Genomic DNA, 57671 nt, shown 5'->3' with positions numbered 1-57671 from the left:
GAGGGCAGTGTTTTTATGGCGGGCGCTATCGTGCAGTGGTTGCGTGACAATCTTGGCATGATTCAACGAAGCAGTGAGGTTGAGCATCTAGCGCGGCAAGTAGATAGTAGTGAGGAGGTGGTATTGCTCCCAGCATTTACAGGGCTTGCGGCGCCTTATTGGCGCTCAGATATCAATGCCAGTATTACTGGTATGAGCCGCGGCACAACCAAAGCCCATATTGCGCGCGCGGCTCTCGAGGCCATTGCCTATCAAACTTACGATGTGCTGATTGCCATGCAAAAGGACAGCCCGCATCCTTTGACTGAATTAAGAGTGGATGGCGGTGCGGCGAATAACGACTTGCTCATGCAGTTTCAAGCCGACTTATTAGGCGTACCAGTGCTACGCCCTAAAGACACAGAGATTACCGCTAAAGGTGCAGCATTATTAGCCGGATTAAAAACCGGTTTATACGATGAGACTACGATACAAGCCTCGTGGCAGATTGACCGCATCTTTGAGCCTGAGATGTCTGCGGATAGGCGTGAACAGCATCTTGATAAGTGGCAACAAGCGATTGATAGAGCGCTAAAAGTCTTATAAATATTTCAATGAAAATTAAAGTTTTAGTGAATAGACGCTTATAAATTACTCAAAATCCTCTGCTGCCCTACAAAATAGTGATAAAGATACAGGCTGTAACGCAAGGCAATCGTAACTTGGACATAGTTTACATAATCTGTGTATCGGTCGTTATCCATAAGTTCCTATACTTTAGATGAATTAAGCAACACTGCTGATTTATAAAAGTTAATTCTTAACAATTATTTTTATTGGTTAATTCTAATATTACTTAGTTTGTTAAATTTAACGCTTTATAAATGAGTGAACAATAAATCTAATATATAACAAATAATTTAAGGATAATATTATGAATAACGATGGACGTATTACCGACCCTAATAACCGCGTAGTGAATGATGATTATGTTGAAGTGGGCGACAGAGAACGTATTATCGATGATAACGATCGCCGTTTAGCAGGCACTGACCGTGATATTAATGGCAATAGAGTTGTCGGTCATGAAAACGACAATATCATCAATGACCATGATGCTATTGACCGTACTGCCGTTAAGCATATGACGAAGGAAAGCAGAGAAGATTTAAACGCCGATCCAATTACAGGTGAGCCAGGTTCACATCCAATTGGTACTGGTATTGGTGGTGTTGGCGGGGCAGCAGCAGGCGCGGCAATTGGTACAATGGCAGGTCCATTAGGTACTTTAATTGGCGGAGCTATTGGTGCTATCGTTGGTGGCGGCGTAGGTCATGCAGCAGCAGAAGCGATTGATCCTACTCGTGAAGAAGCTTACTGGCGCGCAGAACATGCCAATGCCGATTATTACCGTGAAGGTCACGACTTTGACCGCGATTTACACCCAGCGTATGCAGTAGGTTATGCAAATCGTGCTCGTTATCCAGCTGGTGCTCGTTTTGAAGACCATGAATCAGACTTAGAGCGCTCATGGCATGAAGTGAAAGGTGAGTCGCGCCTAGAGTGGAATGAAGCACGCCGTGCCTCACGTGACGCATGGAACCGTGTATCGTAATAAAGCGATGAGTTCATAGATACTGGCTATAAGTCAGGTTAGCCTTAAAAAATGAAGGATAAGTTACGTTTTGTTGAACTGCTTTTTGCTAAACATATAAGTTAAGTTTAACTAATGAGGTATTTAATATAAGTAAGCAAAGGATAAGAAAACTTACTCCTTCATTACTAGAGTTAGTTTGATTGTAGAACTGGCTCTGCTAACTCATAAATATAGTCAGTTTTATGTTATTTTAAAGCTTCCAAAGATGTCTTTGGAGGCTTTTTTAATGTATATTATTATGTATGAATATAGAGTGGTAAAAGGTTATTTTAGAAAATAGCCATTATTAAACAAAGACAATCATCAAAAACAGTTACTCGTAAAAAAGACAATTATTAAAAATAAGGTGGTGTTCTAAAAAGTATGCTGGCGATAGAAGTCAATAAGAAATCTATGCTAAGTTCTCTGATTCTATAGGGCTTTCAAGGCTTCAAAAATTGTTCAAGTTTTAATCAGCATACTTTTTGACACACCACCAAAAATAAAAATAATAATAATAGGTAATTCATGGTTAATAACGCTGAAGACAATAGCCCTAAGCAATTTTATATAGCAACGGCCAATTTACTTAATTTTGCTAACCCTAATCGAATTTATTATGAAAACGCGCCGGCTTATAGCGATAACGAATACCAGCATAAGCTGCACGGCATTACCGACTTACTGGCAAAGGCCCATGCTGATATTATAGCCGTACAAGAAGTATGGGACAGTCAGGCGCTTGAAGCACTGGCAGTAGGGTTAGGATTCAAACCTGAGCATGTGGTTATTCCGCTGGCAAGTAATGATAAGGCCAGTCCTTATACCCAAGGCAAAGGCGCGCAACATACGCCAGCTGTCGGAATTATTACGCGTTTTGAGCAGTTAGAAAACACTTTGTTAGAACAGGTAGAACCAAAAGCGGTCATTGATATTCCTGATATCGGTCTTTATCAGCGCTTTAATCGTCCGCCGCTTGTATTACGAGTCAATGCCTTTGGACAACCGATTACGATTGTCACCGCGCATTTAAAAAGCAAACGGGCTTTTTTCCTACGCGATGAAAACGGTCAGTTGCTAGAGGATATGGACGATCCAAATATTCGCGTTCGTGCCAAGCTGCGTAGTTTGTGTATGCGCGCCGCAGAGGCCGCTTCTATTCGTATGTCGATTATTCAGCGCCTGCATCATACGCGTGAGCCACTGATTTTATTAGGTGATATGAACGATGTCACCGGTAGCGTGACCACCCAACTGATGAGCGAGACAGGCGAAGTCAATTATGATAAAAGTATGCGCGATGTCGCGTTATTTGACGCCGCTCGTATCCAAGCACGTTATGGTTGGATGAAAGATGTTGCTTATACCCATATTTATCAAGGTATGCCTGAAGTAATTGACCAGCTGTTTGTTTCAGAAGAGTTTTTACCTGATAGTAAGTTTTCGCTTGGTCAGGTTGAACGAGTTGACTATTTTAATGATCATTTAAAGTGGGATTATGCCGATAGAGTCATCGATCATGGTATTATAAGAGCGAAAATTAAACTTCACAATTAACCCTGTTTACTTAGTAATTAGTGAGTTATTTTTTAACCTATTCATGTCCCTTGCTTGATAGTTTACAAGCGTTTATCATGCTGCTTCATTTTAGTATAGTAGCGGTGCTATTGGCCCAAATTGCCGGTTGATAGAAAATAGTCCTTCGATTTAGGACAAATACTATCTGATGAAGACTATATAAAGTTAGGGCCTAACCTTAAGAGATTTATGATGATTGAAAATAAAGACGACAAGATTGAAGATGTACTGGTAGATTCTGAGCTGGCGAAAAAGCTAGTGCCAAATAAATTCAAATTTACCAGTCAACAAGGTCGCGCACGCCGTCAAAAACTATTGATGGGCGCGAAAAAATTGAGTGAAACTCAAGCAATTAACGACATCACTTTGGCAGCTGTCTGCGAAGAAGCGGGTATTCCAAGAGCTTCTGCTTATCATTTCTTCCCTAATATCGAAGCGATATTTTTAGCACTGCGTTTTTTAAATGCCATCGATATTTTAGAAGTGCTGACAACGGTTGAAACGGTTGATTATGACAGATGGCAAGCGTACTTGACCGCGTTGATTGAGCGCTGTGTACAAATATTTGATGAGGATCAAACCAAAGCTAAATTGATTTATGACACCAATACGCCTGATTTTGAAGGGGATAGTTATGGTGAGCATATGGACAATCAAGTGGTGCAATTGGTCTATAAACGCTTATCAGAGCGTTATGAGATGCCAAAATTCGAAGATATTCAAGATGTATTATTGATTACCTTTAGCATTATTAATGCCATCTTTACAGTTTCTTATCGCCGTCATCAAAGCATTACTGATAAGTATTTGCAAGAAGCCAATACGGCGTCTATCGCTTATCTGCGTTGCTATTTGCCAGAAAAATTACCGCGTAAAAACCGTTAATTTTTATTGAGTTAGACAAGAGTTTTGAGCCAAATGACGAATATAAAAAAGCCGACATCAAGTCGGCTTTTTTTTACGCGTCTTTATGAGGGTTTATTAATCGTTTAGTCTTTTAATAGGGTGCTTGATTTTTATTGATTGTCGGTAATATCTGACCATTGCAAGTATTATCGCTTGAATCTAAAGGAGCGTGTTCTTCATAATAGCGCACGATAAGCGCTTCTAAAGCGACGTTCGCTTTTGAATCATGAGTATTTACAAATGCCTCGCGCGCTTGCTCAAGCCAGCGGTCTGCCATACGAAAGTGACTGTTCGATGATTTTGCGCCGCGCTCACACTGATCGGTAGCTGCCCATATTAATGAGACTTCGCTAAAGGCGATTTCGCGTGGCGCACTATTGATACCGCCGCTATCTTTAAGAGCGCTTAATGTTGCCCATAAATCAGGACGCATGAGCGCAGAAGTAGACGGAATGTCTTCAATAAGTGCAAGCTCTTCAACCTTATCATTTTTTAACGCTTGCAAGATATTTTCTGCCGTTTGGGCAGCTTCCACACCAACGTCTGAGCGACTATTCATACTGTCTTTATGATTTGCATAGTTTAGCCAAGCTTGGGCTTTGTAAGCAAAGTATTGTTGCCGCGCGCTCATGTTTTTTTGTTGATAAGTTTGTAATTCGTTCAGCATGCAATCCATAGCACGCTGCTGTACGCTTTGTGATTTAGAAGGTGCTAGAGTTTTAGTATCGTTGCTGCTGCGACAGTAATCTGCTGTCTTTAATGTATTCTCTTTTGGCGTAAGACTTGTAGTTGATACACAAGAAACCGCTGACAATAGTAACGCAGCTGATAAGACAGTATATAAAGGTTTTTTATAGCCAGTGGCTTGAATGCTAGTGCGAGGCATAAGAACAACCTTATAGTAAGGTAATAAGTATTTCGAGAAAACTAATTTACCGTGGTATTTAAAGATACATTGGCAGATTTTCTTGCAGGTAAAAGTTTGATATTCCAACGGATATAGCGATATTCAGAAAGCGGCGTATTAGTCATTTTTCCAGCTACTTGACGCACTAAGGGTATATCAGCAAAGTTTTTTCCATCGGTGCTAGCTTGAGCGCTAGCAGGATGTGCTTCACCAGTAAATGTCATACTTGAAGGAATTGGTAGAGTAATAATTAAGTCATTGATATCTTTGGCTAAAGTATTAGTATAAATGACTTTATACTGGATAATAGTGCCTACTGGAGCAGTTCTGACAGGTATATAAACTACTTTGCCTTGCTTATCACTCACTACTTTATTAGTTGTCAGTTCCATTTTTACTCCATTATTAGCATATCCCAGAGTTAATGAAAGCATAAATAATAAAACTGTTGACAAAATAACCTTTAAAAATCTAAGGCAATTCATAGTATATTTCTTCCTCAATTCTCATATCGCTATCTACTTGCTGGCTGTATCAATGTTAAATGAGATATCACCTTCATTATTTAGAGATTATGAGGTAATTATAAGGAAGATGCTATTTAATTATAGGGGTGGTGAATATTTGCTAATCTGTGCAGTTATAAATATGTACGCTTTTGTTTTTATAGCTCTCTACTAGATTATAAATATTTTTTACCAATTCTCTTATAGCAGCTCTAAAAACGGACGAAAGGCAGTTTTAGTATGACCAAACACATCAAAATGCTAAATTTAAGTAATGGCTCCGTAAAATAAAACGACTAAACAATATTCTGAAGTATTGCAAAAAATATCCACTATTTATTTCAAAAATACTTGTCATATTGGCATTTCTCCATAGCTATAAACAAATCCACAATAAGTACCTATAATAGAGTGTCATTATCATTTGATAGTGAGAATTGCATAGTGGCTACCGTTTAATTTTGCAACGGTGTTTACTCGCGCCTAATGCTACTCTACAGTGATACGATTTATTTAGAAGTCTCTGTTATAACCCTGAATAATAATGTCATGCTTATATGCAGAAAGGACGTTATAGGTAACACACCAATTCAATCGATTGCTCATTAAGATACGTACATACTCTGATTTAATAACACCCTGCCATCATGCAGGACTGACTGATAAAAAGGATTAATAAAGATGAACTATTATAAGGATGCTGATAGCACCGAAACCCAAGAATGGCTGGAAGCCTTTGAGTCGGTTATCAAACATGCCGATAAGGATCGAGCGCAGTTTTTATTAAAAGCGTTATACAACATGGCGGTACAAGAAGGACTGCCATTTAACCGTCTCGATACCGCTTATATCAATACCATCGCGGTTGAAGATGAGCCAATGTACCCAGGTGACTTGACAATTGAGCGTAAAATTCGGGCTTTGATTCGCTACAACGCATTGGCAATGGTTATGCGTGCCAACAAAAATGATGATGATTTAGGCGGTCACCTAGCAACTTTTGCTTCAAGTGCGACCCTTTATGAGACAGGATTTAACCATTTCTTTCGTGCGGCAAGCGATCATTTCGGCGGTGATATGATTTATTATCAAGGTCACTCAGCGCCCGGTATTTATGCGCGCTCTTATTTAGAAGGTCGTTTAGATGAAGAGCAATTAGATAATTTTCGCCGTGAAGTGGGCGGCAAGGGTCTGTCAAGCTATCCGCATCCATATTTGATGCCAGATTATTGGCAGTTCCCAACCGTGTCGATGGGTTTGGGCCCAATTATGTCCATTTATCATGCGCACGTGCATCGCTATATGGAAAACCGCGGCTTGCTAGAAAAAGAAGATCGCAAGATTTGGACCTTCTTAGGTGATGGTGAAACCGACGAGCCAGAAAGCTTGGGTGCCATTTCGCTTGCTGGTCGTGAGAAGTTGGACAATTTAATTTGGGTCGTCAACTGTAACTTACAGCGCCTCGATGGTCCTGTGCGTGGTAACGGCAAGATTATTCAAGAGCTTGAGTCGGTGTTCCGCGGTGCAGGCTGGCGGGTGATTAAGGTGATTTGGGGCGGTCAGTGGGATACCTTGTTAGATAAAGATACTACCGGCGTGCTCAAATATCGCATGGAAGAAGCGGTCGACGGCGAATACCAGTTGTACGAAGCCCGTACGCCTGAATTTACCCGTAAAGAATTCTTCGGTAAATACCCAGAACTAGAAGAGATGGCGAACGAGCTGTCTGACCATGATATTTCACGCTTAAACCGTGGCGGTCATGATCCGATGAAGGTCTATGCAGCATTTAGTGAGGCCATGCAAACCAAAGGTCAACCGACCGTAGTTTTGGTAAAAACGGTAAAAGGTTATGGCTTGTCTAATCAAGCACAAGCGGTCAATAAGACACATCAAATCAAAAAACTCGATCATGAAGCTTTGATGTATTTCCGTGACCGTTTTGATTTACCGTTTACTGATGAAGAGTTAGAGACGCTACCGTTTTATCGCCCAAAAGAAGACTCGCTGGAGATGAAATACCTAAAAGGTCGCCGTGAAGCCTTAGGTGGTCATCTGCCCAATCGCCGTAGTGGTCATATTCCATTAAATATTCCAGAGTTGTCTATTTTTGATCGCGTGCTAAAAGGCAGTAATGGCAAAGAGCAATCGACTACCATGGTGTTTGTGCGTTTACTAGCAGCGATGCTAAAAAATAAAGACATCCAAGATCGCGTCGTGCCTATTGTTCCTGATGAAGCGCGCACCTTTGGTCTAGAAGGTATGTTCCGCCAATTGGGCATTTATTCAGCTTCTGGACAGAAATATACGCCAGAGGATAGTGAAGCTTTGATGGGCTATAAAGAAGCCATCGACGGTCATATGTTAGAAGAAGGCATTAACGAAGCGGGCGCAATGAGTACATGGATTGCTCTGGCAACCAGTTATTCTGTCAACGCCTTGCCGATGATTCCACTGTATATTTATTACTCTATGTTTGGCTTCCAGCGTGTTGGCGACTTGGCATGGGCAGCAGGTGACTGTCAGGCACAAGGTTTCTTACTTGGCGCAACGGCTGGCCGTACCACGCTAAACGGCGAAGGCTTGCAGCATCAAGACGGTCATTCACAAATTTTATTCAACGTCGTACCGAACTGCGTGACTTATGATCCTTGCTTCGGTTATGAGCTGGCAGTGATTATGCATGATGGGCTACGCCGCATGTATGGTGAGGGCGAGCGCGTTTATTATTACTTAACCTTGATGAATGAAAACTACGAACAACCTGCCATGCCAGAAGGCGTGGAAGAAGGCATCAAGCGTGGTATGTATTTGCTAGAAGACAATGGCTCAAGCCAAGTTCAGCTATTAGGTTCAGGCGTTATTTTACGTGAAGTGCAAAAAGCGGCGAAAATACTACAAGATGAGTTTAATATCTCATCTAACGTCTGGAGTGTGACCAGCTTTAATGAGCTAACCCGCGATGGTATGGCTTGTGATGATTATAATCGCCTGCATCCAATGGATGAAGAAGTGGTGCCATGGGTGACCGAACAGCTTGCTCCGCACGAAGGTATCGTCGTCGCAGCGACCGATTATATGCGCAATTATCCAGAACAAATCCGCGCGTGGTTGCCTGACAATCGCCCTTATACGACTTTAGGTACTGATGGCTATGGTCGCTCAGACACTCGTGAGCAATTACGTAGCTTCTTCCATGTCGATGCCGCGCACATTGTGGTTGCGACACTTAAGCGCTTAGCTGATGAAGGTGAAGTTGAGATGCGTCTGGTAAAAGATGCGATTTCAAGCTTTGGTATCGAAGCGGATCAACCGCCTGCATGGCAACAACAGCCTCATTATGATCATTTCCCAGATGCCCCAGGCCCTGACAATGTACATCCGAACCCTGTGCCAGAGTTTGTCAGTGAAGATGATGACGAAATAAGCAGCGAAGGCCGCGCAGAAGATCCAGCCGATGCCGCCTTACTCAATGATGACGACATCAAAGAATAGCCCAAAGACAAGGCAACAATAATATAAGGAGAATTACGGATGGACATTAAAGCCCCCGATTTGGGTGTTGATAGCGCCGAAGTCAGTGAGATTATGGTCGAAGTTGGCGACGTTATTGCAAAAGATGACAATATTATCTTATTAGAATCTGATAAAGCCTCAGTAGAAGTACCAAGCTCGGCTGCCGGTAAAGTGACTAAAATAAGCGTAGCAGTCGGCGATCAAGTCAGCGAAGGCATGGTGCTCATTGAGCTTGAAAGCGATACTGATGCTAACAATGAAAACGACAGTGACAGCCAAAGCACTAACGCTGATACACAAAACAAAACAGACGCTGCTGCCGACAAAAAAGATGCAGCGCAGGATAATCAGCAAGCAGATACTAATCCAGCTGAGGAAAATACTTCTCAACCAGCAAAACAAGCCGGCGAGCAAGCAGGAAAAGCAACCACGCACGCCTTGCCTGATCTAGGTGTTGACGAAGCGCAAGTGTCTGAGATTATGGTCAGTGTCGGTGATATGGTTACTGCGGATCAATCTATTTTGCTGATTGAATCTGATAAAGCGTCGGTCGAAGTGCCAGCACCAGAAGCAGGCAAGGTTGAAAAAATATTGGTGCAAGCGGGCGATATGGTCGCCAATGGTCAAGACTTTATCGTGATTATTGGTGAAGGTTCAGAGAGCGCCAATAATAATGCTAGTGAATCTAAGGCTGATACTTCTGAGTCGCAAGCGTCCAAGCCAGCTGAGTCAGATAAGAAAACAGATTTAGACCAAGAATCTAATAAGCAAACGACTGGTGAGCCTAAACAAGTCGCTAAGTCTACGACTAATACTAGTGCTGCAAATGCTAAGCTGACCGAAGCACAAGTCAATGAAAAAATGGTCGATATCTATGCTGGTCCTGCCGTGCGTAAGCTTGCGCGTCAGCTAGGGGTTGATATCACCCAAGTGACGGGTTCGGCGCTTAACGATCGTATCTTAAAAGAAGATTTGTTTGCCCATGTAAAAGACAGCTTGAGCAAGCAAAAAACTGCGCCTGCGAGTGGTAATATGACAAGCTCAAGCCTGCCAAGCTTACCTGATATGAGCAGTACTGAGATATGGGGCGAGAGCGAAGTACAAGATTTAAGCCGCCTACAAAAAGTCTCGATACCGCAGCTCAATTACAATACTTTGCTGCCGCAAGTAACGCAATTTGACTTGTCTGACATCACAGACACTGAAAAGTTACGTGGTGAGCTCAAAGGCGCTATGAAAGCGGAAGGTATCGGCTTCACTATTTTGGCTTTTGTGGTTAAAGCAACTGCTTATGCATTAACCCAGCATCCACGCTTTAACAGTCATTTGAGTGACGATAATACCCAAATTATCTTACGTAAAAGCGTCAATATGGGCATTGCGGTCGCGACGGATGATGGCTTGATTGTCCCTGTTATCAAAAATGTGCAAGATAAAGGCTTAAAGCAAATCGCCATTGAGATAGGCGAGCTTGCGGCCAAAGCGCGTGATAAGAAGTTAACCGCTAAAGAATTACAAGGCGCAAGCTTTACCATCTCTAGTCAAGGTAACTTAGGTGGTACCGCATTTACGCCACTGGTAAATTGGCCACAAGTAGGAATATTAGGAGTATCAGAAGCCAGTATGCAGCCGCGTTGGAATGCTAGTAAGCAATCTTTCGAGCCGCGTCTGATGTTGCCGTTATCTTTATCTTACGATCATCGGGTGATTAATGGCGCCGATGCTGCGGTATTTACCCGTTATATCGCAAGTTTGCTGGCAGATCCACGCCGCATTTTGCTATAGGCTTGCTTATTCATTATAATTAGATATATCGTTAAAAGGACTGTCTGCGGATGGTCTTTTTTATATCTCTTATTTAATAAGTAATAAAAGGCATTCACAAACACAAAGAAGCCAGCTATTAAGCTGGCTTCTTTTACTTATATTATAGCAATGGACTATATTAGAACTGTTTTACGAAAGCAACGCCATAAACCCAAGGGCTAATATCGATTTCACCAATATCTGTACCGTTCAACGTAGCATCAGTTTTGATGTCCATATAACGCGCATCAATACGGAAAGACTCAGTCGGCGCAAATGGGATATCTAGACCGACATGACCAGCAACACCAACGCTATCATCAAGTTTTAGTTCAGTACCTGCAACATTGGCTTTCTCTTTAAAGAAAGTTGTATAGTTCACACCAACACCAACGAATGGCTTTACATTCATAGGCATGTTATAGCCGTCGAAGTGGTACTGTAGTGAAAGAGTAGGTGGTAAATGTTGAGTTCTACCTGTGATTTCACCACCATTTGCATCAGTCAAAGTGAAATCATGATGAAATGGAATAGCTGCTAGTAGTTCAACACCAACGTTATTAGCGATAAAGTATTCGCCACTGATGGTTGGACGTACATCGCCGTCAACATCTACAGAATAATTTGTACTACCTATAGTGACGTTACCATTATCGCTTTTAGGGTCAACATAATGTGCGCCAGCAGCGATAGACCAAGTACCAGCAGGTACCGCAAAAGCAGTGGTCATAGTAAGGGCAGTTGCAGCAGCTAAAGCTAGGGATTGTAGTTTCATCGTTAAGTTCCTCAACATAATAGATGTTATTGGTCAGTTTCTAATGAGGGATGGCATCAGTGACCATTAGATAACGTGAGAGTCAGGATATAACTCGTAACATTATTTCTCTATTATAGTACAAAAACCACACGAGGAGTAAGGTTTTAAACAGGAAATTGGCTTAATTGTATTTTATGTTACAGTCGTGACGGATTTTATGGGTTAAATTACCCTTTCCATTTTTAAATGCTTGTCTTATGCTACATCTGCGTTTTTAAACATTAATATTAAACAATGACATGGATAGAAGGATAGATTGGATATTATGCTCGGTTATTGTAGTAACTCTCCGCTGCGCTGCGAAAATGCCCGCTCAATTAAGCTTTTAAACCAAATAGATGCCTATTGTCCTAAATGCGGCTTGTTTTTATTACCAGCCCAAAACTTAAGCAATCAATTACGAGCGGATGAGCGTTTTTTACGTTTGGTCTTTTTTGTCACGGCGCTGCTATTGGTAATCACGACCTACATTTATTACATAAATTTTGTATAATCATAACGTCTGAAGCAAAAATTGCGATAAATTGTTTAAAAAACCCTCATTGAGTCTGCAAGCGCAACTGCCTTTTTGTTGATATCTCCCACCTGATTTTTAATAATATAAAACCGGTATTACACCACATAGGGACGGCATGCTATTCCAATCTATTCGGCGCTTGCGTCTTTTCGTCTATAACATTTTACAAAACGATGAGCATGACACGCTCTTTAGTCGCTATGTCGATTACTTTCTCATTTTTTTGATTATGGCGAACGTCACGGCGGTTATCGCTGAGTCGGTTGACAACTGGTATTACCCGTATCAAGCGTATTTTACGTGGTTTGAAAACTTCTCTATCGTGATCTTTTCTATCGAGTATTTACTAAGGCTATGGAGTGTCGCTGAAGCCAAACCCGACAATACCACGTGGCGTCAGCGCTGGGAATGGCTAAAAAGTCCGTCGGCGTTGATTGATATCGTTGCCATTGCCCCCGCATTTTTGAATTTCTTTGTCAGTATCGATTTGCGCTTCTTACGTATTTTGCGCCTGTTTCGAATTCTGAAACTTACCCGCTATTTTGTCTCATTGCGTATTTTATTGGTGGTTATCAGTAAGGAAAAAGGCTCGTTTCAAGCAGTCATTTTTATCTTAATTATTATGATTGTGACAGCGTCGAGCGGCATTTATTTGGTCGAAAACCACGTCCAGCCCGAGGAGTTTGAGTCGATACCCAAAGCTATGTGGTGGTCGGTGGTCACCCTGACGACGGTAGGCTACGGCGATGTCACACCTATCACCAATGCTGGTAAGATACTAGGTGCACTTATCACCATACTAGGCGTTGGTCTTGCGGCTTTGCCAGCGGGTATTTTGGCGACGGGTTTGGCAAATGAGCTGAGTCAGCGCCGAGAAGAGCTCGAGCAAGATTTTCGTGAGCAACTGGTCGATAGTAATTTTGATTTGGTGCAAAATCAGATGATGATTGAAAAGATTCGCCGCGAGCTTGGATTGGATAAGGAGCAAGCACAAGAAATCGTACTGCAAGTACTGCGCGAAAAAGAGCTTGAGCGCCGAGAAAAGGAAGTGCGGCAAAAGAATTTTTGTCCGCATTGCGGTGAGCCGTTAGAATAAAGTAAGTATTTAAAATTTTTTGGATGAAAATGGAAAGGGTAAAACGTGAAATCTCAACAGCGTTTTGTCCTTTTTTAATTGATAGGTTTTTTAATTGGTAGCTAAAAACCAATCTAATACTGGTTATGCATCAGTTATACATAGTTGGCGTAATCGGTAGAGCGCGTGCCAATTCATGCGCCACTTCTTGCGCGGCGGTTGCTAGATCTTTTGCAGGTAGCGGTAGATTTTGCAGGGTCAAATGCCAATCATCCACTTCTCGCTGCAAGTGTGCCGCCCAAAGCGTTACACAGTCACGTGGTAGCTGCTTTAAATTAACCTCAAAAACGCGATTGCCTTCATCATCGCTTAAATGAATCTCGCCTTTTTTGACTCTGCTAAACGGTAGGTTGTGGTAAGAGTTAGCGATTAAGGCAATGTGGGTAATGTGCGCAGGTACTTTATCCAAATAAATTCTGATTTGCTCTTGGTCAAGGGGTGCAAGATACATCGCTTGTTCACCGCGGTCCTTACCGTTGAGACTATCGCCTTGATGTTTGACGGATTCTGCCTTATCCCGTAACTGTTTAAACCAAACGATATCGCTGATGGTGCAGTTGTCGTTATATAGTACGCAGGCCAAATCAATATCAATCGCGCCTTCATTTTTCTTAAAGCGTTTTTTTAGGTTTTTAAATAAGCCTTTTTGCTCAATCTTAGTAAATTCATAATTGAGCGCAAAAAATAATGTCCCCGTGTCTAAACCCAGCGCTCTTAAACTGTCTGAAAGTAACGGTGATGGGGTAGTGGCTGACATAATATTCCTTTTGGACTTTTAATTTTGTATTAGGTTTTTAATTAAGATAAACGTTTAATTAAGATAAACGTTGGCGTATTGGGTACAGCGGTTAAATTTTTATCATCGTTAATAATTATAATCATTAGCCACCTTTTTATTGCCGCTATGCATCATTGATGGGTTTGTCTAAAACCGCTTCGTATAGGAGCGCAGGTTTGGCGTCTAATAGACCACTGCCAAAGCCACGTAGCCACCAAACCAGCTGTGAGGTTAAGTTGACGGTTGCGCGTATGGTTAGGGTTTCATCACTATTGATGGTCACGGTCTGGTCGTCACTCAGCTTGCTTTCCGTTAAGCTTTTCCCTGCTTGTTTGGTAAATTGTAGCTCAACTGCGGTATGTTTGCCACGATCGGGTAGCTGGCTAAATAGAGGATGGCTAAAGCCCATGCCACCTGCATCTAAATAGTTATCGAGGTGGAAATTATCAGGGGTTTGAGCCGCGCTTTCTAGTATCTCAACGCTTGCAAAGCGGTGGAGGGCAAAGGTACGAATAATCACGTCTGGGTCATCGGTACGCGTCGCCAATAAGTAAATAATCACCCCACGCTGAATGATAGCAATGGGATTTAGAATGTATTCGCTGGCTTGTGATTTATCGCTGCGAGTATAACTGGCTTTTATTTGTAGTTGATAAAACAACGCATGATAAATATTGTCTTTACTTTCCAAATCAATATGCGGCGCAATCAAAGGCTGCGAGGCAGGCTCGATACGTACCCTATCAATCCATGAATGGGTGACTTTGCTGTTTTTAAGCTGCCGGCGTGCCAAATCAAACCAAGGAAAAAGCTCATCTAAAATAACCGGCGGCAGCAGCTGGCTTAGATTGGCTTCGACCATATTAAAGGCAACCGCTTGCGATAAATTCATATGCGGTAAGCTTTGCAGCGGCGCATCGTCTTTCCAACGCCAGCCTTGTGGATTGGCATTGTTTTTTTCGATAGGAAAGCGTTTGGCAAGGGCATTTAAATCGCGTTGCACGGTGCGTAAACTGATATCAAAACCTGCCAATTTAAGCTGCTCGTAGACATGGGTGGTACCTACCCAACGATTGCGCTGCAACTGCGACAGTACTTGCCATTGCCGCGCGGTTGTCGCAGCGCCATGACGATTATCTGCTGCTTCCTCAGACGCTTTATTATCTGTCACAACCTCGTCATTTTGCTCAGTAACTTTTTTAGGCACGTCTCCTAGCACTAGGGCAGTTGCTGACTCATCAACAGCTGATTGCGATTGAAGACCATCGGCGTCAGTAGAATCTACAGTCATTAAAGATAACCTTTATTCAGTCACGAGTTTAATTTTTATAAGGGTATTATTTATGAATACAGCTTATTAAAACAGCAAAGCGCAAAAAATCATCATCGCAGAAAAGTATATTAGCGTCTAGAGTTGCTCTGCTGTATTTGGGCAGCAGTCATCTTGTTCTTTCTTGGCTTTTTTTTGCTTATCTTGTTTTTTTTGACGTTTGGCCTTACGCTTTTTTTTGTCCTTTTTCTTCGATTTTTTATCATCGACTTCGTCATCAGCGTTTTGATTTTCATCCCAAAGCATCAACCGACTTAATACTTTACCAAATAGAGTGTCTTTACGGTAGCGACCTTTTTTATTCATGGTGTCGACAGACAGACCCGTCATTAAGGTCAAGGCTTCACTAAGCGTCTGTACGCCATAAATATGAAACTGGCCGGCTTTGACGGCGGCAATGATGTCGTCACGCAGCATTAATTGTTTGACGTTGGCCATCGGAATGACCACGCCTTGTTGTCCCGTCAGCTCTTGCTCACGGCAAGCGTCAAAGAAACCCGCGATTTTAGAATTGATACCGCCGACTGCTTGGACTTCGCCTAACTGATTCATTGAGCCGGTAATCGCAAAAGATTGATTGATCGGGACGTTTGCTAAAGCGGACAGCAGCGCGCAGCCTTCGCTGACCGTTGCACTATCACCATCGATATGAGCGTAACTTTGCTCAAAAGCGAGTGAGGCGCTAAAGTTGAGCGCATGATGCTGACTAAATAAGGCGCGCAAATAGCTGGTCATAATCAGCATACCTTTTGCGTGTAAGCTGCCGCCCAAGTCCACATCGCGCTCGATATCGAGGATTTCACCCGCGCCAATATTTGGCTGAATGACGGCAGTCAGACGCGCAGGCATACCAAACTCGCTATCGGCATAGCTGACGACGGTGAGTGCATTGACTTGCCCAACCGCATCACCTTTGGTCTGAATCAGCTGTTGGCCATTTTTTAGCTCATCCCAATATAGGTCGCGCAAGTATCCTGAGCGCTCGTCCATATCGTCAATAGCGTGGGTCACGTGTATGGCGCTAACGATATTTTTACCGCTCAAACGTGCATGGCGGTTGGATTCATGCAACAGCTTAATCAATAAATCACTATGCAAACTCAAGCGGTCTTGGTCTTCGGCTTGTAAGCTTAAATGCTCAAGTAAGGCAGCTTGGGCGCTACTATCAAACGGATAAAGGCTGGCATAATCAATGATGTCTGCCATTTTTGCTACCAATGCCAATTCATGCTCAGGGCTACGTGTTACATCGTCGTGAAAGTCGGCACGAACTTTAAATACCGCATCAAATTCCGGCTCAAGCTCTAATAATTCGTAATATAAATCTGCTTCGCCAAGCAAAATCACCTTAATATCAAGGTCAATCGGTGCGGGCGCAAGCGACAAGCTGCCTGTCAAGGTTAGCATCTGCTCAAGGCTAGATAGTCTGATTTTACGTGATTGCAGGGCGCGCTTAAGGCCTTGCCAGGCGTAAGGGTGCTCAAGCAGATGACTGGCTTCTAATAACAAATAGCCGCCATTGGCACGGTGCAGGGCGCCGGCTCGAATCATACTGACATCGGTGGTTACTGTGCCCAATTGGGTGATTTGCTCGACATGACCCAATAGGTTTAAATGCGTCGGCAAATCTTCAAAGATGACGGGGGCGCCACTATCTGGCGTATGACTGACAATGACGTTGATCGCATAACGGCTCGGCGTTGTGGCAAGAACGGCCGTCACAAACTCCTCATCATCACCGTTAACGATGCGCTCGACATGCGTAACCATATCGGCAAATACGGTTTTTAGATACTCGACAACCAAGGGATGAGCAGCAAATTGCTCATAAATAGGCGCAAATAAAGGTTGTAGCGCACGGCGTGCAATATTGCGATGCAATGCTTCAATGGCATCATTGGCTTCGTCTTCTAATTGCTCTAAGGCGATGGTTAGCTGACTTAAGCGCTTTTGCATATGGTTTTTTTGGGCAAAATTATTCAGCTCAGCTTCATATTCGCTTTTGCCGTATGCGTTGCCATACTCGCTGTTAGCATTATCATCATCAAGATTATTTTTAGTAGGGTGCGCAGTCTTTTCTACTGTTGTTTGATTTTTTTGGCTACTAGAAATTTTTGAATGGTCAATGCTCTGATTGTTTTCTTCGGTAGATAACTTGCTAGGATGGACAAATACCGCTTTATTATCAAATGCGCGAAACGTCAGTGCCAAATCGTACTGTTTACCTTCGGTATTAAGGTCATCGTAAGCCTGACTTTCTTTTTGATGAGTGTCATTTTTAATCGCTTCGATTTTGCTTTGATACTGGTCGCTACGAAAACGTTGGCTAAGTCGTTTTTTTGCTTGCTGCCATAATTGGTTGACCTGCTGTTGCAATATCTGCCCTTGCCCGGCAGGTAGGCGCAGTGCTTGCGGTGTACGCGGATCAGTAAAATTGTGCACATAAACCCAATCATCAGGCGTCGGTGCATCAGCGGCAATGCGTTGTAGTAAGCGACTGATCACTGTGCGTTTGCCTAAACCATTTTCGCCCGCGGCAAAGACGTGATAGCCGCTGGCATGAATGTCTAGCGCCGTCTGCAAGGCTTTCAGGGCGCGCTGTTGCCCAAAGCCGACATCTAGATCAGGGGCAGTGCGGGTATCGGTCGGTAGCTCATCAGGATTGGTATAACGCTTAAGCTGCTCGGCACTAATAAGGCAGCGCTCATTAACCTCGATAAATACTGGATGAGGCGTACTAGGCGTATCTAAGGTGCGCTCTTGCTCATCAGTCTCGTTCGCCTTTATTGCTGTCGGCTTTGTATTGTCTGGCTTAGAAGCTTTTGTTACTGCTGAATTTTTAACAGGTGTTGCCATAGATTTGCTGTCTTTTGAGTCTTGATTTATAGGGGTGTTTTGCGGTTCGGTCATAGTTATATAGATAGTAGGTCGTTTTAAAAGGGTGGAATGGTTATTGATTTTTTACTGTTTGCGCTTTAAGTTTAGGAATGTATTTTTAATCATGCTTACATTTATAATAGTAAATAAGAACATCTTACAAGATATCGGCGCGTTTTAGACAAGACATTCAGCGCAGTTTTGTATCATAGTAAAGTGAAAGTTTTAGCTTATTAGGCTGTAATAATAGAGATTTTATTACGTTGACTTGCTGGTTATTGAAGAAGATAAGCCATCAACATAGGCGTAGATAGTATAAGATGGCGTACATTGGCGTAATCTGCAACTATTCAATGGGCAGAGCGCATGATAAAATAGACGGTTCACATGTCAAAACTGGATAACCCGTATGTCAGATTCTACTAAAACCTCTTCATCGTCTGCTAGCACGGGTAACAGTCATATTGACCCGACAGGTTTTGTCAAGCTTGGTGCGCAATTACCTAAGCTGGCAACTATGCTGGCGCAAGCAATAGACGAGTTGGGTCTTACGTTAAGCGCGCAGCAACAGCGCACGCTATTATTGTATTTAGACCAGCTTTTATTATGGAATAACGCGTATAATCTGACCGCGATTACCGATCCAGTCGAAGCACTTATCAAACATATCATCGATTGCTTGGCTATTATAACGCATTTACCGCCAGGGTCGCTGCTTGATATTGGCACAGGAGCGGGCTTGCCAGCGGTGATTATTGCTATCTGTCAGCCTGAGCGCCAATGTACTGCCCTCGATAGCAACCAGAAAAAGATTCGTTTTATTAAGCAAATCAGTAGCGAGCTTGGTTTGACTAACATGCAGCCAATCGCTTCGCGTATTGAGGCGCATGAAGCCAGCTATGAGGTGGTAACCTCAAGAGCCTTTGCCAGTTTGATTGATTTTGTCGAAGTGGCGCAGCCGCGCTTGGCAGATAAAGGTTATTTATGCGCGATGAAGGGTAAAGCCCCGAGCGATGAAGAGTTGCAAGCGCTAAGTGACGCTTGGCAGATAAAGACGATCGCATTAAAAGTACCGCGTTTACAAGATAGTCGTCATTTAATTGAATTATCTTATAAAAATGTCTAAGCTATGAGCACGTTACGCTATGCAAGACAACAATTGTTCTATGATCATAGATGGCGTGTACGCTGGTGTCTAAATAGACTTATAGGTAAGCGTCAGGTATTTAAGTAATATAATAAGCATGAGCGGCAAAAATACTGTAGTAAAAATCAGTAACAGATTCTAATTAAATTGAGTGAGTGTATGGAAATCATAGCGATTGCGAATCAAAAAGGCGGCGTGGGTAAAACCACGACGGCAGTCAATTTGACCGCCAGCTTAGCGGCCAAGCGCAAGCATGTACTACTGATTGACTTAGACCCACAGGGCAATGCAACCAGTGGCACGGGTGTCGATAAGAACGCCTTGGACTTGACCATCGCTGATGTACTGCTCGATGGCGTTGCGCTATCTGAGGCAATTGTGAGTAGTCCAGCTGGGTTTGATGTCATCGGCGCCAATCGTGATTTGGCGGGGATGGATATTACTTTAATGAGCAAAACCAATAGCCATGAGCTCTTTAAAACGGCAATGGCGCAGTTGGCCAAGGATCAAATCGCGACCAATAAATCTGCTTACGATTATATCATTATCGATTGTGCACCAAGCTTAAATTTATTGACGATTAATGCATTGGTAGCAACCGATAGCGTTATTATTCCCATGCAGTGTGAATATTATGCCCTAGAAGGTTTGGCAGATTTGTCGCAGACGATTGAGCGTCTTACTGAACTTAATCCTAAGCTCTATATTCGCGGTGTGGTCAGAACCTTGTTCGATGCGCGCAATACCTTGGCGCGTGATGTCTCTGCTGAGTTAGAGGCGCACTTTGGTGATATTATGTATAAAACTCATATTCCAAGAAATATTCGTTTGGCTGAAGCACCCGCACATGGCTTGCCAGTTATTGCTTACGAAAGATGGTCAAAAGGTGCGCGCGCCTATCAAAAACTGGCGGCTGAGGTGATAAAGCAGAGCGCATCATTATAAGTTCATGTTGCAAGTTAATAAAAGAACAGCAAATTATATTTATCAGTAAGCCGGTATTTAGCAATATTTGGCTTTTTATTTTAGCGTTAGAGGATAGGTAATCATGGCAAAGAAAAGAGGGTTGGCTGCCAATCGAGGTTTAGATGCCTTATTAGGGTCAATCAAAAAAGAAAAGCAAATTGCCGCCTCTGCCTTACAAGATGACACGGTAGTGCGTGAGCATACTGAGTCAACCAAAATACCACAACCTATTGAGCAAGAAGATAGCGCAGCTGCGGCTGTTAACAAGCCTTCTGCCTTGCCAGTGTCTGAACAAACCAATGACAATAATAATCGTAAAGCGCGGACGATAAAAAAAGCCCCTGTTAATAAAGCGCGCGCGAACGCCACAGAAAATAGCGCTTCTGAAGACCAAATCAGCTTGGTGCAAATCGATGTGACACGTCTGCAAGCAGGTAAGTATCAGCCGCGCCGTGATATGAGCGAAACGGCGCTGGCAGAATTGGCTTCTTCTATTGAGCAGCATGGCGTCATGCAGCCGATTGTTATTCGTCCATTACTGGCGAATGAAGATAAAAGCGAAGCCTTGGTGACGCATGAGATTATCGCTGGCGAGCGCCGCTGGCGTGCGGCAAAAATGGCGGGTAAATCGGTTATACCAGCGATTGAACGTGCACTATCTGATGAATTGGCCATAGCATTAGCCTTGATTGAAAATATTCAGCGCGAAGATTTATCGGTGATTGAGCAGGCGGCTGCCCTGCAGCGCTTTCATACAGAATTTGGTATGAGCCATGCCATGATTGCCGAAGTCGTTGGTAAAGCGCGTACCACGGTATCGAATCTTTTGCGCTTGAATCAGCTGCACGATACAGTTAAAGATCATTTGGCAAATAGTGCTTTAGATATGGGACATGCGCGTACCCTGTTGGCGCTATCATCAGAACAGCAGCCTATTATTGCGCAAAAAATCATTGATGCAGGCATGACGGTGCGCGAGGCTGAGAAATTGGTTAAGTCAATCTTGCAGCCAGCACCAAAAGCTAATCGCACCGAGCAAGTACAGTCTCGCGATGTTGAGCGCTTAACCCAGCGTTTAACTGATATGTTAGGCGCAGAAGTAAAGCTTAAACATAAAAAAGATGGGCAGGGTAGTGTTGAGATATTCTTCCACAATCATGATCAACTAGCGGCTTTGATCAAGCATATAGAAGCGCAGGCTTAGAGCTTTTTATACCCCTGAACTGGTTATTCAAATGTAAAACCGTCTTTTAATAATTAACAAAAACATAGAAGAGAGTGCGTATGTGGGAGCTGGTAAAAGCAGGTGGTTGGCTGATGACACCTATCGTGGTGTGCTCAATATTGGCATTGGTGATTATTATCGAGCGTAGCCATACGTTGCAGTTTAATAAAATTGTACCCAATAGATTGCGCGAACAGCTAATAACCCGTCTACGTGAAAACGGTGATATTGGCCGCACGCAGCTGATGAATGTCAAAGAAAAAACCCCTTTGGGTGATATTCTGGCAACTGGCCTGCTGTATCGCCAATACGGCCTAGACTCGATGACGATGCATATGCAAAACCGCGCCAGTGTGCAAGTGCATCAGTTAGAAAAAAATATCAATATGCTCGGTACTATTGGGGCGATTGCGCCGCTGCTTGGTTTGCTAGGTACGGTGTTGGGTATTATCTCGTCGTTTTTGGCGATTACGGATGGCGCGATGCAAGACCCAACGATGCTAGCTGCTGGCGTGTCACAAGCATTGATTACCACGGCGGCTGGTATGATTGTGGCTATTCCGGCTCTGGTTGCTTACCGCTATTTTCAGCGCCGTATTATCGATATCAATGCGCAGTTTGAGACGCAAGCGGGACTGATGATTCAAGAATTGTATGATTATCAATTGCTAGACAATACGCATGCCTCTACCATGTCTCTACCTGCTAATGGGTCGGAAACAACTAAAACTAAGGGTTATGAGCTTTCACTTGACACCTCGGATTTAGAGACAGCCGCTACAGCAACTTAATTGTGTGATGTCACTTATTTGTTGAATCTGTACATTGCAGCCCATTAAAGAGAGCGATATGCGTTTTAGAAAACCGACCGTTGAGCCACTTGAAATCAATCTGACGCCGATGATTGATTGTTTATTATTTTTAATCGTATTTTTACTGCTTGCCACCTCGTTCAATCACTTTAGCCGCTTAAATATTATTCTTCCTGAAGCGGAAGGGGTAGCATTAACAGAAGAGAAAAGCAGTATTGAAGTCGCTGTGCAAGAAGATGGCAGTTATTTGGTTAATGGCATCACCCTTGCAAGTAGCGATGAGGCGGAGCTGACCAGCATGCTTCAGCAAGAGGCGGGAAGCAATCGTGATATGCTATTTGTCATTGCTGCTGATGCAAATGCCACCCATCAATCGGTGGTACGGGTCATGGATATCGCTGGTAAACTGGGTTTTTTAAATCTCAATATCAGTACGGTTGTACCACTTGGGCAGCCTTTACCAGAATCTGCGCCGCAGTAAATTTTAGGGCGTTTGATATATTGCTACAGTAAAAACATCAAACGCTACTATCATGACCCTTGGTGTTTTTACTGCTGTATTTTATGTTCACTTGCCACTGCTGCATTTGTGTCATTTCTTTTTATACCTAAATTGAGGCTTTTATGAGCCAAGCTTATCAACCTGACTCTAAAAAAAATTCTGCTAAAAAGTTGTCAGCAGCGCCATCAAATACGCCTAGGCATAGGACTTTATTGCGGCTATTAAGCTACCTTAAACCTTATTGGTGGGCGCTAATCTTGGTCATAATAGGCTTTGCGATTAATGCGGCAACAGAGATTTGGATTGCCAAGTTATTGCAATATATCACTGATGCCATCAATCAAAACGATCAAAGCAAACAGAATTTATTTCCATTTATTATTGTGGCGCTGTTTTTTGTTCGCGGTGTGGGCAGTTTTTTGGGTAATTACTATACGGCATTGGTGTCGCGCAATCTTGTTTACGAGTTACGCGTTCAAGTGTTCAATAAGCTTTTACGTTTGCCAAGCTCGTTCTATCTGGCAAATCCAGCAGGGACGATTTCATCCAAGCTTATTTTTGATGTTGAACAGGTGACTGCTGCCAGTACCGATTCGATGAAAACTTTGTTGCGCGATGGTTTGACCGTTATAGCTTTGATAGGCTTCTTGCTTTATAGCAACTGGCGTTTAACTTTGATTTTATTTGTGGTGCTACCGCCGATTTTATGGTTGATACGGGTGGCCTCAAAGCGTTATCTAAAGCTGTCTAAAGGCATTCAAGAAACCATGGGTAGTGTCAGCCACATCACCAATGAGGTCATCGGCGGCTATCAGGTAGTGAAAAATTATGGCGGACAAGCGTATGAAGCCAAGCGTTTTGATATAACCTCAAAGAAAAACTTGCGCCAAGGGATGAAGGTCGTTGTTACCAATAGCATCAATACCCCAGCGGTGCAGTTATTGATGGCGATGGCGATGGCGGTCGTTGTATGGCTCGCGCTGCGTCCTGCGGTAATAGATAATATTTCTGCGGGTGAGTTTATCTCCTATATTGCTGCCGCAGGATTATTAAGTAAGCCGGTGCGTTCACTCACTGATATCAATCAAAAATTGCAAAAAGGGCTTGCCGCGGGCGAGTCAATCTTTACCTTGTTGGATGAGCCAGAAGAACAAGACACAGGCATACTTAGCCCAACTCTAGCAGGTGATATTACGTTCGATAATGTCAGTTTGGTTTATCCTGATTCAACGGTGGCGCTGCGTGATTTTACCTTGGATGTGCGTGCAGGCGAGACGATAGCACTGGTCGGGCGTAGCGGCGCTGGTAAGTCTTCACTCGTTAACTTACTCACGCGTACTTTAAATACGTCCTCGGGGCAAATCACCCTTGACGGTATGCCAATTGACGACATCAAGCTTGAAAGCTTGCGCGCGCAGATTGCGATGGTCAATCAGCAAGTGGTGCTTTTTAATACCACCGTGTTTAATAATATTGCCTATGGCAGCCTAGCAAATAAAACTCAAGCTGAGGTCGAGCGCGCTGCAAAAGACGCTTTTGCCCATGATTTTATTATGAAAATGCCAAATGGCTATCAAAGTGAGATTGGCGCTGAAGGCTTGCAGCTCTCAGGCGGTCAACGTCAGCGTATCTCGATTGCGCGTGCGTTATTAAAAGACGCACCGATTTTGATTTTAGATGAAGCGACTAGTGCCTTAGATAACGAGTCAGAATACTATATTCAAAAAGCACTCGATAACGTCATGAAAGATAGGACGACACTGGTGATTGCCCACCGTTTAACCACCATTGAGTCCGCTGACCGTATTGCAGTGTTAGATAGTGGTCAAATTGTCGAATTAGGCACCCATGAAGAACTGATGCAATTGCATGGCCATTATGCGCAAATGTACGCGCGTGATTTTGAATAAAGCTACTGTTTGATTAAAGCCACTGCAAGCCGTGATGGTACTTTGTAGTATAAAGATGGCTGCATAACTAGGATAAATAACACATCATCATGAGTATTGAAACCACAATGACGCGTGCCTGGCAACGTCAGGCTGCTTGGCTCTGGCTGCTACTGCCTGTCAGCTGGTTATATGGATTCATTACGATGGTGCGCCGTCAGGCTTATAAGATAGGTTTGTTTGCCAGTTATCGTGCGCCTATTCCGCTGATGGTGATTGGTAATATCACGGTAGGTGGTAGCGGCAAGACGCCGCTAATTATTGCCTTGGTCAACTATCTACAAAAGCAAGGCATAAAGGTAGGCGTTATCAGCCGCGGTTATGGCGGTGATAGCAATCAGATGCCCGCTTTGGTGCATGCCGATAGCTTACCAAGCATCGTAGGGGATGAGCCCTGTTTAATCGTCAATATGACAGATGCACCGATGGCCGTTTGCCCCAATCGTAAGCAGGCTATTACCACTTTGTTAAACGCTCATCCCGACTTACAACTGATTATTGCTGATGATGGCTTGCAGCATTATGCGCTGCAACGTGATATCGAATGGATTGTGGTTGATGCGTCGCGCGGCTTTGGTAATCAGCAATTGCTACCAACCGGTTTTTTACGTGAGCCTATGTCGCGCTTAAAAGGCGCAAATGTGGTTTATCATGAAAAAGCGGATAGGACGACCGAAGATAATAAGCAAGCTCAAGCTAAGCGTTTAACGATGCATCTACAAGCGGATAAATTGCAGCCTTTATGGCCTTCTGCTGTTGAGATAGATGGTTTAAGTGTCGCAGAAAAAATGCCTATGCCACTTATGCCACCTATACCAAATGGTCGGGTACATGCGGTAAGCGGTATCGGTTATCCGCAACGTTTTTTTGATACTTTATTGTCGCTTGGCTTTGATGTCATTGGGCACGCTTATCCCGATCATTATGATTTTAGCTTGACTGAGCTTTTACAATATAGCGAGCTGCCGATCATTGTCACCAGTAAAGACGCGGTCAAAATCAGAGCGCTGCTAATAGATATGACTAGCCGCCAACCACTTAGCGAAGAGTATCAAGAGCTTATTAATCGCTTATGGGTATTGCCAGTGACTGCGATGTTATCAGACAGTTGCTATGACAGCTTACAGCAGCAATTAAAAGCTTTAAATATTGATATCAATAATGGCTAGAAGTCTAAAAGCTTAGACAATTTTTTAGGAATAAACCATGTCGTCAGACTTAAAATCAGCCGCAACAATGCCAATTGAAGCCGCGCCAGCCAAAACTCATATTGTTATTCCTGCGCGCTTTAAAAGTACGCGCTTACCCGGTAAGCCATTATTAAAGATTCATGGCAAACCAATGATACTGTGGGTGGCTGAAAAAGCACAGTTGGCTGATTTTGCTGACGATATGTGTATTGCGACTGATGATGAGGCGATTGCCAACGTTTGCACAGAGGCAGGTTTTGATGTGGTGATGACCAGTAGTGAGCATGCGTCAGGGACTGACCGTTTGGCTGAAGTTGCCGCTATCAAAGGCTGGGCTGAGCATGATATCGTGGTCAATATGCAGGGTGACGAACCTCTGGTACCGCCGTTATTATTACAGCAAGTCAAAGCCCTGCTAGTGCAAGATAGCGACAGCGTAATGGCGACTTTATGCGAGCCTATCGAAGACTACGAAACTTTTATGCGCCCATCGGTCGTAAAAGTTGTCAGTCAGACGTCCAGCAATTTACAGCGTGCATTATATTTTAGCCGTGCACCGATTCCGTGCGACCGTGATGTGGTTTTGGCAAACGATAAAAATATACAGCAGCAACCACCAAAAAACGCTTATCGTCATTTGGGTTTATACGCTTACAGAGTTAGCTTGTTACAGCAGTTTGTGCATTGGCCGCAAACGCCGCTCGAGATATTAGAAAGCCTAGAGCAATTACGCGTCTTAGAAAATGGTGGTCATATTGCTATTGCCACTGCAAGCTGTCATCTACCAGCTGGCGTCGATACCCAAGAAGATTTAGATCGGCTAAATGCCATGAGCTTAATTGATTTTCAAAACTGCTAATTTACATAATTAATAATAGCCTAAGTAAATGTTTATAAAGTATTTTATTAAATAGAGTAGGATTGTTTGTTACTCAAAGGTTGTAAGCGTATTGAACGTATTTAAGGTATTGAGCGATGATCGTGAATGAGGTAAATGAAATGACAAGCGCATTGCCTTTGACGGATAATATATATTTTGCCCCGCTATTACCATGGCAAAACGAGCTATGGTCACAGCGGACCAAGCGGGTGTTGATGCCGCAGCAATCTTTGCCGCACGCGCTTTTAGCCGCTGGTATGCAGGGCATGGGCAAGCGCGCTTTTGTTTGGCGTTTGGTGGCGTGGTTATTATGCCGAGAGCGCGAGCACAATCCGCTTGGCGCTTGCGGTATTTGCGAGAGCTGTCAATGGCTCAGATCGGGGACGCATCCAAGCTTACAAGTTCTGCCACTTATTAGTATGCCAGTCAGTGCCGAACATGCTGATGCTAAACAAGCAGCAACTAACAGCGCAAAAGACAAAAAATCTGCCAAAGCTGCTAATAACGCTGCATTAAAAATAAAGGTCGATGATATCCGTGCTCTGCAGCCATTTATTTATCAAGGCGGGCAGGGCATGCGGATATGTGTGCTCGATTACGCAGAGCAAATGACGGTTGCAGCTGCAAATGCGTTGCTCAAAACCTTGGAAGAGCCGCAAGCCCAAGTACATTTATTCCTCATCAGTGATACTCCAGCGCAGTTACTGCCAACCATAAAAAGCCGTGTTCAGCAGTTGGCACTACAGACCATTGAGCCTGCCGTTTTAGTTGACTATGTGACTCATGCTTTAGGTAGTACGGTCAATCGTGAGGCGGTCGGCACGGCGGCCATTGAGCAGCTGATACAGTTGGCAAATGGCGCGCCTTTAGCCGCGGTCGCCCTTGCGCAAGCACCATGGTATAGCAAGCGCACACTATGGCTGACAACGTGGCAAGCGCTGCGTAGCGGCAAGCGTAGTAGCATAGCGGCAAGCGACTATTGGCAGACCCAGCTTAGTATAAGCGAGTTTATTCAATTGTCGGAGCTGATGCTGGTCGATATGCGCCGTGTATGTTTGGGTCTCGATGTGCTGCAAAAGGACATTAATTTACCAGTGTCCTTACACAGTCATCAACCTACTGAGCGCGCGTTAGAGGTCTTTATAAATGGTCTGCAAGAAATAAAAGCCGCTCTACAACAAAATGTGCAAGAAAAATTCGCTTATGATAAGCTGATGCAAGAATTGGCTTATTTATAAATCAGATTAAAAAATAAACCTCACTTATAAAGGAAGCGGACTATGGCAATGCCAGGACGTGGCGGGATTTTAACCTGCCATATTGAAGATATGGAAACGTTATACGCAAGCTATTTATCCTTTGTGACCAATGGCGCGTTATTTGTGCCGTCCGATAAAACCCAAAAACTGGGCGATGAAGTGTTTATTGCCGTGACTTTGCCTAATTCTAGTGAACGCTTGCCTATGAACGGTAAGGTGGTTTGGATTAATTCTAAAAGCCAAAGCGGTCGTCCAGCAGGTTTTGCGGTGCAGATAGGTACAGATATCGCTGGGCTAAGAATTAAAAACGAGGTCGAGCGCTTATTGGCCGGTAAGCTTGATAGCTTGCAGTCGACTTATACGATGTAGTATTTTGCAGAGCTTGAAATGTATTTGCTATTAGCATAATACATTTAGCGAAAAAATGAAAAAAGCAGCCTTCTATATTGATGAGGCTGCTTTTTTATGCGCCGTATTTTATTGAATGCTATAGTGAGTGAAAAGTAATATCGATACATCACGCACTGCTGATATCAATTTTTCTTGCTTGCTGTGCCTGCGCAGACAGAGGCTACAAAAAATTAATATCAGCAATACCGTCGCGTTTTTAGAATATTTTGATTATACAGGCATACATTTGGCTAATAGCGCGGTGGCACGTACATATCATCGGGAATTGGCTCGCGGTAATATTCATCATCGCGCTTGCGTTCGGGCAATTCAATCTCATCGCGCGGTACTTCTTTATAGGGGATTTGCTCAAGTAAATGAGCGATACAGTTTAGCCGTGCGCGTTTTTTATTATTGCCTTCGACCACCCACCACGGCGCTTCAGGGATATGGGTGCGCTCAAACATGGTCTCTTTGGCCTTAGTATAATCCTCCCAGCGCCGACGTGATTGTAAGTCCATCGCTGACAGTTTCCACTGCTTAAGTGGGTCATGAATCCGGCTCATAAAGCGGGAATGCTGCTCATCATCGGTAATCGAAAACCAGTATTTGACCAAGCGAATACCTGATCGTACCAGCATACGCTCAAATTCAGGTACTGATTGGAAAAACTCTTCGTACTGGGCATCGGTACAAAACCCCATGACGCGTTCAACGCCCACCCGGTTGTACCAGCTGCGATCAAACAAGACAATCTCGCCAGCGGCGGGCAAGTGCGCTACATAACGCTGGAAATACCACTGCGACTGTTCGCGTTCGGTTGGTGCGGGTAGCGCAGCAACGCGGCAAACACGCGGGTTTAAGCGCTGGGTAATACGCTTGATAGCACCACCTTTACCCGCAGAATCACGCCCTTCGAATATCACCACAATGCGCTCGCCGTATTCGACCACCCAATCTTGTAGTTTGATAAGCTCTCGTTGTAGTCGCAGTAATTCTTCAAAATAAGTACGCCGATCGAGCTTTTCTTGTTCACTCATCGCGCGGCCATCAAAACGAAAGTCGCGCACGTAATCGTCTATCTCATTTTCCAGCTCTTCGTCATAGCTGTCGATCAAATCTTGATGCATTTTGCGTCGTAGCTCATCGCCAAACACTTCTTTATCCATACGAGTGATAAAGCTGTCTTGTTCGAGTGCTGACCGCGCTTGCCGCTTTGAGGTATTTAAGGTTTGTCGGTCGATCGATGAGAAATCTCTGCTCATAATAAGCTCCTAAGCAATATTTTTATGGTTATTATTCATTATGATAGTTCTATATGTGGTTTATTACTCTAGCATATTTACAATAACGCTATGAGTACACCGTGTTTACTTGTTGCAGTCTTTTTAATGTTTTTTTCAACCAAAACAAAAAACTCCCTCTAATCATCAGATTAAAGGGAGTATTAACATTGAATGCTATTTATTGGCTAATTAACTTAACTAATAAATTATTTCTCTAGAATACAGGTTACGCCTTGACCGCCAGCGGCGCAAATTGAGATAAGCGCGCGACCTGCCCCTTTTTGGTCTAACAATTTTGCAGCAGTGGCTAGGATACGACCACCGGTTGCGGCAAATGGATGACCTGCGGCAAGTGATGAGCCATTGACGTTTAGCTTACTACGATCGATAGAGCCTAGTGGCGCATCAAGACCCAAACGCTCTTGGCAGAACTTCTCATCTTCCCAAGCTGCTAGCGTTGATAACACTTGTGAGGCAAACGCTTCATGGATTTCATAGAAATCAAAATCTTGCAGCGTTAAACCAGCGCGCTCAAGCATACGCGGTACCGCATAAGCTGGCGCCATGAGTAAACCTTCTTTATCGCCAGATTTACCGATAAAATCAACAGCAGCTGTTTCTTGATGAACGATGTATGCTAGTGGTTTAAGACCACGCTCTTTTGCCCATTCGTCATTGGCCAATAGCACACAAGAGGCGCCATCGGTTAGCGGCGTCGAGTTAGCGGCTGTCATGGTTGGGTTGGCGTTCTTTTTACCAAACACGGGTTTGAGTTTAGCAAGCTTGTCTAACGTCGTATCTGGGCGCAAGTTGTTATCGCGCGTCAAACCTTTGTATGGCGTGATTAGGTCGTCAAAAAAACCTTCGTCATACGCGCGTGCTAGATTTTTATGGCTGTTAAAGGCAAGCTCATCCTGATCTTCACGGCTGATGTTCCACTCAAGGGTGGTAATAGCTTGATGGTCACCCATTGATAAACCCGTACGCGGCTCGCCATTTTGTGGTGAGTCGATCAAATCTTTAGGATTTAAACCCATTAGCGCTTTTAGACGTTGTTTGTTGTCTTTAGCCGCGCCCAATTTGATTAGCACTTTACGTAAGCCATCACCAACAGCGATAGGGGCGTCAGAGGTGGTATCCACACCGCCAGTAATCGCCGAATCAATAATACCAAGGGCGATTTTATTGGCAGAAGCAAAGGTTGCTTGTAAGCCAGTACCGCAAGCTTGTGAGATATCATACGTTGGCGTATGTGGGTTTAAGGCGGTGCTTAGTGTCGCTTCACGCGTCAAGTTGATATCACGGCTCAATTTCATCACCGCACCAGCAACGACTTCACCGACTTTTTCATCTTGTAAGTTAAAACGCTCGACCAAGCCATCTAACGCGGCGGTTAGCATGTCAGTATTGCTGTCATCAGAGTAAGCACCGTTTGAGCGCGCAAACGGAATACGGTTGCCGCCTAGGATAGCGACGCGATGTTGACCCGAGCTCAGGCCAGCTTTGCTCGATTCTTTAGCGGTTGTAGCGGTTGTTTTTTTACTAGCTGTGTCAGTCTTTTTATTGGCATCTTTAGCCGCACTATCATCTTTAGTAGCGTTAGTAGTTTTGCTGTCTTTTGAGCTTTTTTCAGCGGTGCTCTCCTTTTTAGACTCGTCTTTCTTAGAATTATCTTTATTAGAGCTGTCTGTTTTCGTATCCGCTGTTTTGGCGTCCGACTTTTTATCGTCCGCTTTTTTTGGCTCAGCCGCTTTTGAATTTGCCATTGTGTCGAATACATTTGGCTGCTTGGCGTCTTCAGTTGCTGCTTTTTTGGTTGCTGCGTCAGTCGCTGTTTCGGTATTTTGGCTATCACCGGCTTTTACGACGGTCGTTTCAACAACAGGGCTATCAGGGTGATTGTTTTTAGTACTCATAATATTATCCTTAAAAAATATGGGTAGAAGATAAAAGGGAAAAACAAAATAAAAATAAAAATAAAAGAGAAAAACATAGTACACGGCAGAGAAGGTTAGCATAAGGCGCTTTTTACGCGCTTACTGTATCTCTTTAGCAAACGATGTGACGCTAATTTTAAGCTCATGCCTTAATGCTAACTATCAAACGCTACTGATTATACTGGTTAGTATTGATTAATAACATTGCATAACGGCGCTTTTGATAATATATTGTTATCTATAAATGCATTTGCCATAACTTATACGTTATATTTTAACATAAGTGGGGTGTTTTTAAGGCGAGAAAAAGTTGCTATCTTGTATACTGGCTTGTCTACAGATTATGATAGACAGGCGCAGCTTTTGGACTTGTTTTGCATGGAAGTGTATAGTTAGAGCAATTTTGAACCTGTTTACTCATATTAATAATTTTTTTCATCAATTATAGGATTATATTATGTCAGACCGTTATGGTGATTTTGTGCAGTCTTCTATTGGCCGAAAAGTGGCAAAAAATCTAGGCTTGCCGATGCCAGTAGAGCTAGACCGTTTTGATAGTGGTCAGCCGTCAGTACGCGGTAGTGTATTGGTTGGCCGTGCTGATGGCGACAATACTGCCATCAGCGAATCAGTTGCTCGTATTTTGTCAGATTTGCACGCTGATGTATTTGTAAACAGCCGTGATGCGGTAAAAGACGCGCTGGCTGATGCAGGCGTGAAAGCCAAAGCCAATACCGGCGGCGATGACAAATTTAAAGTTTTATTGTTTGATGCCAGCAATATCAGTAATGCTGATGAGCTCAAACAAGTGTATGAGTTCTTTCATGCAGTAGCGCGCCGCGTCGAAAAATCAGGTCGTGTTATCGTTATCGGTCGTCCACCAGAAGATCTAAAAGATATTGAGGCAGCATTGGCACAGCGCTCGCTTGAAGGTTTTGTGAAATCTGTCGGTAAAGAGTTTAAGCGCGGTATCACGGCCCAGCTTATCTACGTGGCAGAAGGCGCTGAAAAGAACCTAGACTCAACGTTACGCTTCTTTGCCTCAGCGCGCTCAGCTTATGTGTCAGGACAAGTGGTACGTGTTACTAATGGTGCCAACGTTGATGTTGATTGGACGCAGCCTTTAGGCGGTAAAACCATGCTGGTCACTGGCGCAAGTCGCGGTATCGGTGAAGCCATCGCTCGTGTGTTGGCACGCGAAGGCGCCCATGTTATCTGTCTTGATGTACCGCAGCAGCAAGCGGACTTACAAAAAGTCGCCAGCGAAATCAGTGGTTCAGTATTAACCGTCGATATCACTAGTGAAGATGCGGGCAAAGAAATCGCAGAAGCGGCGCAAAAGCGTGGCGGTTTAGATGCCGTTATTCATAATGCTGGCGTGACCCGTGACAAGACACTGGCAAAAATGGATGAGAAAAAGTGGGACATGGTTATCAACATTAACTTGGGCAGTATTGCCAAGCTAAACCGCTACTTGCTAGATAATGATGTACTAAAAGACCATGCACGTATCGTCTGCGTTTCATCTATCTCAGGTATCGCTGGTAATCTAGGTCAAAGTAACTATGCTACTTCTAAAGCGGGCGTCATCGGTTTGGTAAACGCGACTGCTAAGCAATTAGACGACGGTTCTAAAGGCATGACTATCAACGCTGTAGCGCCAGGGTTTATCGAAACGCAAATGACAGAAGCCATTCCGTTTGCCATTCGTGAAGCCGGTCGCCGTATGAACTCAATGAGCCAAGGCGGTTTACCAATCGATGTGGCTGAAACCATTGCATGGCTTGCGTCGCCAGCTTCTGGTGGTCTAAATGGCAATATCGTACGTGTTTGTGGCCAAAGCTTGTTGGGTGCATAGCTTGTTGGATGCATACTCAGTAAAATAGAGGCAGAATACTGCTCGATGAATGACTAAATCATAGTGAGCAAGCCTGTATTAAGTAAGTAGGGTGTATGAGGTTTTTAAATGGACCTCACATATGCTTACGAAAAATTGCTGATAAATTGTAATAAAGCTGCCCGAGGGTGGCTTTTTTATGATAAAAACAGGTATGAATAAAAGCATGTGCCAGTAAATGAACCAGTAAACCAACCAGTAAACAAATAAGCCGACAAACGAATGCTTCACTGTTTACAAGTAGCCAGATAATTTGCTCCAGCCTCAGTTAGCTCAACCCCATTTAGGATTTATTATGTCAGACAAACATTATGATGCGTTGCCAAAAGCGCATACCACCTACGCCAATATCGTCAAGAGTCTATTGCCTATTGGTAATAACGAAAAGGTCAGCCGCGATCAGTTGCCACAAGCGACGTATTATGTAGATAATTTGCACATCGACCAAAATAATCTTGACGATTATCGTAAGATTTGTGGTTTCGCCGACAATGGCAAAATACCGATTACCTATTTTTCTGTTTTATCACAGACGTTACAAATGAATATGATGGTCAAAGAGCCATTTCCCTTTGCTATGCTAGGTTTGGTGCATGTGGATAATAGCGTGACGCAGTATCGTCCTATCGGTGAGCGTGAAACGGTAGCGATGGCGGTGAAGTTTGATAATCTACGCGACCATGCGCAAGGCCAGCAGTTTGATTTTGTCACCACCGTTAAGTCAGATGACGAGGTAATTTGGGAAGGCACTTCTACTTATTTGTCACGTGGAAAAAAATCAGGTAGCAAAGATAAAAAAAGCACGCCGCGTCCAGTGACCGTTAAGCCTTTGGTGAATGAAGAAGGCGTGCACAGTATCTTTGAAGTACCAGAAGATATCGGCCGTCGTTATGCGTTTGTTTCAGGGGATTTTAACCTCATCCATCTCCATCCATTATCGGCACGCGCATTTGGTTTTCCAAAAGCCATCGCCCACGGCATGTGGTCAAAAGCTAAATGTCTAGCGCTGGTGGATGAGCTACCAGATGCTTGCACGGTCAATGTATCATTTAAGCTGCCTATCTTTTTGCCAGCTGAAGTAGAGCTGATCGCTGAGCCGATAGCGCAGTTAAAGAGCCCAACCGATACTTGCGAGTTTGGCTTATTTAGTGCTAAAAACGACAAGCCGCATCTTGCTGGTGTGATCAAACTGCAAAGCGAAAATCAATAGATTGCGCCATATTTCTAACCTTTATATTTTATTAACCAATTATTCATTATGACTTTACATGACAATGCAACAAGCGTAGCTGCGCCCGATAACTCAGCTACCATAGATGAATCTACTGCTAAAGATAACGGTATCGATTTGGAAAATATGTTTGAGCCGTATTTTCGCCCTGATGACAACACCATCGTGTGCGGCGCCCTCGACGACGAAAAGGTCGCTACTTTAGCGGCGGCTGGCGTTGAGTTGGTGCTTAACTTGCAGCCAGATGATGAGCTAAATTTTGATGAGCGCGCGGCGGTAGAGCGCGCTGGTATGCATTATGAGCAGCTGCCTATCAGCGGGGCCAAGGATTTAAAACAGTTAAATATATTGGCGTTTGATAACATCTTGCGTCAGTACCATGGCAAAAAAACCGTCTTGCACTGTGGTTCTGGTAATCGCGCTGGTGCAGCGGTAGCATTGCGTGCGGGCTGGTTACGCGGACGCAAAATGGATACGGCAATGGAGCGCGGGCGCAGTCATGGTTTGACGAAGCTAGAAGAAGAGGTTCATAATCGTTTATTGGTTCCACGCTAGACTCATGGCATACTAAGCATGTAGGGCAAACTGTACGCGTTACATATGAGCGACATGCAACAAAAAAGGCGACCAATAGGTTGCCTTTTTTATGAGCAAATTTCGTGATTAATTAGCTAATGAATTTTTTGACTATAAAAAATGTTTTTATAAATAAAGCGAGTGAATAATGAAAAATAATAATGAGAAAGCTGATAATCAAAACGTCTATACGTCTATTAATCCTGTTATTCAGCAAAAATTACAACAATTGCTAACATATTTGCAGCTTGATGACGCACCAGCTGGCGGTGCCTTGGTGGTTTATCAAGCGGGGCAATGTATTGCTCAGGCTAGTGTGGGAATGGCGCGCGCGGATTTGTCATGGAGCCCCGATACCCTATCGCTGAATTTTTCAACAGGGAAAGGGGTGTTGGCGACATTGGTGCATGTGTTGGTCTCCGAGCATATGCTTGATTATGACCGAGCGATTGCGGATTATTGGCCTGCTTTTGCCGCGCAAGGAAAAGAACAGATTACTTTACGTAGCGTCATGTCGCATCAAGGCAACTTGTTTTCGATTCAAAGTATCGATGTCGATAATGACATGGTGCTCGATTGGCAGCTCATGCTAGAAAAGGTTGCTGCTATGCCAGTAACAGCGCCTGAAGACAGCGCCTTATATGAGAGCGCTTATAGCGCCTTGGTTTACGGTTGGGTACTGGGCGGCGTGATAGAAGCCGTTACCCATATGTCATTAGCCACAGCGCTGCGTCACTATTTGACTGAGCCGCTAGGAATTGCAGACAGCTGTTATTTTGGGGTGCCAGACGATAAAGTAGATGAAGTGGCTCATTTGGTTAAATATTTCCAAACAGACGAACACACAGCCCAGCAAATAAGCAATCAGGAGCTGTCGCAAGCGCGACCTCGCCGCAGCAAACCCGTGTTAAGAGCGGATTCTGAAAATACTTTGCGTATTTATTCAAGCCTACCAAGCTATACTTGTTGGCAAAAAAGAGCACTAACCAATCAAGCAGGCGCAAATGAAAGCGCAATGGCAGATGGGCTGCCTAATTTGGATACAGCAAAAATTAACCGTTTATACTTTAATAACAGCCAGCTTAATCTAAAAAACTATAAATCGGCTCTTGTGTTGGCTAATAAACAACCTATCGATTATTACGATAAACGGACGCTACAAGCCATCATTCCCGCTGCCAACGGCGTGGCATCAGCGCAAGCATTAGCAACTATTTATGCCATGCTAGCCAATGGCGGTACATGGCAGGGGCAGACATTAATTGACGACGCAACATTTAAGCAGCTTTCAACCCCGCAAACCACTGGCATGGACGCGGTAATGCCGGCGAAAATGAACTGGCGCTTGGGCTATCATCGCAGGTTTAGCATTTGTCAAAGTGAAGCTTCTAATATGAGCGCGCAAGGTTTTGGGCACATGGGTTATAACGGTTCGGTTGCGTGGTGTGATCCTGCGCGGCAATTGTCGTTTACCTTTATCCATAATTTTGATGTAACAATGCTCAATGATGTCCGCCAGTTTGCGCTGACGGAAGCGGTATTAGATTTGATTGACGCTGGAATCTAGTAGACGTGACTCTTGAACTTACCTCAATATTCTTGTTGCCAGTATGAAAAACAGAAATACAGGTGCTTAAAGGATAAGTAGCAACACTATAACTAACAAAAGTATTGAGGTAGTCGTCCGAAATTATCCATGGCGCGGCTTATTAGGCGTGAGTTTAAGCAACCTTGGGGAAATCAAACCATGGATAAAGATAGACGCCAAAATGACAATTGAGCAGACTATCCAAAGTTTAACAGCGTCTACTTCATCAAAGAAGCCTTGATTGAGGGCGTAAGACAGATAATATAAGGTGCCAATACCGCGTATACCGAGCGCAGAAATGGCATACTTTTCAGTATAGGGCAGCTTTAATCCTGATAGAGCAATCAATCCGCCAATCGGTCGAATCAATAATAAAAAGGTAAAGCTGACGATATAGACGCGCCATGTCAGCTCAACGCCCGCTTGCAGTCCTTGACCTAAAAACATGCCAAAAACCACAAGAACTAAGGACATCAGTAAGCCTTCTGACTGCTCAGCAAAATCGTGCAGCTTTTGGTGATAACTGTGTTCACGCTCCGAGCGCCGAAAAGCAAAGGCGGCGACAAATACTGCAATGAAGCCATAGCTGTGCACATATTCTGCCAAACCATAGGCCAGCAAGGTGAGAGCTATGACGACATAGCCTTGAGAGATGGTGATATTGTGGCTATATTTTGAAAAGACCAATTTTGCTAGTAATTTACCAACCACAATCCCGACCACCAAACCTGCGCCAATTTTCCACAGCACATCAGTCGTAAACCATTGCCATAGCATTTCACCTGTGAACTGCTGCCCGCCGCTATAAGCTTCTGCTACCTTAATCGCTAAATAGACAAATGGGAACGCCAAGCCGTCATTTAACCCTGCTTCTGAGGTCAAGGTAAAGCGCGGTGTATCCTCGCCGCCAGTATTGGGCGGTCCGACTTGGATACTAGAGGCGAGCACAGGATCGGTTGGAGCCAGTACCGCACCGAGCAAGATGGCCGCGCCTAATGTCAAACCAAAAGCATAATAGCCTAAGAGCGCCATGGCAAAAATACCAATCGGCATGGTGATAAGTAATAAGCGCACAGTCGGGCGCCATAAGTGCCACGACAGCTCAGTATCTATCTTGATACCTGCACCGACCAGCGAAACCAATACCACGATTTCAGTCAGTTTTTCTATGATTAAACCGTTATCCATCGGGTTTAAAAAAGATAAACTGGTCCACCAATAGCCCATGAGTAGACCAAAGCTTACTTGCAGCATGGGCAGCGAGATGGGCGTACGTTTAAAAATAATAGGAAATAGTGCCCCGAATAAAAAGGCAATACCGCAGACCAATAAGAATAAATTATAGTTTTCAATCATAAGTTTGGTGCACGCTATTTTTTGGTTTTAAAAAGATAAAGTTACAAGAGGTTTAATCGCTATTAATAATGACGGTAAAACCCTTTTAATACCGCAAAAAAACGTTATCAGAACGGCGGTAGCGTTGTTTTTTGGTGAAAAAAAAGCCTGCATGGTGCAGGCTTTGGGTAATTCTATAAGGTTAGTGATAAATCATTGCGTTTACAGACTTATTTAACGCTCAACTTGGCTCACATCACGGACGGCACCCGTGTCGGCACTGGTAGTCATAGCTGCATAAGCACGCAGCGCAGGCGAGACGTGACGCTCACGGCTTACAGGCTTCCATGCGTTACGTCCACGCGCTTCCATCTCTTCACGGCGCGCAGCAAGCTCGGCATCGCTGACTTGCATATTGATGGTGCGGTTTGGGATATCAATATGAATGGTATCGCCTTCTTGTACTAAACCAATCGCGCCGCCTTCAGCTGCTTCTGGGCTGGCATGACCAATGGATAAGCCTGAAGTACCACCAGAGAAACGACCGTCAGTTAACAGCGCACATTCTTTACCCAAGCCTTTAGACTTTAGGTAAGTGGTTGGATACAGCATTTCTTGCATACCAGGCCCACCTTTTGGCCCTTCATAGCGAATGATGACCACATCGCCGGCGACAATTTGGTCATCAAGCACAGCGGCTACGGCAGCATCTTGTGATTCAAAGATACGTGCGCGTCCGGTGAAGACTAAGATACTTTCATCGACGCCTGCGGTTTTAACCACGCAGCCGCGCTCAGCGATATTGCCGTATAGCACCGCAAGACCGCCGTCTTGGGAGTAAGCATGCTGCGCGCTACGAATACAGCCTGACTCACGATTGACGTCAAGGTTCGACCATTCTTTTGATTGTGAGAAGGCCTGCGTGGTACGAACGCCACCAGGAGCAGCAATATAGCGCGCTCGTGCCTCAGTGTTATCAGGATTCATGATATCCCATTTATCGATAGCTTCTTTCATACTTGCGCTATGAATTGTAGGGATATCGGTGGTTAATAAGCCAGCACGGTCAAGCTCGGCAAGCAGTGCCATCACACCACCAGCACGGTGGACGTCTTCCATATGGTATTTTTGTGAAGCAGGAGCGACTTTCGACAGGCAAGGGACACTACGGCTTAGGCGATCAATATCGAGCATTTTAAAATCAACTTCCGCTTCATTGGCGGCAGCCAATAGATGCAAGATAGTATTGGTCGAGCCACCCATCGCAATATCTAAGCTCATCGCATTTTCAAAAGCGGCTTTGGTAGCGATAGAGCGCGGTAATACCGAATCATCGTCTTGCTCATAACGGCGCTTGGCCAATGATACAATCGTGCGACCCGCTTCTAAAAACAACTCGCGGCGTAACGAATGCGTGGCTAATAGAGAGCCATTACCCGGCAATGATAAGCCTAATGCTTCGGTCAAGCAGTTCATTGAGTTGGCGGTAAACATCCCAGAGCATGAGCCACAAGTTGGGCAAGCCGAGCTTTCAATGGCCAAAACATCTTCATCGCTGATATTATCGTCAGCGGCATCCATCATGGCATCGACCAAATCAAGCTTACGAATCGCATTGCCTTTACTATCGGTCGTGTGCACATCGCTGCCACCATCATTATTATGGCTATGAGCGACAGTGCTAGCGATGACCTTGCCCGCTTCCATCGGGCCGCCAGAGACGAAAACAACAGGGATATTGAGGCGCATGGCTGCCATCAGCATACCAGGGGTGATTTTATCGCAGTTAGAAATACAGACTAGGGCGTCGGCGCAGTGGGCGTTGACCATATACTCAACCGAGTCTGCAATCAAATCACGGCTTGGTAATGAATACAACATGCCACTATGGCCCATGGCAATACCGTCATCGACCGCAATGGTATTAAACTCTTTTGCCACGCCGCCCGCTTTTTCAATCTCACGCGCCACCAGTTGCCCCAAGTCTTTTAGATGCACGTGACCGGGGACAAACTGGGTAAAGGAGTTGGCAATGGCGATAATCGGTTTGCCAAAGTCGCCATCCGTCATACCCGTTGCACGCCATAGGGCACGCGCACCGGCCATATTACGACCGCCAGTAGAAGTTTTTGAGCGATAATCCATGTGATATTCCTTACAAATAAGCGAGATTTATAAACGTCTGCAGCATCCGCTGTCATACGGATAGTGTGCTTTTTATGCCATGTGAGTACTAGTGAATAATACTAAGGCGTTACCATACCATTAGATATGGATAACTGAAAATCATTAACCAATAATCATAAAGACTTGAGGGTCAATATTTAAACGAGGCGCTCTAAAATAGCGGTCTCAAACCAAGGCAAATCGGCTTTATCGGTTTCAAGTTTGGCGATGACGACTAAGGCGTGAGGCGCTGGCAAGAATTGATAGTCAGGACTGGCAGCAATAGTCAGTAGCTGTTTATCGTTTTCGGCGTGCTCATCAATACTGATAAGTGTTTGCTTAGTATTCTTATAAAGCACATCGATACGACCAAAAAACTGCCACTCTTTAAAAGCAGCAGTAAGCGCATCGGCTTCATCTTTGGTATAAATTTGCTGGGTGTCTTTACCAGTATTGGTCCAATGCAGGCGTACGGCCAATTGCAGCGCTTCGCTAAACACCACCAATGAGCCAATCACTTTGACATGCCAAGGGCTGGTGATTAGCGCCTTATCAATACCGATAAGTTTCGCCGCCTCGTCAGCTGTCATGGGGGTATTAAACTGGGCAAGTAGGGCAGGTGTTAATGGATAAGTCTGTTTAATGCTGTCATCTAAACTGTCGTAATGATACAAAAAGGGCAGTGGCATATCCTGCGTCATGATTTTTTTGCTGATTTTACAATTATGGATACGCCAACTGATTGCCTTATCAGTTAATGCCTCAGCTAAGATAATGGCGTTTGGCTCAATGCTTGACATGGTTGACGGTGCGCTATCTTCAAGCGTTTCATTAACCGCAGTATGATTTCTCATAGTGTCATGAGCGTGGTCGCTATGAGCGTCAGTAGTGTTTGATGATTGGGATAATTGGGTTGGCAAGGCAGTCAAATCCATAAACCTGAGGTGATTAAAATAGAGGATTAATATAACATTTAAAGCGCACGGCTCGCCAATAAATTAATCGTATCACTTATAGAATTGTTGATAGCAAAACCCAGTAAAATTGAAAGTGGCTAGTGAATGTATCAGCCACTTGTACTCAATCCAAATTTCGTCCACTATATTTGCTGAGCTATTTACTCTTTAGTACTGACAACCAATTGATGACAACTAATTACTAATAAAAGGTTAAGGAATAAAAATGAGTCAAGATACCCAAACCAAATACGATGACAATAATATCTTTGCCAAAATGCTTAACGGTGATATCCCTTATCATAAAGTTTATGAGAATGACAAAACCCTCGCCTTTATGGATATCATGCCGCAAGCAAAAGGTCATGTACTGGTCATTCCTAAGCAAAAAGCCGTTGATTTAGTCGATCTTGAACCAGAATATGCCGCAGCAGTACTGATGACGTCCAAAAAAGTCATGCAAGCGCAGCGTCAAGTATTCGAGCGTGAGGGTATTATTCAAATGCAGTTAAATGGCGCACAAGCCGGACAAACTGTTTTTCATTACCATGTGCATCTAATTCCATCGAGCATTCATGAGCTAGGTCGTCATGCGGTCACGCAAGCAGATCAAAGTGAGCTTGCTGAGATGGCGAAACAGTTAGCAGGCGCTATTAATCCTTAATGTCTTAAATTGACCATTCATAATGCAATCATCAAAAAAAAGGCAGCTAACAAGTTGCCTTTTTTATTGCTGAGTAATAGTCATGTAACAAACGTTAAAATAGTGTTACGAGTCAGGCACTTGCCTAGGGTTTTTGCAGAGAGTGTGATAAAAATTATATTTGTTTTATAAACGGTTTAATAAGAGCCGAACGAGATACTGCCTCTATTCATACAAATTTATAAAGTAGGCGATCTTACTTCTCTTGTTGTATTTAGCTTTCATATTTATTGTTATTTTTTGAGGACATCATTTTTTATGAGTAAATTACCTCGCTCTACTATTTTGTTGCCAGTATTCGTGCCAGCCGCAACCATTATGTTGTTATTAGTGATTGGCACAGCCCTCAACCCTGAAGCTGCGGGTGAGTTGTTCAGCAAAGTTCTGGCTTTTACCACCGATACTTTCGGATGGTTTTATATGTTGGCAGTTGCCATATTTTTGATGTTTATTATTGCCTTAGCCTTCTCGCCGTATGGCAGTATTAAGTTGGGCCCTGACCACGCGGATGCTGAATATAACTTCCTTGAATGGTTTGCCATGCTATTCTCAGCGGGGTATGGCATTGCCTTACTGTTTTATGGCGTTGCAGAGCCAGTATTACATTTCGCCAGTCCACCCCTGTCCACACCGCAAACTATTGCAGCTGCAAAAGAGGCGATGCAAATTGCTTATTTTCACTGGGGTTTTCATATTTGGGCGATTTATGGTGTGGTTGGCTTGTCACTAGCGTATTTCTCGTTTCGGCATGGTCTGCCATTGTCCGTGCGCTCAACGCTCTATCCACTAATCGGTGACAAAATCCATGGTCCTATCGGGCATACCGTTGATGTGTTTGCGATCGTCGGTACTATGTTTGGTATCGCCACCAGTTTGGGATTATCGGTCGCGCAAATTAATGCGGGTCTAAATTATTTGTTACCAAATACGGTGCCAGTTAGTACCACGGTGCAAGTTATTATCATTGCGTTGGTGACGGCGGCGGCACTCGTTTCTGTATTAGCCGGTATGGACAAAGGGGTAAAGCGCCTATCTATCTTAAATATGGTGCTTGCCACTGCTTTGATGTTATTTGTGTTTATTGTTGGGCCTTCAGTATTTATTCTAAATGCCTTTATGGAAAACACAGGCAGCTATTTGGGCAATATCGTCGAGCGTACCTTTAGTTTACAAGCATACCAATCGAGTGATTGGATCGGTAGCTGGACACTATTTATTTTTGCATGGACCATTGCTTGGGCGCCTTTTGTTGGGCTATTTATCGCCAAAATTAGTCGTGGTCGTACCATTCGTGAGTTTGTCCTTGGCGTGATGCTAGTGCCAACGCTGTTTACTTTCTTTTGGTTCTCTGTATTTGGTGACACCGCTCTGCATATGATTATGGTCGATGGTTATGAGGCGCTGATTAGTGAAGTGCAAAACAACCAAGCTATTGCATTATTTAAGCTGTTAGAGCAATTACCATTTACCCAGATTGTCTCGTCATTGACCGTGGTGTTAATCATCACCTTTTTTGTGACCTCATCGGATTCGGGCTCATTAGTGATTGACTCGCTCGCGGCGGGTGGACGTAGCGATACGCCATGGTGGCAGCGTACGTTTTGGGTCGTCACTGAGGGTGCAGTCGCTGCAGTGTTACTTATTGCAGGTGGTTTGAGTGCATTACAAACTGCCGCTATCGTCAGTGCTTTACCGTTTGCGGTGATTATTTTGATCTCGACCTTTGGCATGTGGCGCGCGCTGCGTATCGAAGGTCATCGTAATGAGAGTTTGGCCAACGACAATCATTTACCGCCGCATTTATTGAAATTGGATGCTTGGCGCGACCGCATTGATTATATGACCAATCAGCCAACGCGCGATAAAGTTCTGGGTTATATCAAAGGTACAGTGTTATCGTCGATGCATGAGGTGGCAGAGAAATTTGCCGAAACAGGTTGGTTACCTGAGGTTAATTATGATGAGGTTAATGATCGCGCGGTACTGGAATTAAGACGCGGGGATAATGTGGAGTTCTGGTACGAAGTGCGGTTGTCAGAGCATGAGGTGCCTGATTATTACACCGAAGATATGGCCAATGAATTACCACAAGAGCATCACCATCGCGCCGAAGTCTATCTGCGCCGCGGTGGTCAGACCTATGATTTATATGGCTATCAGTCTGAATCTGTGATTAATGACATTATCGATCAGTTTGAAAAGTATCTACACTTTGTCAATGTTTCGCCAAATATCTTGCCGTGGCGTATGCAGCAACATGATGATGACATCACGCTGGAGCAAGGCAGTGTGTTCGATAAATAAATGTGTATTCGTGCGATAAAAAAGGCAGCTAAGCAGCTGTCTTTTTTCGTTAAATAGCGATGTTTTTCAATATTAATAAACAAAGCAATATTTTTTACCATCATTAGGTAATGTAACTATTGGCTCAGTGATTTAAAATTTATTTGAATAACTGGGCGTTATATAACAATATTAGACGCATACCCAAATTTAAGATTTTTTGAGAATTTTTTATGAGTAAACCTCGCTCTACTATTTTGATGCCAGTATTTATACCGACGGCCATTGTCATGTTATTGCTGGTAGTGGGGACATCGGTCAACCCACAGCTGGCGAGTGATTTGTTTGTCCAAGTACTAGAATTTACCACCGAGACATTCGGCTGGTTTTATATGCTAGCAACCGCGCTGTTTTTGATGTTTGTGGTGGTGCTCGCATTTTCGCCTTATGGCAGTATCAAACTAGGGCCTGACCATGGTGAGGCGCAGTACAATTTTATTGAATGGTTTGCGATGTTGTTTTCGGCAGGGTACGGGATTGCTTTGTTATTTTATGGGGTAGCGGAGCCAGTCACGCATTTTGCCTCGCCGCCGCTATCAGAGCCCCAAACCGTGGCTGCAGCAAAAGAAGCCATGCAGATTGCTTACTTCCATTGGGGTTTCCATATTTGGGCAATTAATGGCGTGGTCGCTTTAACCTTGGCGTATTTTGCTTTTCGTCACGGTTTGCCGCTATCAATGCGCTCGACGCTGTACCCCATCATCGGTGAAAAAATTCATGGGCCTATTGGTCATGCGGTTGATGTGTTCGCCATTTTAGGTACTTTATTTGGTTTGGCCACCAGTCTTGGCATTTCAGTGTCGCAAATAAATACGGGACTCCATTACCTATTACCAAGCATTCCAGTCAATACAACCGTGCAAGTAATCGCCATTGTCTTGATTACGGGGTTGGCCTTGATATCAGTGCTTGCAGGCATGGATAAAGGAGTTAAACGCTTATCTATCTTAAACATGATACTGGCAACGGCGCTGATGCTGTTTATATTTGCGGTAGGGCCGACAATATTTATTTTAAACGCCTTTATGGAAAATACGGGCAGTTATCTGGGCAATATCGTTGAGCGCACCTTTAGTCTGCAGGCGTATCAGCAAGGTGACTGGATTACCAGTTGGACGCTATTTATTTTTGCTTGGACGATTTCTTGGTCGCCTTTCGTCGGTATTTTTATTGCCAAGATTAGTCGTGGTCGCACTATTCGCGAGTTTATCGTTGGCGTGATGCTAGTACCTACCATCTTTACTTTCTTTTGGTTTGCGGTGTTTGGTGATACAGCATTACATATGATTATGATTCAAGGTTATGAATCGCTGATTACTGAAGTGCAAAATAACCAAGCGATTGCTTTATTTAAACTGCTTGAGAATCTACCGTTTACCCAAGTGGTATCTGTACTGGCTGTGGTACTTATCGTTACCTTTTTTATCACCTCATCCGATTCAGGTTCATTGGTGATTGACTCGCTCGCAGCGGGCGGTCGTAGCGATACGCCAGCGTGGCAGCGTACGTTTTGGGTATTGATACTTGGGGTTGTTGCCTCGGCGCTGCTCTTAGCAGGTGGCCTGCAAGCGCTGCAAACAGCGGCAATTGTTAGCGCCTTGCCCTTTACGATTATTATTTTGATTGCGATGTTTGGCATGTGGCGAGCGCTGCGTATCGAAGGTCATCGCAATCAAAGCCTGGCCAGTGACAATCATCTGCCGCCGCATCTGCTTAAACTAGATGCATGGCGTGACCGCATTGACTATATGACCCAGCAGCCAACGCGCGATAAAGTACTTGGTTATATTAAAGGTACGGTTTTATCGTCGATGCATGAAGTTGCAGAAAAGTTTGCCGAAACGGGTTGGTTGCCTGAGGTGAATTTTGATGAAGTCAATGACCGCGTGGTATTTGAACTCAGGGGCGGCGATAACGTCGAGTTTTGGTACGAAGTGCGTTTATCAGAGCATGAAGTGCCAGATTATTATACGGAAGAGATGGCGAGTAAACTGCCGCAAGAGCATCATTATCGGGCGGAAGTTTATCTACGCCGCGGCGGGCAAACCTATGACTTATATGGCTATCAATCAGATTCAGTGATTAACGATATTATTGATCAGTTTGAAAAATATTTGCACTTTATTAATATATCGCCTGACATTTTACCGTGGCGTATGCAAGTACATGACAATGATATTACCTTAGAGCAGGGCAGTGTTTTTGATAAATAGGCATTTTTTCCTTGACGTGCACTAAGTAAATGATTGCCTCAATCACTTGCAATAAAGTTAAGAACCCTTAGAATAACGGCTTGTTTTCACTACGAATCAAGCCGTTTTTTATGCTTATAAATAATCCCGTGTCTAATCAAGCATCAGCAGAAGCTAATAATGACCATCCTTTATTGCAGCCCTTGGTTATTGGCGGCTTGACGATTGAAAATCGCCTGATGGTCGCACCGATGGCTGGCGTGACGGATAATCCGTTTCGTAGACTTTGTAAATCCTTTGGCGCAGGGCATGCCGTTAGTGAGATGATCATCGCTGATACTGCACTTTATGCGCGCAAAAAATCGCTCTACCGCGCCAATTTTGATAACGAAATAGCGCCTATTTCTGCGCAGATAGCGGGCGCAGAACCGGATAAATTGGCAGAAGCGGCACGTTATCAGATTGATAATGGCGCGCAGATTATTGATATCAATATGGGCTGCCCGGCCAAAAAAGTGTGCCGTAAATTGGCAGGATCTGCGCTCTTGCAAGACGAAGATTTGGTCGCGCGCTTACTGGATGCGGCGGTAGGAGCCGTTGATGCTCCTGTGACCTTAAAAACGCGTTTGGGGTTTGAAAATGGCCGCGAAAATATTTTGCGCGTGGCCAAGCGAGCAGAGCAGGCGGGTATTGCTGCGATTGCCATTCATGGTCGAACGCGTGAGGATATGTATACTGGGGAAGCGCGTTATGAGCTGATTCGCGAAGTCAAAGAAAGCATTAATATTCCTGTGATTGCCAATGGCGATATCGATAGCGCGCAAAAAGCGCAGCGTGTCTATGAGCTGACCGGTTGTGATGCGGTGATGATAGGGCGTGCTGCGCAAGGGCAGCCTTGGATATTTCGCGATATCGAGCATTTTTTGCGCTCAGGAGAAGTGCTTGCTGCACCTAGTGTGAGCGAGATAAAAGAGATTGTCCTAGCGCATTTGCAAGAGCTATATGAGTTTTACGGCGAATATTCAGGCTGCCGAATTGCTCGCAAGCACATTGCGTGGTATACCACCGGCATCCCTAATTCCAACGCTTTTCGCCAAGCCATGTATGGTGAAGAGAGTACCGCTGGGCAGTTTCGCGTGGTCGAAGACTTTTTACACGCGCACGAATAGCAAGAAAAAACGGTCAGTTTAAGCAATCCACTTGATAATAAATACCTAACTGCTAATATTCATGATATTAAATGCATTTTACGGCTTATTTATTAACTTCAATCCAATTATATTTGTTATGCTTTAGGCGAACATTAACGGAAGTATCATTTACGAAAAGGATCTTTTATGGCCAACCCCTCAAAAAAAGCAATCAGCAAAGCAGTCAAAGATAAGCATATTATTATCACAGGGGCATCAAGTGGTATTGGTGAGCGTACGGCCTATTTGCTCAGTGAATGCGGTGCTCATGTGATCTTGCTGGCACGTACTGAAGACAAATTAAAAGCTGTGAAAGACAGTATCGAGGAGCTTGGTGGTAAAGCTACTTATTACCCTTGTGATCTGACCAATATGGATGATATAGAAAAAGTCAGCGCGCAAATTTTGGCAGATTTCGGTCATGTAGATGTCTTGGTTAATAATGCCGGTCGCTCAATTCGCCGCTCGGTGCACGAGTCTATAGATCGCTTCCATGATTTTGAGCGTACCATGGATATCAATTACTTTGGCGCGGTTAAAATAGTGCTTGGGTTTTTGCCGACGATGATTGAACGTCAGACTGGTCAAATTGTTAATATATCATCGATTGGTGTGCTGGCGAATAGCCCGCGTTTTGCCGCTTATGTCGCTTCAAAATCGGCATTGGATGCCTTTAGTCGCTGCTTGGCTGCTGAAGTAAAAGGCGATAATGTCACCATTACCAATATCTTTATGCCATTGGTGCGTACGCCGATGATTGAGCCCACTAAGTTATACCGCTACATGCCTGCGCTTATGCCGGATGAGGCGGCGATGATGGTTGCCAAAGCGATTGTCCATAAACCAAACAGTATTGCCAGTAACATGGGTAAATTTGCCTCAGCGACTTACTCATTAGCACCAGCAATTAACGTTGGTATTCAATCGATGGGTTATCGTATTTTTCCAAGTACTCGTGCTGGATTGACTAGCAATAAAAAACCAAACCTTGCTCAGCGTGCCTTTGCCAGAATTTTACCGGGTGAGCATCATTAGAGTAGGTTTATTTCACCTTGACCTAAAATGGAAAAAGGATACTGCGGTGTCCTTTTTTAACGCTCTAAAAAGTATGAATGCTTATATCAATGAGTAAAGCAGGGGTTTTTATTGACGCTAACGCTGCTTGTAATATTTTTTGATAGGTTGGCTTAGCGTACTCAATAGGGTATTTATAATGATTAACTCGAGGTTTTCAATGCTTAAACACCAACACCAACGGCAAGCACTAGTAGTAGAGGGTGGTGGAATGCGCGGCGCATTTACCAGTGGCGTTTTAGACGCATTTTTACAACAACATTTCAACCCTTTTGATCTTTGTGTGGGCGTGTCCTCAGGCTCTACCAATGTTGCTAACTATTTAGCTGAACAACAAGGTCGCACCCTGCATATTTATCTAGATCATTCACTGCGATCTGAGTTTATTCATTATGGCCGTTTTTTTAAAGGCGGTGATTTACTGGATTTGAAATGGATGTGGAACGTGGTGGAACAAGAATATCCACTGAATCAGGCACAATTATTGACTAATAATGCTGAATTTTACATGGTGCTAACACACGCTGTTTCAGGTGAAGCGACCTATATAAAAGCTTGTGAGGACAATATTTTGGATGGTCTAAGAGCATCAAGTTCTATTCCCGTGCTCACCCGACAAGCAGTAGAAATATCTGGCGAGCCATATTTTGATGGGGGCGTGGCCGATGCTTTACCTGTACATTGGGCTGCTCAACAAGAGGGGGTTGCTAAGCTGATGGTTATCCGTACTCGTCCTAAAGATTACTATAAAGCAAGTCACAAAGGTGATCAGTTATTGGCCAAGTATTTTTCTAAGCAACGCCAGGGTTTTGCCCAAAGCTTGTTGGCACGAACAGAACGTTATAATGCGGCTGTACAATTTTTACATTCTGCATCCTCACAAAAAATCGTAGAGGTTTGCCCACCTGACTTAAAAAATATGGCAAGTCGATTGTCCAAAAACAAAGCTAAGATCCGTTATAGCTACGATGTGGGATTGGAAGCAGGTTACAAAGCCATTGAAGATTGGCACAAAGTTTAATCTGCTCAAGGCGTGGGAGTTCGAAATGACTGGCTGTCTTAAAAAACGTTTCTCAGTTTAAGAAAAGGCCTGTTAATACTCATGCTTATAAGGGTGTAGGATTGATACAGCTCCCTAATTAAGACTTGAGCCTTTAGCTATGGGCAAGCCATTCCCAATCCTCCATACGGCAATATACATTTAGCCGTGCAGGAAGATATTCCCAACGAAACCAGTCCTTTCACTCTTCAAACCTATTAATAGACCACTTATAACAGACTAGCCAAACACACGCCACATTATCCAAAATAACCCTGCCATCACCGCAGCAATGACCAATAGCCGCTTTGCCCAATAAGGAATTAACGGCTTTTTATAGCCCAAATCATTGAGCTGACTGTCAACGCCCTCTTGTAGACTTTGGAAGCCTTGCTCCGTTGGCGTAGTTTTAACGCGAGTCTTTGTCAGACGCTCTGTCTCTTCTTCAACTTGTTCTCTATCAAAGCTAAAGGCTTGGCTTGGGATACCTTGTTTGTTGGCGATAGTCGTGAGGGTTTGCTGCTGCTGGTTCTTTAGCGCAAGCTCATAAGCATCTATGCGAGATTTGGCGGCATCCATACTGATATTTTCATCAGCGGCCAAGGTTTTAATTGCCTGCACCAAATTGCCTTTTTCGACCATCATCATAACGGCTTTTGGCAGTTTTTTATTGGCGGGCGTTGAGCCTGAATCAGAGTCAAACATGACAGTCCTTATTTGGGTGTGATACTAGGTAGGTGAGGGTATTATAACCATTTTATCGGCGCAAAATTCAAGCAAAAAAATACCGCAACCATTATCATGTCTGCGGTATTTTCATGGCGCTTATCCTATTTTAATAAAAAAATGGCAATAAACGCTTCTTATAAATTATCTAGGACAATTTATAGGTCTTTCCAGCGTTGGATAGACTCTTTGATGACTTCTTTAGCTTCTGCGACGTCACCCCAAGATTCGACCACCGTTGTACCGGCTTTTTTAAGGTCTTTATAGTGGCTAAAATGGAATTGTAATTGGTTGATAAGCTGCTTTGGTAAGTCTTCTAGGCTGTTATAAGCATTGCCTGTATCACGGTCGTCAGCCGGTACGACGACGATTTTGTCATCAACTTCGCCATCATCAACGAATTTCATCACGCCGATTACTTTCGCTTTTAAGAAAATACCAGTAGGCAAAGGCTGTTCTGTGATGATAAGCGCATCTAACTCATCGCCATCTTCATCAAGGGTTTGCGGAATAAAACCATAGTTACAAGGTTTAGCAAAAATCTGTGGATCAACACGGTCAAGCTCAAAAACTGCCAATTCGCGATTCCACTCAATTTTATGGCTGCTACCAGTTGGGATTTCTACGACCACATTAATGATGCCACCATCGACGTCGCCTGCGTCCAAAATTTTATTAAAATCTGCCATAAATTGCTCCAAGGTGCTTTTGTTATGAATGCTTCAATGATAAAGGGTTAGATGTTAGCGCGCTAAGGTTTTTGCTGCGCCCAATTTGTGCGCCTGCGATTATAACAAGTTTGACTCAAATTTTCTCACAATGCTTAAGTCTAAGCGTGCACGATATTATGCAAAAAAGGATTATGCAAAAACAGTAATTAAAAACTATTTAGGAGCGAGGGCACGTAATTGGATATGTCCAGCATGACGCTTGGCAATATTAGAGATAAGTTTTTGCGTCACTTGTTCATAGCTTAAACAGTTGGTCATTGCTGGCATAGATTGCTCTGCTGCCTGCGCTGCCAGTTGTTTATCCTGCGCTTGCTTATCCATGGCGGCAAAGTCAGCCAGTCGTAACATTTGCATGCCCGCATAGCCGCAAGGGTTAATGGCATTAAAGGCCGATAAATCACAATCTAAATTAATCGCGACCCCATGATAACTAAAACCATGCTTGATTTTAAAGCCAAGTGAAGCGATTTTACCCAGCATAATGGCGTCATCAATCGGAAGCTCAGTGACTGGTTGAGCCTTGTCATTGCTGGCAGTATTCAGATGGCTATATAAATAAACCCCGGGCGCATCGCGGCGGGCATGGGCGCTGATAAGACTGCTATTAGACGCGTGGCTTTTTAGGCAGTCATTGACCACATCTTCAATCGCTTGCTCGGCGTGCGATACCATGTTGCGCACACTCCAGCCCAAACTTTCCAAATCAAACAACCAATAGATAACCAACTGTCCATGCCCGTGCCATGTCACCTGACCGCCGCGGTCGGTCTTGATAATCGGGGTATTGGTACGTTGTAGGATATGCTCTTCTTTACCGGCTTGTCCAAGCGTATAGACATCATTGTGATCGACAATCCAAAGCTCGTCAGGCGTGCGTAGACCTTGCTCTTTTTTGAGCGCGATACGTGCTAACGTACGCGATAGCATAGCATCAAGGGTAGGGACGTAATCAGCAGCTGAGAGTGATTTGCTGACCAGCATATCATTGAGTGGTTGCGCGGTATTTTGCATGAGAGTGATTGTCTTATGGTTTGGTTATTAAAAAAGGGGCTTCTTATTGATATTTAGTGTAGCAGTTTTAGCTTTTGTGCCCAAATCTAAATTTTGCTGTTTAATCTATGAACTAATTGTCCGAGCTGCGTTAAAAATACTGTTAAATTGCGGCAATATAACCCTTGCCTGACACGTATTTCATACAAACCCAGTAGTCAATCAAAGGTGCTGTTCATTGATTGGACAATGCGCTACATTAAACGGCATTGAATAAAATACTGTTTAGCAGCATTGAATGGAATCTCAGGCGCTTTTCGTACTTTAGAGACTGCTTATTTTAACGACCATAGATTCAGAGTCCTAAATCGATAATAGCGTACTGACTCTAACGCTCATAACAAGGAAGACAAATGACTGATAGTAATCAAAATACACCCTCTCAAAATGAGCCTACGCCAACCAATCAAACTCAAAAACCAAATCATGCTCATAATGCAGATGAGTCTCTTAGTATCATTAAAACGGTCGCTGATATGCAAGCGCAATTTGCGCGCTTACAAAAGCTGAGCCGCACGCAGCCTATCAATGATTGGACCACGCGTGAAAATCAACTCGATAATTTAGAGGTGATGCTAAGTGACAACCAAGCGCTACTTGCCAAAGCGATTAGTGCCGATTTTGGCTATCGCAGTGAGTCCGAAACACAGTTTGCTGAGCTATTTCCAAGCTTTACCGGTATTAGCCATGCAAAAAAGAATGGTAAAAAATGGATGAAGCCGCAGCGGGTATCGATTTCAGCACTTTATATGCCAGCTCATAATGAGATTCAGCCGCAGCCGCTTGGCGTGGTCGGTATTATGGTGCCTTGGAATTACCCGCTATTTTTAGCAGTCGGACCGATGATTGATGCGCTGGTAGCGGGCAATCGCATTATGATTAAGATGAGCGAGGCGGCACCGCAATTTGCTCAAACCTTTGCTGAGACTATTTCGCGTTATTTTTCACCGGATATGGTTTCTGTGGTGATTGGCGAAGTTGAGATTGCCGAAGCCTTTAGTAAACTGCCTTTTGACCATTTATTGTATACCGGCTCGACTGCGGTCGGCAAAAAAGTCATGGCGGCGGCGGCACCGAACTTAACGCCAGTCACCCTTGAGCTGGGTGGTAAGTCGCCGGTTGTCGTTTTAGAAGGTGCTAATTTAGAAAACGCTGTTAATCGCGTGATGATGGGTAAAACGCTTAATGCGGGTCAAACCTGTATTGCGCCTGATTATGTATTGGTTCAACGTCAATATCATGAGGAATTTACCCGTCTGGCAAAAGAGTGGATGGAAAAGCATTATCCCAATATTGCAGACAATCCTGATTACTCGCACATCATCAACGGCGAGCAGTTTAAACGCGTCAAAGGCTATCTCGATGATCTAGAAGATGACCATATCCATCAGTTGACGGATGCAGATGCTGATCACGACAGCCGCCTGATGCCGCCAGTGATTGTCAAAGAGCCTGCGCCTGATAGTGAGCTGATGCAAAACGAGATTTTTGCGCCGATTTTGCCCTTGATGCACTATGACACTCTCGATGATGCTATTGATTTTATCAATGAGCGTCCACGCCCGTTGGCACTTTATGTCTTTGGTGACAACAGCAGCGAGATAGATCAGGTGCGTAACAATACGGTGTCAGGCGGTCTGTGTATCAATGAAGTCATTATGCATGTGGCGCAGCATGACTTGCCGTTCGGCGGGGTTGGGCACTCAGGTACGGGCGCTTACCACGGTAAAGCTGGTTTTGAGCGTCTTAGTCATATGAAGCCGGTATTCATACAATCGAAGCTCAATGGTCTTAATATTTTATTGCCGCCGTATGGTGGTGTATTTAAAAAAGCCATGGCACTGTTTTTAAAATAACAATACGCTCTAAATAAGTAGCGTTATAAAAAATAGCATCTACTCAGGTAGGTGCTATTTTTTATCTAAAAGTTAATCCATTACCTTCAGAACATTCAAAATAAGTAGTTAAAAACCGCTTTTTAGAATGAATGAGCATTTGTCATCTTATCTATAAATCGCTACACTTTGTAGACCACCTAAACAAAATGAAGCTAGTTTTTAGACGCACTCTAAGTAAATAAATTAATAATAAACAACAGACTTTAGGTGTAAAAATAAGCTTTACTAAACTTAGAGATAATTTTAAGAATAATAACGATAAATAGGATCTGCCGTGCGCCAATGGATTGCTTTTAGCTTATTATTGATAAGCTCACTCATATTGTCTTTACCAGTATCTGCTGCTGTATCAAGTTGTGATGCGCCGATTAAATTTGGTGCGCTCACGTGGGAGAGTGGGCAATTTACCACTGGGGTGTTGAAATATATCACTGAAAACGGCTATGGCTGTCAAGTGACTGAGATACCGGGCGCAGGTCCGGCGCTTGAAAATGCACTGCTGCAAGATGATATCCAAGTCATCGGTGAGCAGTGGATAGGGCGCTCGCCGATTTTAGAGCAAGCGATCGAGGACAAAAAGGTGGCGATCATTGGCGACACGCTTGAAGGCGGTGCGACCCAAGGATGGTATGTGCCTAAATATGTCCTAGAGGAAAATCCGGGTCTGCGTCGTTATCAAGATTTGCCCAAATACGCTGAGCTATTTAAAGACCCTGAAGACCCGCGCAAGTCGCGCTTTATGAACTGCCCGTCAGGATGGGCGTGTGAGATTTTTAATACCCGTTTATTAAAAAATACCGGTTTAGATAAGACTTTTAATAGTGTTCATCCCGGTACGGGCGCCGCACTCGATGCCGAAATATCCTCTGCTTTTGAGCAGCATAAACCCTTATTGTTTTATTACTGGCAACCGACTGGGCTCATGGCAAAATACGACTTTGCGCCTTTGGAGTTTCCTGCGCACGATGACGCCTGTTGGCAAGATTTATTAATAGCTGATGGTACTTCTGATTGCATCTCAGGCTTTCCTGTTTCTCCTTTGAGTATCGCGGTATCGACGCCTTTTATACAATCTAATCCTGAGCTGACCGATTTTTTTAAACAAGTTAACTTTACCCCGGATCAGCTCAACGGCGCTATTTTAGAGATGAGTGAAAACAAGCGCAGCGGTGATGAGCAAGCGCTGGTATTTTTACGTCAAAATCCTGATATTTGGCAGACGTGGATGTCAGCAGAAGCGGCGCAGAAGATGGCGGCAACGCTTGGGATGAGCCTGAACGGTAGTGCTTTGTCAAATAACGCTGCCTCAAATAGATCAACAAACAATAATACCGCTAACTTATTCAGCGTGTCTTCAAGCTTTCCTGCATGGTCGCTTGAAACGTCGCTCAATAACGTCTTAGCGACTGTGGTTAGAAACTATGGTGACGTTTTTCGCAGTGTTAGTAGCGCCGCTTTAACCTATTTATTGTTGCCCATTGAACGCTTTTTAACCTTTATGCCGCCGTGGCTAATCATTGCGCTGGTGACCGTATTGGCATGGTTTGGTGTTCGTAAAATATGGTTCGCGCTGGCATGTGGCGTCGGATTATTTCTAATTGGTGCGTTTGGACTATGGAGTGCGTTGATTGATACCTTTGCGCTGCTTATTGTATCAGTACTGGTCACGGTGGTGGTTGGTATTCCAATCGGTATCGCCATGTCTGGTAGTAAAATCCTGCGTAAAACTATCACACCGATACTCGATGTGATGCAGACCATGCCAAGCTTTGTCTATTTAATACCCGTGCTTATGTTATTCGGCATTGGTAAAGTACCTGCGCTATTTGCCACCATTATCTATGCTTTGCCGCCGCTGATTCGTCTGACCACACTTGGAATTACCCAAGTTAATCATGAAATGGTCGAAGCGGGACGCTCGTTTGGTAGTACGCATTTGCAACTGCTGATTTGGATTAAATTGCCGCAAGCGCTGCCGAGCATCATGGCAGGTATTAACCAAGCGGTAATGATGTCGCTCTCCATGGTGGTGCTGGCTTCTATGATTGGCGCACCGGGTCTTGGTGAAGATGTGCTGCAATCGATTCAAACGCTCAATATCGGTCAAGGCTTACAAGCAGGCACCGCTATTGTCATCGTCGCCATCATTATTGACCGTATCACGCAGGCCTTTGGGCAAGGAAAACGCGCGCGGCAAAAAACCATTGATGCGGGCAGACACCCGATTGGTTAATGATGAATCATAAAAATAAAAAATGAGAGCCACAATGAACCATATTCAATTAGAAAATATCAGCAAGATTTATAATGCCAATAGCTCGCAAGCGCAGTCGGCCTTGGCATTATTGGCAGAAGGTATGGACAGCATTGCCGTCAAAAAGCAGACTGGCTATTCGGTTGGGCTCTATGATATCAATTTGAGCGTTAAAGCGGGCGAGCTGCATTGTATAATGGGCTTATCAGGCTCTGGTAAATCAACCTTGATACGCCATATCAATCGTTTGATTGATCCAACCAGCGGCAAAATTTGGGTCGATACCGCTATTAACGCGAAAGAATCTACAGCGGGAACCGTCTCTAATTCAGCGGTCGCAAGCGAAGAGCAATTAACGGATAGAAACGAAAAGTCTTCTGCTATTAATATCCTAGCGCTCAATGATAAAGAGTTACAGCATTATCGCCAGCAAACGGTCAGTATGGTGTTTCAGCATTTTGGTTTGGTGCCTCATATGACGGTGCTACAAAACGTCGCTTACGGTTTGCGTGTGCGTAAAATGAGTACCAAGGAGCGCCATGAAGTGGCAAGTTATTGGCTCAATGAAGTTGGGCTACCCAATCTAGAACGCAGCTATCCTGATGAGTTGTCTGGCGGTATGCAGCAGCGGGTAGGGCTGGCACGGGCGTTGGCAACCGACAATCCAATCTTACTGATGGATGAGGCATTTTCCGCACTTGATCCCCTTATTCGCGCGCAACTACAAGACCAGTTGCTTGATTTACAAGAACGGCTTAATAAAACTATCGTCTTTATTACCCATGATATCGATGAGGCAGTGAAAGTTGGTCAACGTATCAGTATTTTAAATGGTGGGCGGCTGGTACAAACTGGTAGCGCAACTGAGTTACGCAACAATCCCGCTGATGA

Annotated in this window: 44 protein-coding genes (2 of these 44 running past the window's edge); 30 read left to right on the top strand and 14 right to left on the bottom strand. The window is 44.0% G+C overall.

Translation table 11 applies throughout. The features are described 5' to 3' along the window. The 4 genes from glpK to RAH45_RS08315 form a co-directional block, all read left to right on the top strand. Positions 1-585 carry the 3' portion of a glycerol kinase GlpK gene (glpK, locus tag RAH45_RS08330; RefSeq protein WP_306495149.1) on the top strand. The gene continues 1008 nt to the left of window position 1, outside the view, so the window shows 585 of its 1593 coding nt (coding positions 1009-1593); its start codon lies off the left edge, out of view; its stop codon occupies positions 583-585. A gap of 538 nt (positions 586-1123) precedes the next feature. Beyond that, a complete protein-coding gene (locus tag RAH45_RS08325; protein WP_225211729.1) occupies positions 1124-1594 on the top strand; it encodes a glycine zipper domain-containing protein in 471 nt (156 codons plus the stop codon). A 549-nt stretch (positions 1595-2143) separates the two neighbouring features. Next, a complete protein-coding gene (locus tag RAH45_RS08320; protein WP_201591348.1) occupies positions 2144-3172 on the top strand; it encodes an endonuclease/exonuclease/phosphatase family protein in 1029 nt (342 codons plus the stop codon). Between the two features lie 213 nt (positions 3173-3385). Next, the gene (locus RAH45_RS08315) at positions 3386-4078 is read left to right on the top strand and encodes a TetR/AcrR family transcriptional regulator (protein ID WP_238060396.1); all 693 of its coding nucleotides are present in this window, start codon (positions 3386-3388) and stop codon (positions 4076-4078) included. 112 nt (positions 4079-4190) lie between these two features. Here RAH45_RS08315 and RAH45_RS08310 read toward each other — a convergent pair whose 3' ends face one another. After that, positions 4191-4985, bottom strand: coding sequence for a hypothetical protein (locus RAH45_RS08310; protein WP_306495148.1), 795 nt, complete (start codon positions 4983-4985; stop codon positions 4191-4193). Positions 4986-5026: 41 nt separating this feature from the next. Further along, positions 5027-5398 carry a hypothetical protein gene (locus tag RAH45_RS08305; protein WP_223808581.1) on the bottom strand — a complete coding sequence of 124 codons (372 nt, stop codon included), beginning with the start codon at positions 5396-5398 and terminating at the stop codon, positions 5027-5029. A gap of 795 nt (positions 5399-6193) precedes the next feature. On the opposite strand from RAH45_RS08305, the gene aceE reads away from it, so the two are divergent. Continuing rightward, positions 6194-9007: a pyruvate dehydrogenase (acetyl-transferring), homodimeric type gene (aceE, locus tag RAH45_RS08300; protein WP_306495147.1), complete on the top strand. Its 2814-nt coding sequence runs from the start codon at positions 6194-6196 to the stop codon at positions 9005-9007. Between the two features lie 39 nt (positions 9008-9046). Next, complete coding sequence (locus RAH45_RS08295; protein WP_306495146.1) at positions 9047-10813, top strand: 2-oxo acid dehydrogenase subunit E2; 1767 nt, start codon at positions 9047-9049, stop codon at positions 10811-10813. A 160-nt stretch (positions 10814-10973) separates the two neighbouring features. Here the strand turns inward: RAH45_RS08295 and RAH45_RS08290 are convergent, their stop codons facing one another. Next, positions 10974-11609 (bottom strand): OmpW/AlkL family protein, encoded by a 636-nt coding sequence (locus tag RAH45_RS08290; RefSeq protein WP_306495145.1) that lies wholly within the window; start codon positions 11607-11609, stop codon positions 10974-10976. Between the two features lie 674 nt (positions 11610-12283). Between RAH45_RS08290 and RAH45_RS08285 the strand changes: the two genes are divergently transcribed. Continuing rightward, on the top strand, positions 12284-13264 hold the full coding sequence (locus RAH45_RS08285; RefSeq protein ID WP_306495144.1) for an ion transporter: 981 nt from the start codon (positions 12284-12286) through the stop codon (positions 13262-13264). A gap of 130 nt (positions 13265-13394) precedes the next feature. Here RAH45_RS08285 and RAH45_RS08280 read toward each other — a convergent pair whose 3' ends face one another. From RAH45_RS08280 to RAH45_RS08270, 3 genes are all read right to left on the bottom strand, one after another. After that, positions 13395-14060 (bottom strand): TerD family protein, encoded by a 666-nt coding sequence (locus tag RAH45_RS08280; protein ID WP_201591337.1) that lies wholly within the window; start codon positions 14058-14060, stop codon positions 13395-13397. 145 nt (positions 14061-14205) lie between these two features. Next, positions 14206-15372: a helix-turn-helix transcriptional regulator gene (locus RAH45_RS08275; protein ID WP_306495143.1), complete on the bottom strand. Its 1167-nt coding sequence runs from the start codon at positions 15370-15372 to the stop codon at positions 14206-14208. 117 nt (positions 15373-15489) lie between these two features. Continuing rightward, positions 15490-18321, bottom strand: a complete 2832-nt coding sequence (locus RAH45_RS08270) for an ATP-binding protein (RefSeq protein ID WP_306495142.1) — start codon at positions 18319-18321, stop codon at positions 15490-15492. A gap of 376 nt (positions 18322-18697) precedes the next feature. Here RAH45_RS08270 and rsmG point away from each other — a divergent pair, with 376 nt between their 5' ends. The 10 genes from rsmG to RAH45_RS08220 all read left to right on the top strand — a co-directional run bounded on the left by rsmG (position 18698) and on the right by RAH45_RS08220 (position 28587). Beyond that, positions 18698-19414 (top strand): 16S rRNA (guanine(527)-N(7))-methyltransferase RsmG, encoded by a 717-nt coding sequence (gene rsmG / locus RAH45_RS08265; RefSeq protein ID WP_306495141.1) that lies wholly within the window; start codon positions 18698-18700, stop codon positions 19412-19414. A gap of 180 nt (positions 19415-19594) precedes the next feature. After that, complete coding sequence (locus RAH45_RS08260; RefSeq protein WP_306495140.1) at positions 19595-20380, top strand: ParA family protein; 786 nt, start codon at positions 19595-19597, stop codon at positions 20378-20380. Positions 20381-20483: 103 nt separating this feature from the next. Continuing rightward, positions 20484-21605 (top strand): ParB/RepB/Spo0J family partition protein, encoded by a 1122-nt coding sequence (locus RAH45_RS08255; protein ID WP_288726977.1) that lies wholly within the window; start codon positions 20484-20486, stop codon positions 21603-21605. 80 nt (positions 21606-21685) lie between these two features. Continuing rightward, positions 21686-22417, top strand: a complete 732-nt coding sequence (locus RAH45_RS08250; protein ID WP_201591329.1) for a MotA/TolQ/ExbB proton channel family protein — start codon at positions 21686-21688, stop codon at positions 22415-22417. 58 nt (positions 22418-22475) lie between these two features. Further along, complete coding sequence (locus tag RAH45_RS08245; RefSeq protein ID WP_288726979.1) at positions 22476-22919, top strand: ExbD/TolR family protein; 444 nt, start codon at positions 22476-22478, stop codon at positions 22917-22919. A 143-nt stretch (positions 22920-23062) separates the two neighbouring features. Further along, on the top strand, positions 23063-24850 hold the full coding sequence (gene msbA, locus RAH45_RS08240) for a lipid A export permease/ATP-binding protein MsbA (RefSeq protein ID WP_306495139.1): 1788 nt from the start codon (positions 23063-23065) through the stop codon (positions 24848-24850). Positions 24851-24939: 89 nt separating this feature from the next. Then, the gene (gene lpxK, locus RAH45_RS08235) at positions 24940-26058 is read left to right on the top strand and encodes a tetraacyldisaccharide 4'-kinase (protein WP_306495138.1); all 1119 of its coding nucleotides are present in this window, start codon (positions 24940-24942) and stop codon (positions 26056-26058) included. Positions 26059-26095: 37 nt separating this feature from the next. Continuing rightward, positions 26096-26938, top strand: coding sequence for a 3-deoxy-manno-octulosonate cytidylyltransferase (gene kdsB, locus RAH45_RS08230; protein ID WP_306495137.1), 843 nt, complete (start codon positions 26096-26098; stop codon positions 26936-26938). Between the two features lie 140 nt (positions 26939-27078). After that, positions 27079-28197, top strand: a complete 1119-nt coding sequence (locus RAH45_RS08225; RefSeq protein ID WP_306495136.1) for a DNA polymerase III delta subunit-related protein — start codon at positions 27079-27081, stop codon at positions 28195-28197. 42 nt (positions 28198-28239) lie between these two features. Beyond that, positions 28240-28587, top strand: a complete 348-nt coding sequence (locus RAH45_RS08220; protein ID WP_306495135.1) for a PilZ domain-containing protein — start codon at positions 28240-28242, stop codon at positions 28585-28587. Between the two features lie 272 nt (positions 28588-28859). Here the strand turns inward: RAH45_RS08220 and ppk2 are convergent, their stop codons facing one another. Both ppk2 and RAH45_RS08210 read right to left on the bottom strand, forming a co-directional pair. Beyond that, entirely contained in the window at positions 28860-29873 is a 1014-nt protein-coding gene (gene ppk2 / locus RAH45_RS08215; protein WP_306495134.1) for a polyphosphate kinase 2, read from the bottom strand. Positions 29874-30100: 227 nt separating this feature from the next. Then, positions 30101-31810, bottom strand: coding sequence for an acetyl-CoA C-acetyltransferase (locus RAH45_RS08210; protein ID WP_313205817.1), 1710 nt, complete (start codon positions 31808-31810; stop codon positions 30101-30103). A 478-nt stretch (positions 31811-32288) separates the two neighbouring features. Here RAH45_RS08210 and RAH45_RS08205 point away from each other — a divergent pair, with 478 nt between their 5' ends. From RAH45_RS08205 to RAH45_RS08190, 4 genes are all read left to right on the top strand, one after another. Then, positions 32289-33689 (top strand): 3-oxoacyl-ACP reductase, encoded by a 1401-nt coding sequence (locus RAH45_RS08205; RefSeq protein WP_144297599.1) that lies wholly within the window; start codon positions 32289-32291, stop codon positions 33687-33689. A 334-nt stretch (positions 33690-34023) separates the two neighbouring features. Further along, on the top strand, positions 34024-34938 hold the full coding sequence (locus tag RAH45_RS08200) for a MaoC family dehydratase (protein ID WP_068408242.1): 915 nt from the start codon (positions 34024-34026) through the stop codon (positions 34936-34938). 48 nt (positions 34939-34986) lie between these two features. After that, positions 34987-35514: a protein tyrosine phosphatase family protein gene (locus RAH45_RS08195; RefSeq protein WP_068408240.1), complete on the top strand. Its 528-nt coding sequence runs from the start codon at positions 34987-34989 to the stop codon at positions 35512-35514. A 169-nt stretch (positions 35515-35683) separates the two neighbouring features. Continuing rightward, entirely contained in the window at positions 35684-37102 is a 1419-nt protein-coding gene (locus RAH45_RS08190; RefSeq protein WP_306495133.1) for a serine hydrolase domain-containing protein, read from the top strand. A gap of 123 nt (positions 37103-37225) precedes the next feature. On the opposite strand, the gene RAH45_RS08185 is transcribed toward RAH45_RS08190, so the two are convergent. The 3 genes from RAH45_RS08185 to RAH45_RS08175 form a co-directional block, all read right to left on the bottom strand. After that, complete coding sequence (locus RAH45_RS08185; protein WP_306495132.1) at positions 37226-38479, bottom strand: cation:proton antiporter; 1254 nt, start codon at positions 38477-38479, stop codon at positions 37226-37228. A 213-nt stretch (positions 38480-38692) separates the two neighbouring features. Beyond that, the gene (gene ilvD, locus RAH45_RS08180) at positions 38693-40603 is read right to left on the bottom strand and encodes a dihydroxy-acid dehydratase (protein ID WP_306495131.1); all 1911 of its coding nucleotides are present in this window, start codon (positions 40601-40603) and stop codon (positions 38693-38695) included. Between the two features lie 179 nt (positions 40604-40782). Continuing rightward, complete coding sequence (locus tag RAH45_RS08175; RefSeq protein WP_068408232.1) at positions 40783-41559, bottom strand: hypothetical protein; 777 nt, start codon at positions 41557-41559, stop codon at positions 40783-40785. A gap of 247 nt (positions 41560-41806) precedes the next feature. On the opposite strand from RAH45_RS08175, the gene RAH45_RS08170 reads away from it, so the two are divergent. From RAH45_RS08170 to RAH45_RS08145, 6 genes are all read left to right on the top strand, one after another. Continuing rightward, the gene (locus RAH45_RS08170; protein WP_068408230.1) at positions 41807-42244 is read left to right on the top strand and encodes an HIT family protein; all 438 of its coding nucleotides are present in this window, start codon (positions 41807-41809) and stop codon (positions 42242-42244) included. A 297-nt stretch (positions 42245-42541) separates the two neighbouring features. After that, a complete protein-coding gene (locus RAH45_RS08165; RefSeq protein WP_102076737.1) occupies positions 42542-44587 on the top strand; it encodes a BCCT family transporter in 2046 nt (681 codons plus the stop codon). A 212-nt stretch (positions 44588-44799) separates the two neighbouring features. Beyond that, entirely contained in the window at positions 44800-46839 is a 2040-nt protein-coding gene (locus RAH45_RS08160; protein ID WP_306495130.1) for a BCCT family transporter, read from the top strand. A 110-nt stretch (positions 46840-46949) separates the two neighbouring features. After that, positions 46950-47987: a tRNA dihydrouridine synthase DusB gene (dusB, locus tag RAH45_RS08155; RefSeq protein ID WP_144297609.1), complete on the top strand. Its 1038-nt coding sequence runs from the start codon at positions 46950-46952 to the stop codon at positions 47985-47987. Between the two features lie 168 nt (positions 47988-48155). Then, positions 48156-49043, top strand: a complete 888-nt coding sequence (locus RAH45_RS08150) for an SDR family NAD(P)-dependent oxidoreductase (RefSeq protein ID WP_201591288.1) — start codon at positions 48156-48158, stop codon at positions 49041-49043. Between the two features lie 178 nt (positions 49044-49221). Beyond that, positions 49222-50103, top strand: coding sequence for a patatin-like phospholipase family protein (locus tag RAH45_RS08145; RefSeq protein WP_306495129.1), 882 nt, complete (start codon positions 49222-49224; stop codon positions 50101-50103). A 258-nt stretch (positions 50104-50361) separates the two neighbouring features. Here RAH45_RS08145 and RAH45_RS08140 read toward each other — a convergent pair whose 3' ends face one another. The 3 genes from RAH45_RS08140 to RAH45_RS08130 all read right to left on the bottom strand — a co-directional run bounded on the left by RAH45_RS08140 (position 50362) and on the right by RAH45_RS08130 (position 52589). After that, entirely contained in the window at positions 50362-50826 is a 465-nt protein-coding gene (locus RAH45_RS08140; protein ID WP_306495128.1) for a hypothetical protein, read from the bottom strand. A 179-nt stretch (positions 50827-51005) separates the two neighbouring features. Next, complete coding sequence (locus RAH45_RS08135; protein WP_025651820.1) at positions 51006-51536, bottom strand: inorganic diphosphatase; 531 nt, start codon at positions 51534-51536, stop codon at positions 51006-51008. Positions 51537-51731: 195 nt separating this feature from the next. Further along, the gene (locus RAH45_RS08130; RefSeq protein WP_191691852.1) at positions 51732-52589 is read right to left on the bottom strand and encodes a lipoyl protein ligase domain-containing protein; all 858 of its coding nucleotides are present in this window, start codon (positions 52587-52589) and stop codon (positions 51732-51734) included. A 392-nt stretch (positions 52590-52981) separates the two neighbouring features. Here RAH45_RS08130 and RAH45_RS08125 point away from each other — a divergent pair, with 392 nt between their 5' ends. The 3 genes from RAH45_RS08125 to RAH45_RS08115 all read left to right on the top strand — a co-directional run. Continuing rightward, entirely contained in the window at positions 52982-54484 is a 1503-nt protein-coding gene (locus RAH45_RS08125; RefSeq protein WP_193030609.1) for a coniferyl aldehyde dehydrogenase, read from the top strand. Positions 54485-54800: 316 nt separating this feature from the next. After that, positions 54801-56759 (top strand): glycine betaine ABC transporter substrate-binding protein, encoded by a 1959-nt coding sequence (locus tag RAH45_RS08120; RefSeq protein WP_198329177.1) that lies wholly within the window; start codon positions 54801-54803, stop codon positions 56757-56759. 34 nt (positions 56760-56793) lie between these two features. Further along, positions 56794-57671: the 5' portion of an ATP-binding cassette domain-containing protein gene (locus tag RAH45_RS08115; protein ID WP_198329178.1), read on the top strand. 34 nt of this gene lie beyond the right edge of the window; 878 of the gene's 912 nt are visible here — the first part of the coding sequence; it begins with the start codon at positions 56794-56796; its stop codon lies beyond the right edge, outside the window.

This window comes from Psychrobacter sp. van23A (assembly GCF_030845275.1).
Lineage (GTDB): Bacteria > Pseudomonadota > Gammaproteobacteria > Pseudomonadales > Moraxellaceae > Psychrobacter > Psychrobacter faecalis.
This window is presented reverse-complemented; position numbering and strand designations above follow the sequence as displayed.

Excerpts from the sequence above, each read along its gene's own strand:
- RAH45_RS08325 (WP_225211729.1), top strand. The coding sequence starts at position 1,124 with ATGACGAAGGAAAGCAGAGAAGATTTAAACGCCGATCCAATTACAGGT.
- RAH45_RS08320 (WP_201591348.1), top strand. The coding sequence starts at position 2,144 with ATGGTTAATAACGCTGAAGACAATAGCCCTAAGCAATTTTATATAGCA.
- RAH45_RS08315 (WP_238060396.1), top strand. The coding sequence starts at position 3,386 with ATGATTGAAAATAAAGACGACAAGATTGAAGATGTACTGGTAGATTCT.
- RAH45_RS08310 (WP_306495148.1), bottom strand. The coding sequence starts at position 4,985 with ATGCCTCGCACTAGCATTCAAGCCACTGGCTATAAAAAACCTTTATAT.
- RAH45_RS08305 (WP_223808581.1), bottom strand. The coding sequence starts at position 5,398 with ATGGAACTGACAACTAATAAAGTAGTGAGTGATAAGCAAGGCAAAGTA.
- aceE (WP_306495147.1), top strand. The coding sequence starts at position 6,194 with ATGAACTATTATAAGGATGCTGATAGCACCGAAACCCAAGAATGGCTG.
- RAH45_RS08295 (WP_306495146.1), top strand. The coding sequence starts at position 9,047 with ATGGACATTAAAGCCCCCGATTTGGGTGTTGATAGCGCCGAAGTCAGT.
- RAH45_RS08290 (WP_306495145.1), bottom strand. The coding sequence starts at position 11,609 with ATGAAACTACAATCCCTAGCTTTAGCTGCTGCAACTGCCCTTACTATG.
- RAH45_RS08285 (WP_306495144.1), top strand. The coding sequence starts at position 12,284 with ATGCTATTCCAATCTATTCGGCGCTTGCGTCTTTTCGTCTATAACATT.
- RAH45_RS08280 (WP_201591337.1), bottom strand. The coding sequence starts at position 14,060 with ATGTCAGCCACTACCCCATCACCGTTACTTTCAGACAGTTTAAGAGCG.
- RAH45_RS08275 (WP_306495143.1), bottom strand. The coding sequence starts at position 15,372 with ATGACTGTAGATTCTACTGACGCCGATGGTCTTCAATCGCAATCAGCT.
- RAH45_RS08270 (WP_306495142.1), bottom strand. The coding sequence starts at position 18,321 with ATGACCGAACCGCAAAACACCCCTATAAATCAAGACTCAAAAGACAGC.
- rsmG (WP_306495141.1), top strand. The coding sequence starts at position 18,698 with ATGTCAGATTCTACTAAAACCTCTTCATCGTCTGCTAGCACGGGTAAC.
- RAH45_RS08260 (WP_306495140.1), top strand. The coding sequence starts at position 19,595 with ATGGAAATCATAGCGATTGCGAATCAAAAAGGCGGCGTGGGTAAAACC.
- RAH45_RS08255 (WP_288726977.1), top strand. The coding sequence starts at position 20,484 with ATGGCAAAGAAAAGAGGGTTGGCTGCCAATCGAGGTTTAGATGCCTTA.
- RAH45_RS08250 (WP_201591329.1), top strand. The coding sequence starts at position 21,686 with ATGTGGGAGCTGGTAAAAGCAGGTGGTTGGCTGATGACACCTATCGTG.
- RAH45_RS08245 (WP_288726979.1), top strand. The coding sequence starts at position 22,476 with ATGCGTTTTAGAAAACCGACCGTTGAGCCACTTGAAATCAATCTGACG.
- msbA (WP_306495139.1), top strand. The coding sequence starts at position 23,063 with ATGAGCCAAGCTTATCAACCTGACTCTAAAAAAAATTCTGCTAAAAAG.
- lpxK (WP_306495138.1), top strand. The coding sequence starts at position 24,940 with ATGAGTATTGAAACCACAATGACGCGTGCCTGGCAACGTCAGGCTGCT.
- kdsB (WP_306495137.1), top strand. The coding sequence starts at position 26,096 with ATGTCGTCAGACTTAAAATCAGCCGCAACAATGCCAATTGAAGCCGCG.
- RAH45_RS08225 (WP_306495136.1), top strand. The coding sequence starts at position 27,079 with ATGACAAGCGCATTGCCTTTGACGGATAATATATATTTTGCCCCGCTA.
- RAH45_RS08220 (WP_306495135.1), top strand. The coding sequence starts at position 28,240 with ATGGCAATGCCAGGACGTGGCGGGATTTTAACCTGCCATATTGAAGAT.
- ppk2 (WP_306495134.1), bottom strand. The coding sequence starts at position 29,873 with ATGAGCAGAGATTTCTCATCGATCGACCGACAAACCTTAAATACCTCA.
- RAH45_RS08210 (WP_313205817.1), bottom strand. The coding sequence starts at position 31,810 with ATGAGTACTAAAAACAATCACCCTGATAGCCCTGTTGTTGAAACGACC.
- RAH45_RS08205 (WP_144297599.1), top strand. The coding sequence starts at position 32,289 with ATGTCAGACCGTTATGGTGATTTTGTGCAGTCTTCTATTGGCCGAAAA.
- RAH45_RS08200 (WP_068408242.1), top strand. The coding sequence starts at position 34,024 with ATGTCAGACAAACATTATGATGCGTTGCCAAAAGCGCATACCACCTAC.
- RAH45_RS08195 (WP_068408240.1), top strand. The coding sequence starts at position 34,987 with ATGACTTTACATGACAATGCAACAAGCGTAGCTGCGCCCGATAACTCA.
- RAH45_RS08190 (WP_306495133.1), top strand. The coding sequence starts at position 35,684 with ATGAAAAATAATAATGAGAAAGCTGATAATCAAAACGTCTATACGTCT.
- RAH45_RS08185 (WP_306495132.1), bottom strand. The coding sequence starts at position 38,479 with ATGATTGAAAACTATAATTTATTCTTATTGGTCTGCGGTATTGCCTTT.
- ilvD (WP_306495131.1), bottom strand. The coding sequence starts at position 40,603 with ATGGATTATCGCTCAAAAACTTCTACTGGCGGTCGTAATATGGCCGGT.
- RAH45_RS08175 (WP_068408232.1), bottom strand. The coding sequence starts at position 41,559 with ATGGATTTGACTGCCTTGCCAACCCAATTATCCCAATCATCAAACACT.
- RAH45_RS08170 (WP_068408230.1), top strand. The coding sequence starts at position 41,807 with ATGAGTCAAGATACCCAAACCAAATACGATGACAATAATATCTTTGCC.
- RAH45_RS08165 (WP_102076737.1), top strand. The coding sequence starts at position 42,542 with ATGAGTAAATTACCTCGCTCTACTATTTTGTTGCCAGTATTCGTGCCA.
- RAH45_RS08160 (WP_306495130.1), top strand. The coding sequence starts at position 44,800 with ATGAGTAAACCTCGCTCTACTATTTTGATGCCAGTATTTATACCGACG.
- dusB (WP_144297609.1), top strand. The coding sequence starts at position 46,950 with ATGCTTATAAATAATCCCGTGTCTAATCAAGCATCAGCAGAAGCTAAT.
- RAH45_RS08150 (WP_201591288.1), top strand. The coding sequence starts at position 48,156 with ATGGCCAACCCCTCAAAAAAAGCAATCAGCAAAGCAGTCAAAGATAAG.
- RAH45_RS08145 (WP_306495129.1), top strand. The coding sequence starts at position 49,222 with ATGATTAACTCGAGGTTTTCAATGCTTAAACACCAACACCAACGGCAA.
- RAH45_RS08140 (WP_306495128.1), bottom strand. The coding sequence starts at position 50,826 with ATGTTTGACTCTGATTCAGGCTCAACGCCCGCCAATAAAAAACTGCCA.
- RAH45_RS08135 (WP_025651820.1), bottom strand. The coding sequence starts at position 51,536 with ATGGCAGATTTTAATAAAATTTTGGACGCAGGCGACGTCGATGGTGGC.
- RAH45_RS08130 (WP_191691852.1), bottom strand. The coding sequence starts at position 52,589 with ATGCAAAATACCGCGCAACCACTCAATGATATGCTGGTCAGCAAATCA.
- RAH45_RS08125 (WP_193030609.1), top strand. The coding sequence starts at position 52,982 with ATGACTGATAGTAATCAAAATACACCCTCTCAAAATGAGCCTACGCCA.